At 65.1% G+C, this 57,671-nt stretch carries 43 protein-coding genes (1 of these 43 running past the window's edge); 17 read left to right on the top strand and 26 right to left on the bottom strand.

Features of this window, described 5'->3' with window-relative positions:
- Nucleotides 1–333, top strand: partial view of an FG-GAP-like repeat-containing protein gene (locus ASG91_RS00210; RefSeq protein ID WP_056920624.1) — the 3' end only. It extends 1,953 nt beyond the left edge of the window; only the last 333 of its 2,286 coding nucleotides appear in the window; its start codon lies off the left edge, out of view; the stop codon is at nt 331–333.
- Nucleotides 334–497: 164 nt separating this feature from the next.
- Here the strand turns inward: ASG91_RS00210 and ASG91_RS00205 are convergent, their stop codons facing one another.
- The 6 genes from ASG91_RS00205 to ASG91_RS20455 form a co-directional block, all read right to left on the bottom strand.
- Complete coding sequence (locus ASG91_RS00205) at nt 498–2,285, bottom strand: DNA/RNA helicase domain-containing protein (protein ID WP_235545288.1); 1,788 nt, start codon at nt 2,283–2,285, stop codon at nt 498–500.
- Between the two features lie 261 nt (nt 2,286–2,546).
- Nucleotides 2,547–4,775, bottom strand: coding sequence for a DUF262 domain-containing protein (locus ASG91_RS00200; RefSeq protein WP_235545358.1), 2,229 nt, complete (start codon nt 4,773–4,775; stop codon nt 2,547–2,549).
- A gap of 41 nt (nt 4,776–4,816) precedes the next feature.
- The gene (locus ASG91_RS00195) at nt 4,817–5,542 is read right to left on the bottom strand and encodes a hypothetical protein (RefSeq protein ID WP_157605880.1); all 726 of its coding nucleotides are present in this window, start codon (nt 5,540–5,542) and stop codon (nt 4,817–4,819) included.
- A complete protein-coding gene (locus ASG91_RS00190) occupies nt 5,542–8,523 on the bottom strand; it encodes a type ISP restriction/modification enzyme (RefSeq protein WP_056920621.1) in 2,982 nt (993 codons plus the stop codon). The genes ASG91_RS00195 and ASG91_RS00190 overlap by 1 nt, the downstream gene beginning before the upstream one ends.
- 258 nt (nt 8,524–8,781) lie before the next feature.
- Complete coding sequence (locus ASG91_RS20460) at nt 8,782–9,456, bottom strand: endonuclease/exonuclease/phosphatase family protein (RefSeq protein WP_157605877.1); 675 nt, start codon at nt 9,454–9,456, stop codon at nt 8,782–8,784.
- 105 nt (nt 9,457–9,561) lie between these two features.
- Nucleotides 9,562–10,569, bottom strand: coding sequence for a hypothetical protein (locus ASG91_RS20455; RefSeq protein WP_157605874.1), 1,008 nt, complete (start codon nt 10,567–10,569; stop codon nt 9,562–9,564).
- 459 nt (nt 10,570–11,028) lie between these two features.
- Here ASG91_RS20455 and ASG91_RS00175 point away from each other — a divergent pair, with 459 nt between their 5' ends.
- Nucleotides 11,029–12,945, top strand: coding sequence for a hypothetical protein (locus ASG91_RS00175; protein ID WP_157605871.1), 1,917 nt, complete (start codon nt 11,029–11,031; stop codon nt 12,943–12,945).
- Nucleotides 12,946–12,989: 44 nt separating this feature from the next.
- Here ASG91_RS00175 and ASG91_RS00170 read toward each other — a convergent pair whose 3' ends face one another.
- Nucleotides 12,990–14,099, bottom strand: a complete 1,110-nt coding sequence (locus ASG91_RS00170; protein WP_162257483.1) for a hypothetical protein — start codon at nt 14,097–14,099, stop codon at nt 12,990–12,992.
- 966 nt (nt 14,100–15,065) lie between these two features.
- The gene (locus ASG91_RS00165; protein WP_056920616.1) at nt 15,066–16,757 is read right to left on the bottom strand and encodes a hypothetical protein; all 1,692 of its coding nucleotides are present in this window, start codon (nt 16,755–16,757) and stop codon (nt 15,066–15,068) included.
- Between the two features lie 493 nt (nt 16,758–17,250).
- Between ASG91_RS00165 and ASG91_RS00160 the strand changes: the two genes are divergently transcribed.
- Nucleotides 17,251–18,090: a hypothetical protein gene (locus ASG91_RS00160; RefSeq protein ID WP_056920615.1), complete on the top strand. Its 840-nt coding sequence runs from the start codon at nt 17,251–17,253 to the stop codon at nt 18,088–18,090.
- A gap of 1,754 nt (nt 18,091–19,844) precedes the next feature.
- On the opposite strand, the gene ASG91_RS00155 is transcribed toward ASG91_RS00160, so the two are convergent.
- From ASG91_RS00155 to ASG91_RS00145, 4 genes are all read right to left on the bottom strand, one after another.
- Entirely contained in the window at nt 19,845–21,425 is a 1,581-nt protein-coding gene (locus tag ASG91_RS00155) for a hypothetical protein (protein WP_056920614.1), read from the bottom strand.
- A gap of 312 nt (nt 21,426–21,737) precedes the next feature.
- Nucleotides 21,738–22,256, bottom strand: a complete 519-nt coding sequence (locus tag ASG91_RS21415) for a DUF6011 domain-containing protein (RefSeq protein ID WP_371262024.1) — start codon at nt 22,254–22,256, stop codon at nt 21,738–21,740.
- 204 nt (nt 22,257–22,460) lie between these two features.
- Nucleotides 22,461–22,778 carry a DUF4190 domain-containing protein gene (locus tag ASG91_RS00150; protein WP_056920613.1) on the bottom strand — a complete coding sequence of 106 codons (318 nt, stop codon included), beginning with the start codon at nt 22,776–22,778 and terminating at the stop codon, nt 22,461–22,463.
- A gap of 172 nt (nt 22,779–22,950) precedes the next feature.
- Nucleotides 22,951–23,961, bottom strand: coding sequence for a hypothetical protein (locus tag ASG91_RS00145; protein ID WP_157605859.1), 1,011 nt, complete (start codon nt 23,959–23,961; stop codon nt 22,951–22,953).
- Between the two features lie 280 nt (nt 23,962–24,241).
- On the opposite strand from ASG91_RS00145, the gene ASG91_RS00135 reads away from it, so the two are divergent.
- Nucleotides 24,242–25,975, top strand: a complete 1,734-nt coding sequence (locus ASG91_RS00135) for a hypothetical protein (protein ID WP_056920610.1) — start codon at nt 24,242–24,244, stop codon at nt 25,973–25,975.
- 430 nt (nt 25,976–26,405) lie between these two features.
- Here ASG91_RS00135 and ASG91_RS00130 read toward each other — a convergent pair whose 3' ends face one another.
- Nucleotides 26,406–26,663, bottom strand: a complete 258-nt coding sequence (locus ASG91_RS00130) for a hypothetical protein (protein WP_056920609.1) — start codon at nt 26,661–26,663, stop codon at nt 26,406–26,408.
- A gap of 592 nt (nt 26,664–27,255) precedes the next feature.
- Between ASG91_RS00130 and ASG91_RS00125 the strand changes: the two genes are divergently transcribed.
- Nucleotides 27,256–27,654: a hypothetical protein gene (locus tag ASG91_RS00125; RefSeq protein ID WP_056920608.1), complete on the top strand. Its 399-nt coding sequence runs from the start codon at nt 27,256–27,258 to the stop codon at nt 27,652–27,654.
- Nucleotides 27,655–27,706: 52 nt separating this feature from the next.
- Here ASG91_RS00125 and ASG91_RS00120 read toward each other — a convergent pair whose 3' ends face one another.
- Nucleotides 27,707–28,420 (bottom strand): hypothetical protein, encoded by a 714-nt coding sequence (locus ASG91_RS00120; RefSeq protein WP_157605856.1) that lies wholly within the window; start codon nt 28,418–28,420, stop codon nt 27,707–27,709.
- A gap of 161 nt (nt 28,421–28,581) precedes the next feature.
- On the opposite strand from ASG91_RS00120, the gene ASG91_RS00115 reads away from it, so the two are divergent.
- Both ASG91_RS00115 and ASG91_RS00110 read left to right on the top strand, forming a co-directional pair.
- Nucleotides 28,582–29,190, top strand: a complete 609-nt coding sequence (locus ASG91_RS00115; RefSeq protein ID WP_157605853.1) for a VWA domain-containing protein — start codon at nt 28,582–28,584, stop codon at nt 29,188–29,190.
- A gap of 376 nt (nt 29,191–29,566) precedes the next feature.
- On the top strand, nt 29,567–30,325 hold the full coding sequence (locus tag ASG91_RS00110) for a DUF3293 domain-containing protein (RefSeq protein ID WP_056920605.1): 759 nt from the start codon (nt 29,567–29,569) through the stop codon (nt 30,323–30,325).
- A gap of 217 nt (nt 30,326–30,542) precedes the next feature.
- Here the strand turns inward: ASG91_RS00110 and ASG91_RS00105 are convergent, their stop codons facing one another.
- The 7 genes from ASG91_RS00105 to ASG91_RS00075 form a co-directional block, all read right to left on the bottom strand.
- Nucleotides 30,543–30,923 (bottom strand): cyclic-phosphate processing receiver domain-containing protein, encoded by a 381-nt coding sequence (locus ASG91_RS00105; protein ID WP_056920604.1) that lies wholly within the window; start codon nt 30,921–30,923, stop codon nt 30,543–30,545.
- A 286-nt stretch (nt 30,924–31,209) separates the two neighbouring features.
- Complete coding sequence (locus ASG91_RS00100; protein ID WP_157605850.1) at nt 31,210–31,695, bottom strand: hypothetical protein; 486 nt, start codon at nt 31,693–31,695, stop codon at nt 31,210–31,212.
- Between the two features lie 84 nt (nt 31,696–31,779).
- Nucleotides 31,780–32,634 carry a DUF429 domain-containing protein gene (locus ASG91_RS00095; RefSeq protein WP_056920602.1) on the bottom strand — a complete coding sequence of 285 codons (855 nt, stop codon included), beginning with the start codon at nt 32,632–32,634 and terminating at the stop codon, nt 31,780–31,782.
- A gap of 188 nt (nt 32,635–32,822) precedes the next feature.
- On the bottom strand, nt 32,823–33,659 hold the full coding sequence (locus tag ASG91_RS00090) for a PASTA domain-containing protein (RefSeq protein ID WP_162257482.1): 837 nt from the start codon (nt 33,657–33,659) through the stop codon (nt 32,823–32,825).
- Nucleotides 33,660–33,999: 340 nt separating this feature from the next.
- Entirely contained in the window at nt 34,000–37,488 is a 3,489-nt protein-coding gene (locus ASG91_RS00085; RefSeq protein ID WP_235545287.1) for a TM0106 family RecB-like putative nuclease, read from the bottom strand.
- On the bottom strand, nt 37,419–38,297 hold the full coding sequence (locus tag ASG91_RS00080; protein WP_056920599.1) for an EVE domain-containing protein: 879 nt from the start codon (nt 38,295–38,297) through the stop codon (nt 37,419–37,421). Before ASG91_RS00080 ends, ASG91_RS00085 begins: the two co-directional genes overlap by 70 nt.
- A gap of 124 nt (nt 38,298–38,421) precedes the next feature.
- Complete coding sequence (locus ASG91_RS00075) at nt 38,422–40,620, bottom strand: DUF262 domain-containing protein (RefSeq protein WP_056920598.1); 2,199 nt, start codon at nt 40,618–40,620, stop codon at nt 38,422–38,424.
- 187 nt (nt 40,621–40,807) lie between these two features.
- On the opposite strand from ASG91_RS00075, the gene ASG91_RS00070 reads away from it, so the two are divergent.
- The 3 genes from ASG91_RS00070 (at nt 40,808) to ASG91_RS00060 (ending at nt 44,430) form a co-directional block, all read left to right on the top strand.
- Nucleotides 40,808–41,773, top strand: coding sequence for a hypothetical protein (locus tag ASG91_RS00070; protein ID WP_056920597.1), 966 nt, complete (start codon nt 40,808–40,810; stop codon nt 41,771–41,773).
- 34 nt (nt 41,774–41,807) lie between these two features.
- On the top strand, nt 41,808–43,577 hold the full coding sequence (locus ASG91_RS00065) for an AbiV family abortive infection protein (RefSeq protein WP_056920596.1): 1,770 nt from the start codon (nt 41,808–41,810) through the stop codon (nt 43,575–43,577).
- 202 nt (nt 43,578–43,779) lie between these two features.
- Nucleotides 43,780–44,430, top strand: a complete 651-nt coding sequence (locus ASG91_RS00060; RefSeq protein ID WP_056920595.1) for a hypothetical protein — start codon at nt 43,780–43,782, stop codon at nt 44,428–44,430.
- A gap of 161 nt (nt 44,431–44,591) precedes the next feature.
- On the opposite strand, the gene ASG91_RS00055 is transcribed toward ASG91_RS00060, so the two are convergent.
- On the bottom strand, nt 44,592–45,044 hold the full coding sequence (locus ASG91_RS00055; RefSeq protein ID WP_157605844.1) for a hypothetical protein: 453 nt from the start codon (nt 45,042–45,044) through the stop codon (nt 44,592–44,594).
- Nucleotides 45,041–46,081, bottom strand: a complete 1,041-nt coding sequence (locus tag ASG91_RS00050) for a hypothetical protein (RefSeq protein WP_157605841.1) — start codon at nt 46,079–46,081, stop codon at nt 45,041–45,043. Before ASG91_RS00050 ends, ASG91_RS00055 begins: the two co-directional genes overlap by 4 nt.
- A 113-nt stretch (nt 46,082–46,194) precedes the next feature.
- Between ASG91_RS00050 and ASG91_RS20450 the strand changes: the two genes are divergently transcribed.
- The 7 genes from ASG91_RS20450 (at nt 46,195) to ASG91_RS00020 (ending at nt 51,972) form a co-directional block, all read left to right on the top strand.
- Nucleotides 46,195–46,635, top strand: coding sequence for a hypothetical protein (locus tag ASG91_RS20450; RefSeq protein ID WP_157605838.1), 441 nt, complete (start codon nt 46,195–46,197; stop codon nt 46,633–46,635).
- A gap of 12 nt (nt 46,636–46,647) precedes the next feature.
- A complete protein-coding gene (locus ASG91_RS00045; RefSeq protein WP_056920592.1) occupies nt 46,648–47,301 on the top strand; it encodes a hypothetical protein in 654 nt (217 codons plus the stop codon).
- Nucleotides 47,302–47,373: 72 nt separating this feature from the next.
- Nucleotides 47,374–48,030 (top strand): hypothetical protein, encoded by a 657-nt coding sequence (locus ASG91_RS00040; protein ID WP_157605835.1) that lies wholly within the window; start codon nt 47,374–47,376, stop codon nt 48,028–48,030.
- A gap of 66 nt (nt 48,031–48,096) precedes the next feature.
- Nucleotides 48,097–49,587: a Mu transposase C-terminal domain-containing protein gene (locus ASG91_RS00035; protein ID WP_056920590.1), complete on the top strand. Its 1,491-nt coding sequence runs from the start codon at nt 48,097–48,099 to the stop codon at nt 49,585–49,587.
- Between the two features lie 8 nt (nt 49,588–49,595).
- Nucleotides 49,596–50,354 carry an ATP-binding protein gene (locus ASG91_RS00030; protein WP_056920589.1) on the top strand — a complete coding sequence of 253 codons (759 nt, stop codon included), beginning with the start codon at nt 49,596–49,598 and terminating at the stop codon, nt 50,352–50,354.
- A 2-nt stretch (nt 50,355–50,356) separates the two neighbouring features.
- The gene (locus ASG91_RS00025; protein WP_056920588.1) at nt 50,357–51,526 is read left to right on the top strand and encodes a hypothetical protein; all 1,170 of its coding nucleotides are present in this window, start codon (nt 50,357–50,359) and stop codon (nt 51,524–51,526) included.
- A complete protein-coding gene (locus tag ASG91_RS00020) occupies nt 51,523–51,972 on the top strand; it encodes a helix-turn-helix domain-containing protein (protein WP_056920587.1) in 450 nt (149 codons plus the stop codon). Before ASG91_RS00025 ends, ASG91_RS00020 begins: the two co-directional genes overlap by 4 nt.
- Nucleotides 51,973–52,009: 37 nt before the next feature.
- Here ASG91_RS00020 and brxL read toward each other — a convergent pair whose 3' ends face one another.
- The 3 genes from brxL to pglX (ASG91_RS00005) form a co-directional block, all read right to left on the bottom strand.
- A complete protein-coding gene (brxL, locus tag ASG91_RS00015) occupies nt 52,010–54,148 on the bottom strand; it encodes a BREX system Lon protease-like protein BrxL (RefSeq protein ID WP_082593788.1) in 2,139 nt (712 codons plus the stop codon).
- A complete protein-coding gene (pglX, locus tag ASG91_RS21410) occupies nt 54,145–56,151 on the bottom strand; it encodes a BREX-1 system adenine-specific DNA-methyltransferase PglX (protein ID WP_371262023.1) in 2,007 nt (668 codons plus the stop codon). The genes brxL and pglX (ASG91_RS21410) overlap by 4 nt, the downstream gene beginning before the upstream one ends.
- Nucleotides 56,152–56,258: 107 nt before the next feature.
- Nucleotides 56,259–57,607, bottom strand: a 1,349-nt coding sequence (pglX, locus tag ASG91_RS00005) for a BREX-1 system adenine-specific DNA-methyltransferase PglX (protein WP_235545356.1), incomplete at its 3' end; no start/stop codon positions are given.
- Between the last annotated feature and the right edge of the window lie 64 nt (nt 57,608–57,671).

Below are 57,671 nucleotides of genomic sequence, written 5' to 3'. Positions count from 1 at the left end.
GTGATCACCCCAGGGGATGTCACCGGAGATGGCCAGGCCGACCTGCTGGGACGCACGCTGACGGGGAAGCTCTACCTCTACCGCGGCACCGGCATCGGCACCGCCACCGCGACCGGGTACCTCCCCGGCGTCTTCGTATCGACGGGCTGGCAGACTTACAACACGGTGTTCTCGACCGCCGACCTCACGGGTGACGGCAAGGCCGACCTGATCGGCCGGACGCCGGCCAACGTCGACTACGTGTACGCCGGGACCGGCAAGGGCGCCTTCGCGGCGCCCAAGAAGTTCACCGCCCCCTGGGGCGCCACGACGCGCATCACCGGAGTCCGCTGACACAGGAGCGCCAGCATGACGTCTGGCTGCTCTACGCTTTGCCTACGTCGCCGTCATCGCTCTCTGGCAGAAGCAAACCGCGCCCGCCTCGATCTCCGAGCGACCCGTTTGGCTTAAGGCTGTGATGCAGCCCAAACAGTTGCCCGGGTGATGGAACCATTCTCCTAGGTGAGGAGCGCTGGCAGTGGGCTCAAACCTGCAGCCAGAAGGGCGTGTTCCGTTAGGTCGACAGACCTGTCGTCCGGTAGGAACACTAACAATCCATCTCGGCCGCGCGTCAGCAGCACCCGGTAGCAGTTCAGCCGAAGCTGGACAGGGTCTTCCTGCGGGTATTGGGGCCTTCCAGGTTTCACCTTCCAGGCGCGCCCAGACCAAAGGACGTCGTCTCCCCATGCAACCAACGGCATATCGAGCTCAAGCCCCTGGCAGCCGAACTCCGTCACGACAGCGTCCAGATTGGAGCCGGCGCCAGCTTGCCCCCTTTCGCGGTTGTACCAATGGGCAAAGTTGACCTTCTTTGTCGCGGGCCAGCTCGAGTCAACGCCGTACGGAGGCAAGAACCGTTGTGACTTGGAGGAGGCGATGATTCCGTAGCGGCGCTCCGGCTCACCCAAATACCGCTCCCGGAGATACGCCTTGCAACGCTCTAGGTCCCTAGACACATACATCGGAAATCCTCGGCGCTGAACGGATGCCGCCAGCTTGGCCGCGTCACCCAGCCGGCCATCAAGCAGGGCGGCGACCCAGGCATGCAGATCGTCTGCCCGACGAGATCTCAAGGAGATCGTGAGATCCAGGTCTTCGTGCTCAGTGACATCCTGCCCTTCGAAGGCTGGGGCTAGGCGCGGCGGACAGTGGACGCGCCAGGCGAGCGATGCTTCGCGAGTCAATGCAGTCTGCCATTGCTGGATTCCGGCCTCTTCGCCCGAATGGATCTCCTGTCCGTCCCCGACCAGGCCAACCAAGGCACACCAATGAGGAAGGCGCTCCCCAATCTCAACCAGGAGGTCTGGCTCGCTTGCTACGCCTCTGCCTTTCCATGCCATGTACCCCGCATCCCACGCCCTCTGAGCCTCGTCGAAGACGACAATGTGGTGGTCCGGCAGACGAGTGGAGGTGCCGTAGGTGGTGATGAACGCATGAAGATCCTGGACAAATGTCTTGCTCTGGAGGGCGTCCCTGAGCACTTGGACGAGCGGCCCGTTACCAGACAAGAAGACGGCGTCGTGGTCATCCGCAAGTCGGTCATACACCAACGAAAGTCCGGCAAGGGTCTTGCCTGCTCCGGGCACCCCAGCAAGCATTGCGAGGGATCGCAACGAGTCGCGCTGCGCTTCCTTCGTAAGTCTTACCAACAGATTTACTGCCTCTGGAATACCCGCCGACTCGGCGCGCCTGATCCTCGGCAGGGGCTCTTCACGGAAGATCATGCGCGCAGCCTCAACCAGAGTCGGAAGCGGCTCATACGGGGAGTCCAACCAGGTCTGAAAGTCAATGTCACCCGACGCGGAGCTCCCGTCAAGGAAGGCTGCAAGCTGGGAGGGCCCAAGAACGGCCAGCCCATCCGCCCATGACGAAACCATGGAGGTGTTCGTCAACACCAGGACCGGCTCAACCGGAAGGCCGTGAGTCGCCTGGTGATACTCTGCGAGATCCCTCGCGTAAGCGATCACCTGATCCGCTGCACCTGTCGGCGCCACTGACGCTTGTTTGAACTCGAGCACGAATATGCTTCCTCCCGAGTGCAGGATTGCGTCCGGGCGCCTCCCTCCCTCTAGGTGGAGCTCATACTCAAGCGCCAGACCCCAACCCGTGACCTCAGGGCGCGCGATCGCAAGGTCCCTCAAGGCGCCGCGAAGTAGAGCTTCTTCCTCGCGCCACGCGTTCTGTTGGCTGCTGGAGGCGTGGCAACCCATCAGGTTCAGCAGGTGAGTCTCGAGGGCCGACAGCACCAATGTAGGAGGCTGCGAAAGATAGTCGCCAACGGTCCCACCCCATCCGTACGGCTGCCTGTCGCCCACTGCACCATCCATTTCACGCCTCTTTGACCTGACAATGGACGAGCTTAGGGCCCTTTGTCCGCATTCATCGGCGTTCCCCCGAAGACACCACCGTTCAATGAGGCACCGTCAGCGGCGGTTAGAGGGATGGGCGGCCTGCTGTGGAGTTGACGACTAGGCGTGATTTGGGCGTGCCACGACGCACCCACTCACCTAGCCACTGGGGTCGTAGTCATGCGCCAACAGACGCTCCCGTGCACGGTCTCGCAAGTCTTGCGAGAACAGTGCTTCGTACTCCGGCCTCAAAAGCAGCGCCTCGGCTGTTAGGTCCAGTCTCCCGGCCTCCCAAAGGACTCGGAAGCCGTCCGAGGGAGATTGCGAACCAACCAAACGCTTGGCCGTCTCGACACCTCCATGGTCGGCGATCATTCCGATGAAAATGGTGGGGTTATAGTGCACTTCGCGCTGGGTGGCCTGATAAATGGACACCATGGCCCGATGGAAGGCGCGAGCGAGTTCTTGGGCGGATTCCGGCGCGTTCACATCGCCCATACCCACCTCAGTGGTCCTTTCATCCGAACTGGGTCGATCAAGCGAACTCGTCCGTCGACGTATCCGCCGCGGAGAGGTATTTGGCACCCACTCGAAGCCCGGCACTCGGTCGGCATCAACTGCCGCAGATATCGCGCCGGCACTGATCTCTCCAGCCGCATACCCGTCCGAGGGCATCGCCTTCAGCTCCTGAACGGTCAACTCAAGGTTGACTGCGCGTCCGGCGAAGCATTGACTGATGTGAGCAGCGATGGCTCCCCCCATACGCCTACCCGCGATGGAAACCCGATCGAATTCGACATCGTCATCCTCGAGGTACAACTCGTCGTCAGCCGGCTCCTGACCTTCGGCACGAGTTTGCGTCAGTCCCAGCAGTTCGTTCAGGGCGTCAGCCAGCAGTGACTGGCGTGCCGCGAGGAATTCTGGAAAGGCGTCGAGGGTCCAAAGGGTCGAGTCGCTCGGTACCCACTGGTCGGCAAGGCTTTGCCGCGGGATCGCCTGCAGATAGTTCTCCGGCAGGGACGCGGAGATCTTGCGATTCGTCGAACCAGAGATGAATGCCAGGTTGGCGATGTTGTTGGTGAGCGCCCGGCCGTGATCCTTCTCAACGCGCGCCTTGGGAAAGACATGGTGGTATTCGATCTTCGACGAGGACGACATGGGAGCCGCCACGAGCGCCTGGTGGCTGTGCCAGTCCTTGGCGTGTTGCCTGAGGGCCGCAATGTAAAGGAGGTTGAACCACGACGAGGAATAGGTCCGGGATGCGAGCTCTGTCGCCTCGATCTTGGCGCCGAGTGGACGAGCACCCGAGGCCCGCCGCAGGAGCTCATCCCACAGCGCCGGGCCTGATCGGTCACGGATCAGGCGCGCCTCGATGTCGAGTTTGCCTTCGACCTGGTTCGAGTAGTGGCTGAAGGCCATAGCCGTGTAGACCCACCGCCGGAGCGAGTCAATGTCCTCGGCCGTGGTGGACATTCCCCGACGATAGAGAAACAGACTCGGCGTGACGACGACATTGGGACTGGTCAGGACAGCTGCACGTGGGATCCCGCACTCGCCCTTGAGGAAGTCGATGCCGAGGCGCAGCGCAGTTTCGGTTTCGACCCAGGCGGCCTTCAGGTCGGCACCACTCATCGATTTGTTGATGAGCTTGATCGCGTGAGCGCCGGAGCCGGCCAGTAGCCCCATCAGGCGCAGAACGGCCTCGCGATCTAGTTCGAAACGCTCGTTAGCCAGCTCACTGTTGAAGGCGTCAATGGTGTCGAGGCCGTCGGGCCACCGTGCACCAATCGCTGAGTACACGAGGTCACCCTTGGAGAGCCGACGCCCTCCTTGATTGACCCGGGCGAAGATCTCCGCCACTTCTTCGTAGTCGTCGGACTCAACGGTGATGACAGGGATCTTGTAGTCGCGGATGGCGTTTACGCGTCGCAAGCGGCTGTAGAGCTCGTCGTAGTCAGGGTCGCCAGGAGTGGCACCCGCGTCTCGCAAGATTGAGCTGAACTGCGCGTCGTCGGCTATGAGCTCCGTGACTCGCACCAACCTCGGACTCTTCTGTGCACCACTTGGGTTGAGAAAGGTTTGGCTGTCGATGTCGAAGCGCACGTCAAGGGGTCCGCCGACGATCTTCTGCGGAGCGAAAACCTTCGCGAGACTCGTGAGCCGCTGTTGTCCGTCGAGGAGGATCGCTGGGTGTAGTTGGTGCTGTTCTTCTTGCAGCACCGACGCCTGACGTAAGGGAACGTCCATCGTCGTCTTCCACAGGAGGAGGGATCCCACCGGGTAGCCGCGGTACAGCGAGTCCAAGAGGTGCGGGACCTGCGGCCGCTGCCATACGTACCCACGCTGGATCGACGGGATAACCAACCTCCCGCCAAGGAGGTCCCTCACTTCGGTGATCAGCGACTCGCTGCCTAGGCCCACGCGGCTCTCTATTCCTCGATCGATGCATTCACACTGGCGTTGGCCGGTGGCCACGCCGAGGGCGCGACGCCGAAGGCGCGACGAGCCGACTTCACTACCCCGTAGCCGAAGAAGGCATTCCCGCCCGCCCCGATCATTGCCCCGAATCCAAGCGGCGCCTGCTTGCCGATGACGACGATGCCCTGCCTCGTACCGTACTTGGTGACGAAGTTGTGCCCAAGCACCTTATTGACCTGACGGATGGCCGGCATCGGGATGCTCGCTGTGAGTGCGCGTCCCCAGTGCGCGGCAGTGCGTGGGGCCGCCCTCTCGATCAGCTTGCTACCCGCGTTTCCTAGAAGCACTCCCATGACAAGCGTTCGACGACGCTCCAGGTCTTGCACTGGCACACCGTAGACCTCGGCGAGCGCGAGCGCATATAAGGCTGAGGCCTCTGTGAAGGCCACAAGGTCAAGCAATGCGGCTGGCACGGAAACCCCGGCGGGGAAGAATGCGGTGGCTCCAGCCGCTCCGCCGGTGGTGGTTACTGTGGCGAGGTAATACTTATCGAGCGCAGAGATCAGATCCCTGGGGCTGGCATCAGGCCGGCTGCGGCGCACCCTGGCGATGTAGGCATCCACCGCGGGCTGCTGTACCGAAACGGCCTTGGTGATCGCAGTCTCAAGCATGCGTCCTGCGCGCGACTGGGCTGCGTCAGAAGTTGTAGTCTCGAACTGGCTACTGGGTTCCGACATCAGGACTCCTCTGTGGGATTCTGGTTCTCGCGGATGGCCAGGGGCGGGAGGGCGTCGACGATCCGCATCGTCTCGAGGCTGACCGTGACGATGCGTGCCAGCAGGTCGATGATGTAGCGCGGGTCCTCGACCTCGCGGCTCCAGTCGTTGGGGTCGTTGACGATCCCGGACGGCTTGTCGGTCTTCACCTGGTAGCGGTCAATGATCCACTCGATCGCCGAGCGCGACCCGAGCATGTAGCGGTGCGCGTCCTCCGGGATCCCGCTCAGCGTGATCCGGTCGTTGTAGATCACCGTCGACTTGTCGGGGACCAGTTTCTTCGTCTCTGGGTCGCGCTTCTTCGCAAACGCCATCTTCTCGACCCGGAAGACGTCGTATGCCGTGTCGTCGTCCGGCGCGTCCACGTCCAGGCCGTCGAGGGGGTATGGAGTGACGGACTCGTACCCGAGGTGCAGCTCGGACAGCCGACGGCCAGCGTCGACGAAGGGCTGGGCGTCCTCGACGAGTGGGATGCGCGGCAGCATCTTCTTGAGGTCGGCTGCATAGGTCTCGCGGTACTCGGGCGAGTGAAGCAAGCCGTACACGTAGAAGAAGATGTCGTCCTTCGTGAACTCATCCCCGTATGCAGCCCGAAACAGATCCAGCGCCTCATCCGTGACGTTGTCGATTCGCCGATACCCGTCGACGACGTCACCCTCACCAGCATCGAAGAGTGACGATCCTTCCTCGAGCTTCTCGTACCGCCAGCGCGCGAAGAACTGAGTTGTATAAACGAACATCGCGACATCGGGGATGTCCCTTGACATCAGGACGGCCGGATTCGCCTCAGCGCGTGGTCCCATGACCACGATTCCGAGGTTCTGATGTTCGGGCCTTGGGAACACATCGTTGAGGCGGTACACCATGTCGTTCAGGGCACGGTCGAAATAGACCCGCTGCCGTGTGAACGGGCGGTAGGCGCCGATGCGTTTCGCGTTGCGACTGAAGGAGCGTTGCCGCCCGCGATCAAGGTCGCTTAGGAGTCCGCGATTCCAACTGATCAACGCTTCATCACGGGTGGCCGAAGTACTCGTCCGCCCGGCGCGCCGATCAGCCTCGTAGGTATCGACAAGCCGAGACATGTTGTTGGTGATCGCCGATCCCGAGAAGTTGTAGCACCAAGCGTCACGGTTGGTCTTGAGCCCGCCAGAGTAGAGGCCAAACACTGCGGACCCGCGGTCCTTGTTACCGATGGCCAAGAAGGCGTCGAAGTCGTCGCGGCGTTGGTTGAGCCAGTCGCCGTGGGCGTTGGGTGTGAGTGAGTGGGGCTCAAGTCCGCCCACCCTGGATGCCTCAGCAATCTTGGCGAGCTTCTCGTCGCGGGTGAGGTAATCACCGATGTCGGTGTAGCGGACGGTCACAGGTCCGGACTGTGCTGGGTCCTTGACGAGAACGGTGATGGCGACCGTCGCCCGGGAGCCGGCGTCGAAAACCTTGCCGCCCTCCCTGCGGGACTGCTCACCTGCGGTGCGCTGGTTGCCGCGGAGGTTGAAGACGTGGACCGCGGAGAACTCGTCGGCCAGCGAGAGCCGCATGCCGTCGGCGGTGTTCGAGTCGAGCCAGCCGCCGTTCGTCACGAACGCGATGACGCCGCGATCCTTGATCCGCAGTGAGCCCCACTTGATGGCCCGGATGTAGGAGTCATAGAGCGAATTCTTGTTTGTCGCCGTTGAGCGCGCTGCATAGCTGTCGCGGATGGCGGCATCAAGGGTCTCGTACTTCTCGTTGGCGTTGTTGTCGTTGGCGCTGTCTTGGCCCGAGGAGTACGGCGGGTTGCCGAGGATGACCGTAATGGGGAGCTTGCGCTGGCGGTTGATGCGCTCGTTGTTCTCGGGGAAGACACCGAGGTCATCCTCGTCGCCTTGCTCGTACGACTGAAAGGTGTCAGTGAGCACAAGGCCCGGGAACGGCTCGTAAGCCGCCTCCTCGTCGAGCGAGCCGCGGACGAGATCTTGGTAGGTCGTCTCGATATTGACCGCGGCGATGTAGTACGCCAGGAGCAGGATCTCGTTGGCGTGCAGCTCGTTTGCATACTTGCGGGCGAGGTCGTGGGGCTTGATCAGACCCGACTGGAGCAGCCGGACCATGAAGGTGCCAGTGCCAGTGAAGCCGTCGAGGATGTGGACTCCCTCGTCGGTGAGTCCTTGCCCGAAGTGTTTGCGCAGGACCTCGTCGGCTGAGTTGAGGATGAAGTCGACGATCTCGACGGGGGTGTAGACGATGCCGAGCTTGTCGACGGTCCGCTTGAATGCCGTCGCGAAGAACTTGTCGTAGAGCTCGACGATGATCCGCTGCCGGCCCTCGGCGTTGTCGACACCCTCGACCCGGCCGCGGACAGAGTTGTAGAACTTCTCGAGCTCCGAGTTCTCCGCATCGAGAGAGTGCTCGTCGAGAACGGCGAGCATTCGCTCCATCGTCTGGGCGACGGGGTTGTGGGCCGCGAAGTCGTAACCCGAGAAGAGCGCCTCGAAGACGGGGCGGGTGATGAGGTGCTGGGCGAGCATCTCCACCGCATCAGTCTGGGTGATGCCGTCGTTGAGGTTGCCACGCAGGCCGGTGAGGAAGACCTCGAACTCCTTCGCGGCGGTCGACTCCGAGTCCGCGAGCAGGCCCGCAATGCGCGCAATGTGCTGCTCGGCGATCTTGGAGACATCCTTGGCCCAGGTCTCCCAGTAGCGACGTTCGCCGACCTTCTTGACGATGCGCGCGTATATGGCGTCGCGCCACTCCTCGATCCCGAACGGGAGCGTGAGCTGCGTCGTGTCGTCTCGTGGTGGTCTTGGGGTCGGGTCGACGAAGATGATCTTGCGGTTCTTCTTCGTGTTGAGGTCGAGCTGGTTGACCATCGCGTTGAAGCGGTCGTCGTGAGCGCGTAGCGCCTGGAGCACCTCCCACACCGCTTGGAAGCGCTTGTTGTCCGACAGTGCCGCCTCGGGCGACATGCCGGACGGGACGACGACGGGTGTGGTCGGTCAAACAATGACCATCCGACGGTCACGATGACATTGCTAAGCACGAACTCGCGCCGCGCACGTGAGCAGTGACGCCTCGGCCCCGGGCGCAGCGCGTTGAGCTCACTCTCCCAGTAGCTTATTGGGAAACTACGATCCTCCCGGAACGAGCAAAGTCTGGGTAGTCGGTTGGCAACCCTTCAGAGGGGGACGAGTCCGAGCTACCGCCCTCGAAGGCCCGCTCTCGATTCAATGCCCGGCAGCCGCCGGAGTCATGAGTGAGACCGTGTAGGCGTCGTGGTCGGAGAGGCCATCAACTGGGATGCGCCGAGGAGGCCGATGTTGCCAGTACGCGGGTGCGGCGATGTGGTCGATGCTGAGCAGGCCCTCGATACGGTGCGGCTGGTCTTCGGTCCGCGCAACGAGTCCCATTTCCCGTAGGGCGGTGATCAGGTGCTCGCGCCCGGCGGCGCTACCGGCATACTCACGTCCGCTCAAGGCGTGGTTCCAGTCCCCGCCCCAGACCACGGGCTGGTCGCGCGGTAGCGCTTGGAGGACGTCCACTAGCGCGGCGCCGGTCTTGGCTGCGTGATTCGAACCGGACCAGGGTCTCACCGATCGGCACGACCGCCAGGGAAGCACCGTGCTGCAGAACACGGTTCCGGAGACGGCAGCTGCGGCGCTCGCCCCGTGCGGGTCGGATCGGGCCTCCAGTCGCTCCCGGCTGAGGATGGCTGCCCATGCCCTTTGGCCGACGATCCGACCCGCTCCGCGGTGTGCGTGGAAGCCCGGAATGGCGGTGTCGGGGTGGACTTCGGTCAGTAGCCAGACGTCGCAGTCGGCCTCTTTGAGCATTTGCGCGTGAGCGGCGGACCAGCGTCCCGCGAGGTTCCAGGTTCCGACGCGGATGCTGGGGGCTGACATTTGGGATCCTTCGTGGGCGGGGTTAGCTTGAGAAGTTGTTGGGCATCGAACGCCAAGCGGAGTTCCCAGTGGGCGCAGGCGTTGAGGATCGAGGTGGGAGGGCACCTACGCCGTGCGGCCCGGGGGATACAGCACGGCGACCCGGCCACCGGAAAGCGCTCGGATGTGTTCGACGATCGGCAACCACACCCGAAGATCGTCCTCGGTGAGCCATCCGGCGTGGTGCGCTTCGCGAGCGAGGTAGAAGAGAGCACCTCGCGCCATGTCCAAGCCGACATGGTCCGGCATCCCCTCACCACGTCTCACCACTTCAAGGATGGGGCCCACCAGGTCGTACAGCCGGTGCGGGTCGCGGGCCAGCAGCTCGTATCCGTCGTAGGTGTGGGCGAACTCGTTCAGGACGTTGATGTCGCGCACCGGGGGAACGTCGATGAAGCCGTCGCCATCGGGAATCCGACCCCGGCGCGTCGGCTGCGTACCGTCACTCACCGTGGCAGCGAGTGTGGCGATGCTTTGCCCGCGCGCCCGTCGGTCCGCCAGATTGAGACGCTCACCGGCGGCGGTCCAGACGTAGCCTCCGGCAAGGTGGGCCACCACGGTGCCGTCACGGACGAGCATCCACACCTGCTCTGGCCGATAAGCGGCTGTCTCTGGGCGAGCGCGCAGGTGGCTGTCGCGGGGTTCCTCCCCTCGGCGCCCGTTGAACGCCATCATCGGTTTCGCGTTGGCTGCAGCTGCCGTAAGGACGGCCCCGATCAATCGGTAGCCAATCCCTTCGGGGGTGGACTGTGGGTGCCGTTTGGGCAGAGTGACTCCCAGCTGTTCGTGAATCATCTTCGTTACGAGCCCAACGCCTCCGGGCGAAGCCAGGCTTTCCCACACGACGGGAGTATCCAGCGCGGGGCATGGCGGCGCACCGTCGCCGGACGGGAATCGAACAGAGGCGCGTGGGTCGATCTGCAACACCTCGAGGGCGGTGTCGACATCGACCAGGCAGAGCGCCTCGTCCGGACCGTCAGCGACGTAGCCTGCGATGACCCGCCAGGTCGGGTGCCATCGGACCAGCTCTGCCGCCAATCTCCAGGCTGCCGCCTCCGTCTGACGCAGGTGCATGACCCCTCTTCGAGAAGCGTGAATGGGCAGGTGCTGGGATGCTACGCGGCCGGCGCCCAGAACCACGGGCGCATCAGCTCTCGGGGTGCGTTCGGACTACTGCCTCAGAGCCAGGTTGCAGGAGCTGAGGGAGCTTTCGCGAAGGCAGACCACAGGGATCGGCCTTCCGGTTGAATGACCCCCACCATCGCCGACGCTCGGAAGACAAGGGTTCACATGAGTCGCTGGGCAACCGCTCGAGATCTTGGGTCGCCGGAGACGGTCGACCCGTGGGGCGATGCCGCCGGTGCCCGACTCATCTCGTTGATGTGGTCGGCCCTGCCCGATCCGGACGCATTCGCCGACCAGTTCCCGGCCCGCCCAGCTGATCGAGCCGACCCATGGACCAAGTCCATTTGGTGGACCCCGTTGGTGCACCTATCTCGGTTCGGGCTGGGGCTTCCCAATCCTGGCGCCAGTATGCCGAGCCTGATGCGATCGACAGGCAGCAACGAGGCGACCAAGCGCGCCAGACGCCTCATTGACCTGTGGTGGGGTGACGGCGTCGACGAGTTCGCTGCCTGGGGCATCCTGGGTGGGGACCATTGGTTGAGGACGGGCGGACCCTGGCCCTTGGAAGGTGCCAACGACCCACCCACGGAGCCGCCCGAGGACCTGAGCGGCATCGCCCGCCGTGTCCAGGCAACCTCCGCGTGGCGGGCGACCTGGACCGGCGGTGGGGATCCCCTCCATCTCGCCGACCACTGCGCCCACCCCTTGTCGCCCGAGGCGCCCGTCCACCTGTCCGCCAGTGGCGAGCGGCTGGTCCTTCGGTCCCTGGGCTACGGGGGCTGGTACCACGCGCTGATGCAGCTTCTTCCCCTGGCCGAACCGGGCGGCACCCGGGTGACAGTCGAGATCCAGGGCTTCGGCGAGCTGGGAACCTACGCCCTCGCCGCCGGACACCTCCCCAGACTCGTCAGTGTGCCACCCTTGCGTCGCCCCGAGCGGTCACTTCCCGGTGTCCGCAGCGTAAGCACCTCGGCACCTGACCAGGCTCGGAAGTCGACCACGCAAACAACCCCAACCACCGCGCCGACGCTGCTGGGCGTGGTGCTGGTGGGGTGCGTGGAGCATTTGCGCGAGAAGCCGGGGACGCGGTTCGTTCTGGACGTCCCTACCTGGCGGGCCGGTGACGGCGTTTACACCCAAGCCCTCGGGCACGACGACGGCCGCATCTACGCGGAGGTACCTGGCAGCGCCTTCCTCGACCCACCGCTGGACGCCAGCCAACTGGACCAGCTGCACGCTCTGGGCTGGTCTTCACCAGACGAGGACACACCCAACCCTTGGCAACACTGGCCAGCGCATGTCGCCGCGGCGGACATTGCCGAAACCCTCAGATTCACGCTCCAGGCCGTCTACGGGGCTACAAGTGGGCAGTTCTCACTGGCCCCCGCCGCGCTGGCAGCTCAAGTCGTGCCCGACCACGTCACGCTGAGCATCGGCAACGACGGCCATTTTCGGTCCTGGCTGGCGACGATCGAGCGAGCCGGCGCTCCTTCACCGTCGGCGATCGCCCTCAGCGTGGCGCGTTGCCTCGAGGTCGACGCCGCACGCACCCAGTCCGGACACCCGTGCCAAAAAATCGTCAACCTCCAATCGGCCGCCCCGAACGGGTTCCAAGTACCGGAGGCGTGGGCGGGCAACCTCGAGGCTGGACGGATCGTGTTCCTCTCGTCCAACCCGTCGATCAGCGAAGCCGGCGATCATCAAAGCGGCGACGTGGCCGAGCAGTACCCGACCGCCGACTGGACCGACGACGACATCGTCGACTTCGTGCGGCACCGATTCGACTCACCCAAAGGGTGGGCCACCGAAGACGGCCGCTTCCGGCGAAAGGACGGCACCCTCTCACCGAAGCCGGTGGCGTTCTGGAACAACATCCGCCACCGTGCCGAGGAGCTACTCGAACGCCCGGCGAGCCCCGCGCAGGACTACGTCATGACCGAAGTCGTGCACTGCAAATCCAAGAGCGAAAAGGGTGTGGCACAAGCGGCCCTCACCTGCACCGACCGGCACCTCGACAGCATCCTGAGCCTCAGCCCCGCCAACCTCGTCGTCGTCCTGGGCCTACGATCCCGTACCCTCCTTGCCGGAATCTGGCCGCTCGGGCCGGCCTTCGGGCTCCAGAAGGGCGAGCACTGGCGCGAGGACGACAACATGGCTCTGGTCAACGTCGCAGGACGGCAACGCCTCGTCGTCTATCTCTGGCATCCGACCGGGGGTACAGCACCCAAGACCTTCGCGGGCGCCTACCCCGCCCATCTAGGCGGTCTGCGCGCCCTGCTGAGGGGTGATATCAGCCCCGAAGAGGTGCTGTCTCCAGAAGGCTAGGGACAGCACCTCCCAACTTGCGTCCACGTCACCGGAACTCGCACCTACCTGGGTGCATGGATCGTGTACGGGATGTGCTGTTGATCGAGGAGGTCAAGCACTCGTTTGTCAGCACCGACGGTGTTGGAGCGTGAGCTGGCGAAGAAGTGCCAGTGTGCGGCCTGGATGTCTCCGTTCTTGATCAGCCAAGCATCCTTCCTGATCTGCCTTTGGGTGAACTGGCTGAACGGCACGTAGCCGACCTTGGACTCGTGAGCGACTCCGCCGACGAAGACGTCGAAGATCCGGATAGTGCTGAAGCTGCACGTCTCGCCGCAGGCTGTCGTCGATGCCCGGACTTGCTTGTTGGTGCCCTTTGCGTTGGCGCGGTAGAGATTTTCGAGGAACGACTCGCCGCTCGGGCCTGTGGCGAAGAACGGAGCCGGAACGCCTTGGACGTGGCCCGGTCGTTTGAGCGACAGAGCTAGCCCATCAAGGTTGGTCCGACCCTTTTGCAAGGTGAGAAGCGACTTGTCGGAGGAGCCGGCAGAACGCAGGCCATCCCAGTCCTTCCAGATTTCCTTTGAGGTTCTGACCTTGATGGGCTCGGGGACTTTGGTGGCCGAGACGATGATCTTCGCGGTGGTGGTGATCAGTTTGGGGTTACGGGCCACGAACTTCGCGGCCTTGCCGGGGATGGCCAAGGCGTCGCCGCCCGGTACAGCACCTACCGCGCTGAAGCCTGAGCCCACCCAGTCGGCGTGGATGGCCGAGCCCACGGCATCGCGCAGGTCTGCGACGGCGCCGACGATGGAACCGACGACAGGAACCGAGCTCGCCGCACCCGAGGTGAGGTTGCCGGCCAGCCAAGCCAGCGAGTCCTCGCGCCACAGGTCACCCGCGAGCGCCCCCTTGGCGTAGTCGCCCGCGTAGGTCCATTTGCCGACCTTGACGTCGACCCACAACGGATCGAGACCTTGACTTTCCCGGTTGAGGTCCTCGTATCCGTCCTGAAAGCCGTCACCGTCGGTGTCCGCCGTTGCGGGGTCCGATCCAACGAGGTCTACCTCGGGGCCGTCCGCAAGCGTGTCGTCGTCGCTGTCAGGATCGAACGGGTCCAGCCCTATGTCCGCCTCGTCGGCATCATTCAGGCCATCACCGTCCGTGTCGGGCACCATCGGATTGGAGTAGCCGGAGTAGACGCTTTCGGCCCCGGCGCTAGTGACCAGCGCGCCAGCCTCGTCGCCATCCCACAGACCGTCCCCATCGGAGTCCGCGTTACCTGGGTCGGTGCGGTACTCGGAGCCACCCCGCGTGGACCACCCAGAACTCTCAACGTCATCCAAGAGGCCGTCACGGTCGCTATCGGCCGGGACAGTGGGCTTGCTGGCCGAATTGCGGTTCCCACTCCATTGCCCAGACACGTGCGCCAATCCGAACCCCACGAGCACAGCGAGCGCTACGACCATCGCCAGCACGACCACCCGACGCGCACGCGGACGGCTACTCGGGGGCGTGGAGTCCGGTGCTAGGGATGACGGCTCCGATCCCTGCGACCGGGGTGACCTCTGGCTCGCGCTCACTCGCGAAGTGTGTCGTACCGCACCGACACTTACGGGCATGACCCGGCCCGCGGGCGAGGCGAGGATCGACAGGCGCGTCCCACTGGACGGCCCACGGCGCGCCACATCGCCGCAGGAATTGCCGACAGCCATCACGCGGTGCGCCGGGTGGTTCGGTTCGAACTGTCCCGCAGCGTCAGCTCGGGATGCCGACGCAGGTGCCCCTTCCGCCCACTCGCGGCTGACCGTATGGGAGTACCGCCGAGGTTGGTGCGTGTGGTGGTGGGCCTTTACGAGCAGTGACGCATCGCGTTCGTTTGAGCCGTTGCTCGAGGACTGGCGTTCGGCGCGGGTTGCCGCGACAGACAGCACCCGGACCCCTGCCCGAAGATACGGGCCGGCGTCTGAGCGCTGTGCGCTGACCAGCGCAAACTACACTTTGCGACGTTTTCAGGCGACAGTCTGAGACCTTCTGAAACTACACTTTGCGGTCCCGTCTGGCTTGGGAAGGACATCCGCCGCCATGTTGAGGTGAACGGGTGCGATCGTTGCCCCTACGTCCTTCAACCCACGAAGTGGCTACGGCCGCATGTCGTCGTGCTTGCGCACCGCTGACAGTTCCACCGATCCGTCGGGGCGCTGCCAGTAGTGCAGGCGGCGAGCCTGAGGTGTGTTGCGTTGCAGCGCGACCCGCCAGCAGGTGGAGCCATCCGCCCCCTTGACGTAGGCGGCGTTGGGACCGTCCGACTCCCGAAGCTGGTGGCTGTCGCGGCTTCCCAGCTCGTGCACCCGACCGGTGAGTACGTCGACGACCACGTCGACCACCTTCTGACGGCTAATGCCGTCGACCTCGTCGAGGGAGGCGATGAATCCGTCCGCCAACTCGTAGGCAGCCAGAGGGAGCGACGACTTCTCGTCGGCAGTCGTGCGCCGAGCCCACGCCAGACGTACCTCGAACTCGAGCTGGTCGACAGGGTCTGCGAACAGGTGCCCGTCGTTGGCGGAGACCGCGAGCTGGGCCGCGAGCCCGTCGGCTTCACGCGCTTTGCGGTCGGCCAAGTTGCTGGCTTCGCGCGCCTGCGCGCGAAGCCGTGTGCGCTCACCTTCAAGCCGCTCGAGCCGTGTCCGGGCCGACGCGAGTTCGTGCAGGTAGCCGTCTCGCTCCTGCCTCATCGCGGCCAGCTGTGACGCCAACTCCTCCGCATTGCCGCCGCCAGGCGCGACAGGTGCAGGCAGCTCCTCAGTCACGACCGCATTCGCGGGCGGCTCGACCTCCACCGGCGGCGCGACGGCCTCAGCGAGAGCGAGCCACGGGGGCCCTCCGGCGAACAAGGCGGGCGCGTAGGGCTCGGCATCCGGGTCCACGTCGATCAGGTCGAGGACCCATCCCTTGCCGGTGGTCGCGCCCACGGTGACGACCTTGGCCTTGACCACCTCCCCCAGTGTCAGCAGCTCGGTGAGGGCCACCTTCTGGTCCGCGACCACGACGTCGCGGTCCGCGAACACCCTGAGTTCAGGCACAAGCTCGAGATGGCACCCGCCCTTGTCGACGCGGGCTACCCGGCCGAGCACGGTCTGTCCCGCTGAATACGCCTGCGCCAGGCTCGCGATCGTCCGCATGGAGCCACGCACATCAAGACGGTGGCTCTCTGAATCCAGGTCCCCGGTCACGGTCATGCCCTTGACGAACATACGTTCAGCAGCGACGCCCGGAACCGTGAGCTCTGGCCAGACCGAGGCCATCCCCCTGTCGGTGTCCACCAACGCACGACCGCCGGCCGTCCCCAACACCGCACCGCCGGCCGTCCCCAACACCGCACCGCCGGCCGTCACCAGCCGCCCGGCGCTTGGCGCTTTGAACAACCCTGCTGCGAGAGCCATCCCCATGGCATCGGCAATGAGCAGCTCAGTCACTCGTACGCGGTCGTGGATCCCAAACGCGAACCGTAGCGGCGACGCCGATGGGCGGGTCACCCAAGACGTATCCGTGGGGTAGACCCGACTCGCTCCCCCGTACACCTGAGTCTGCGCCGGCATCGCAACCGAGAACGCCCACGAAACGTCACCGGTGGGGACGATGTAGATCTCAGCGAGGTCGGCCAACGCTTCCGCAAGCTCATCGACATCGACATACGGGGCGGCTTGGCCCGCTGCCGTACTGACGACAACCACGGGACGGGCCCGATCCGGCCTGTTCAGGCTGGCCGCGAGGACCCGCGCCTCACTCTCGGATCCGACCAGCTTTGCACCCTGGCTCGCTATCACCGTCACAACAAACCCCTCCCCATTCCTGGCACACGACGGTAGAAGGCGACACCGACAACGGCGGCAGAAACGGGTCAAACGGCACCGTTGGCCCTCAAAACCGATCCGATCGGTCGAGGCCCGAAGCACGGAGTCCCTTGCGGACGGGCTGAGGGCAGGAGCGCAATCTCTCCAACATGGCCCGCGCCCCCCTTCAAGAATCTCGACGGGGCGCCCTGCTGTAGAACCTAAAGGAGGGACTGCTTGCGGCGCATTCGGCGGGGGCAGGCTTGGTCCGACTGCTCCGCTCCTTGCTGTTGGCGCACTCGTCACGCTCAAGATTCGCAACAGTTGGCGCCAACCGGCCTTAGCCAGTCAGCGTCGTCGACCTGGAGGCTGACGATCGGGTGAGGTCCGTACTCGGCTGTTCGGAGGAAACGACTTTCCACATCGCATCCATCGTCGGCTCCCAAAGGCACTGTTCTGGGGCACAGGACAACCGACCGATCTGGAGCGACCCTTGACGCCCGAAGCTGCTCGACTCGCTGACATCTACTCCGACGCGACCGGGATCAAGACCAGCGGGGCGCTTCTCAAGAACCTCGGCAACCTTGCCGACCTTCAGGCCCTGGCTGCCTTCGATGATGCGGTGCTCCGGGACTCCGCGCTGGCGTTGAGCGGTCGGCGCGGCTTCGGATTCGCACTGTCAGGCTGGCTCGAGGCCGCCCACCGACGCTCACGACGGGGGCCGGCCCACCAAGGCCAGACTTCCGCCAGCCTGCTGGCCGCCCTACCGTCCACCGCCGATCGTCGCCTCCGATGGACCATAGAGGAGATCGGCGGCTACGTCGACGAATCTGCACTTCGGATGCGAGGTCGGCACCCCCAGTCGCTTGTCGAGGCCGCCAAGGCCAGGATCGTGGAGCGGGTGCAGACGGGCGAGTTTGTCCATGGCGCGTTTGCCCGTCGCCAGCCAAAGTGGCGCCGCTATGCAGCGACAGCGGCAGGTCTCATACCGACCATCTCGGCCGACGACATTGAGCAGCTGATTGTCCCCCTGCTCTCGCTGACCCACCCCGAAGCACAGTTCAGCTACAGGCGTGCCCCGAGCGGGCAGGTGTTCGCGAGCTGGATGAACGGGTTTCATCGCCGGGACGAGGAGCGCGTCTACGTCACCGGGCTCTCGGACGTCCTGGACACCGCCACCACTCTTGTACAGGACCACCGGGAAGGGATGGGCGGGCGCATCTTCATCAACCAGGGTCGGGTTGCCTGCGCTGAGTGTCGTCGCCCTATTGCGTGGATCGGTTCAGCACAAGGCGATGAATGCGTTCCGGCCACCCACCGCCCGTCTCGGTAGGTGCGCAGGCATCAATGCCTGGGCGCCACCCCGTATCTGGTCACGCAGGACTGCAAGCTGCGCGCCAAGTAGGTCTTCGCTCGTCGCGGTCGATCAACGCTCGTGTTGCGCGCATGCCGGAGCTTCGGCCTCGCCCCTGCGGGATCGCCGCAGGGTGATCGCCGTGCTGGTCCGGTGCATGAGCGATTCAGCAGGGACGCTGACGTTTCAGCGACTGTCGTGGTCCGGCAGGGGCGCGGTTGGTCCTCCCACCCATGTGGTCTCGCAAGTGGGACACACGACGTACCACTCGTCCCAGCCGTCGCGTTCGACCATGCGTCCCTTCTGCCCGCTGCCGGGACAGGGAGTCGGCGCCACCGACTTCTTGGTCCCGGGACCGTTCGTACCTAGGGGATGCTGGGCGTGCGGTCCCCCGTTTGTCGGCACTCGTCCCTCGCGCCGATCGCAGTCGTCTTCCTCATCGTGAAGGTCCCAGAGCCGCTCGGCCCAAAAGGGCGCGTCAGGCGGGATCTCGGTTCCGTATGACAGCCAGATGTGGTGGTTAACGTGCATGGCCACGAATGGGTCGACCGGGGTGCGCCCGGTAAAGCGATCCCGGAGGCGGCGCTCGAGTTCCGTTGGATGTAGTTCCAGGCTGTCCAGCGCTTCCTCTGGAGACATGCCAGCCCGGGCGCAGGCCAGGGCATGCGACCACGGAATTGGTGCCCAACGACGCCGAACGTTGCCCCAATCGACCCCATAGCTGTCCGTAGAGAACGAGTACAACAGCCAAACGTGGAAGGGATGCCAGCCCGCGTCTCTGAACAAGCCGGCATACTCAACGCTCTCCTCGGGCATCGGCCAACCGCGGGACCACGCTCCAGCCTCTTCAGGTAGAAATCCCGCGTCTCGCCACTCTCGAGCGGTTGGGGCCAGCAGTTCCCAATCCTGACGGTGCGCGAAGGCGTCGTGCCAGCATCGAGACTCCTTCACCGTGAACCCGCCCACACGCCACCTCGATGCAACGCGAACCCGGTCCTCGTCCGCGATTTCACTGTCGATCGGCTCCCCCAGCTCGGGCAACGCCGTAGTCCACTCGCGCCGCGACTCAGGGCTGAAACCTGCTACCCACCAAAGGTCCACTGCTGCGTTTTCCACCCTGTCGGGCATTGCACCCGTGCGAGTGTCATCGTGCGTCGCGCCGCCCGGCTCTTCCATTTGCGCCGGCTCGGAGTCGCGAGCGTCGCTCCCCTGCTTTTCGGGTGACTGCGTTTGTGCGAGGCAGCCCGTAACTAGTGCGAAGCCCTCGTCGCTGGCAGCCACCCTCCAACCGGACTTACTGGTTGTTCCGACGTCACGTCCGAATCCCTCGTCCAGGCGAAGCAGGCCGAGCTTGGTCAAACGCTTCAAGGTCGCGCCATCCATGAGTGCACGCTTTCCCCTAGCGGGCACAGGGCCGCCATCGTGCTCCAACACCAGCCGAGCAAGGGTTACGGCGTCCGAGAAGGACAGCTCGTCATGGTTCTCGTCTAGGCGTGTTGCGGCGACAAACGTGGGTGAACCGCTGACCCTCCTCGTAGCGGGTGCCGCCTGATCGTCAGCCTGCATGTAGTTGGCACTCCCTCGTAGGTCTCCTTGCTATGGCGCTTCGGACACTAATCGAGCCGGGCGACATCCCTCTGGCGAGGTGCTGCTCCCACTTCGCGTGGCCCAGGGGGAGGCTTGGCCTTCTACAGGGGGGTGTTTCGTCCGGGTAAGACATTGCTCTAAGCCGATCAGGTGGCCGCTGTGATGGGGTGGGGCGATGCGATCGGGCTGACCGGCACTTCTTCTGCCGGCAGGCGCATTTGACTTCGGAGCAACAGGGCGAAGGTGTCAACCTGCCGGCGATCAGTTCCCGCTGTGGCCCATTCCGCGAACTTGAGGTTGAGGTCACGGTCGGCGGTGGCAATGCCGATCCGAGCGTCAGAACGATTCGGCTTTCCGGTACCTGGCTCGTAACGCACGTACCGAACACTGTCCAGCGGGATCTCGCCGGCGACCTCCCCGCTCGCGTCCAGGTCTTTTTGCTTTGCGACGATGACGCGTTCGTTGGTCACGGCAGCGACGAGCCAATCATCCTGCAACTTCCAGGCCCAGTTGTTGCGTGAAGACGACTGATCCTGGGCGGCGGCGATCGCATGCAGCTGCTCTTGTGGGCGCAGGTGCCAACGAAGGACTCGAAGAACCTTGTCCGGGACGACGCCACCTTCCACCGCTGCGATGTGTGGGACCTGAACCGGCGGGTCCGCTAGGTCCCATCCGTCATGTAGGAAACTCAGCTGGTCTCGAAGGATCTTGCCCGCACGAGCCACGTCTTTCGCCGCGCGGCGCTTCCTGCCGAACGGGATGCTTGCCGAACCCTTCGCGTCGACCATTGCCGACGAGCGTCGGACGAGGGCATCGATCAGTCTCGCAGCGTCGGCAAGGTCTTGCTCATGGTGCTTGCGAGCATTGGTGACGACCGTCTGGATGTGCTGCGCAGCAGTGGGGTCTTTGTCGATGTTGAACTGTAGATTCCCGGCACGGATGGCTTGGTAGGTGAACCAGGCTGCCTGCGCTTGCAGGAGCCCTTGGACGTCCGCGACGATGGCGTCGCCGTGGTGGTCGAGGATCTCCCGGACCGCGATGGGGCCCCTAGCACTGTTCAACTTCGACACGTGGCGATCGACGTTTCGCCGGAACTCGACCCTGGTGACCTGGAGCACCATCTCGTTGCCCTGGACGTTCTGCCAGATGTTGTCATTGACCGCACCAATCGAGCGAGCCTCGCCGATCATCGCCAACATGCCTTCGTGCTGCCCCTGAACTGTCGCCCATCGCTCGGTGCGGAGTTCTTCCAGCAGGGCATCCGTCAGTTGGAGGTTCTCCCGGACCAGGCGAGTGATCTTGGCGAGTTGCATCTGTATGGCCATCAGTGCCAGTGCGGGGCCAACCGCAGCGGCCACCGCAGGAAGCGAAGCCAAGCCCGCGCCCGCACTTGTCCACTGAACCGTTTGCACAATATGGCCGCTGCTATCGGTCAAGGATCCGAGGTTGAAGACTCCGTTCGACATGGGCGTCGCGCCGGCTCGCATCGCATCCAGTGTCGCAGGGCTGAGCCGTACCAGCCCTTCGAAACTCCCCAGAGCCGCCATAGCCTGAGCGCCGATATTTCCCGCCCCGATCGCTCCCGAGATCGTGTCTTCGAACGACTTCCTGGCCGCGCGCGGAAGTAGTGGGGCGGGTTCGATCGTCGAACCCTTCAGGTCGAACCCGCCGAAAACGGCGAACTCGCCCGGATACACCTCGACGAGGACGGATTGCTGCTCAGTCATGCTTGAACATTAGGGCGTGGTCATGGCGCACGGTGCGGCATTGCGGGCAAAACGGAGGAACTTGCACGAGCCTGGCGCGCACACTGAGGCCGAGGTTCGGGTTAGTCCTGGTCCTCGAGCCGCGGCGGGCCCGTCATCGGCGGTGGTAGCGACGCGTCGGTTGGTGTCGTCGGGCAAGCGGTGACCATCCTTCGGTTAACGCGCATCATTGCTCAGCACGCTGCGGCGCCCGAGCCCAGCGCAGCTGAACCTTGAGGTCGGCGAGCTCCCCTTCACTCGCGCAACGGTTCGTGGTCGCCCACAACTGCTCGGCTACGAGCCAAGCAATTGTGCGGCGGCGATGCCGGCAGTCAGTGTTAGCCCCGCCCCAGCAAGTCGCTGGCCTTCGATCCTGACGAGGCGACGTCGAACCATCTCCGGCGTCTCGAGGCTGAGCTCCCAGCGACGCACGTCCCGGGTATGTAGCAAGAGGGCCTGGTCGTGTTGGCGATCAAGGGAGCGTTGTTTTGCAGCTGCCTCCGCCTCAGCCACTCGTTTGGAAACGACCCACTCGCCGTAGGCGGGGTTTAGAACAGACAGGGGTCGCGGCCCGTGCACTTTGACGCATTCTGATCCGACGCGGGCCAGTCGGCTGGCGGGGTTTGACAACGCTCGGCCACAAATCGTGCAGAAGTCCGCGAGCACCGGAACTCGCCGAGCAGGCTCCGGAACGCTGAAGTCCAGTTCTGCAACACGCCGCGAAGGGGTAGGCGGGCGGGCGGGGAGCTGGTTTGCCTGTCGGACCCGCAGTCCATGCCAGATCAACACCAGCGCCCCGGTCCCGAAGAGCATCGCCACTATCGAGACCGCCCACCCACTCACGAGTCGCTGACCCATTGCAAGCAAGACGGCAACCACTGTGACCACGGCGGCCCATGTCCCGGGTGAACGGCGGGCGACCCACGAGAGCCGGTGCGACACCTCCATCATCGACTTCGATTGGGTGACGCCCTCCGGGGTCGTCACGCTGCCAACAACTGGTAGGAGATCAGCATGTCAGGGGTCTGCGGCGCTGTTAAGACAGTCCGACATCGACTGAAACTCGCTGTCCATGGCCGAACCGAGGCCGACCACGACGAGTACGAGCCAGATGGTAGCGAGCAGGCCCAGGATGCCGAGGATGAGGCCGGCGACGGCCAGCCCACGCCCGTTCTGACCGCGCGTTTTGGCGCGTTTCATTGCGACCCCGCATACGACTACGGCGGCTAGCGAGCCGAGTCCGCCCAGCCAAAGCAGGCTGAACACGAACCCGGTGATGGCCATGCCGCTGAACTGTCGGTGCTCTGGTGGGGCCTGGTAGTTCCGGTAGGTCATGTTGGTCAAGGCATATCTCCTTTAGTGCGCACCAAAGCCTGTCGGCGCGCTATGGCGCGGCAATCTCGGCTTCGAGCGACCGTGGGCGGAAGGGATTGCGGCGCGCTCACCGGGTGGGTGAAGGTCCGCCACGGGCCAGTCGCGGTGACTGTGAGGGGGTAGGGCTGGTGGGTCAGATGTAGTACGGGAGGGCGTGCCGCGTCGTGGGGTCGAGTGCGTCGATGACAAGCCACGGAGGCAGCTGAAACCGATTGCTGGCGAGGGCGATGGCATGCCCGGTGATCCGAGCGGTCAGGACGAACAGGTCCTGCAACTGCTGTTCCTGATCGCCGAGCCGCTCGCGCGACATGCCTGCGTCCCTGGCGGACCCGCGCTGTGCCAGTAGCGCTCCCAGCAGCCGGGCTTGGTGTGGGGTGAGGTCTTCGATGACGAGCGCCAGTCCGGCGGCTTCGCCCTCGGTGAAGGCGCCAGCCCGCTCGAGTGCGTCCAGACTGGCTTCACTCCACGCCTGCAACGCGGAAGCCGTTTCTTCGGCTGGACCGCGGGCTGCTCGGGACAGGAAATCACTGAGGGTTGCCGTGGCGATCGCGTTGAAGGTGACCCCGGTGACGAACCGTGAGACAGCAGTCTGGGCGTCACTGGGAGCCTCCTGGTCGACTCCTTCGGCGGCCCAGTGTGTGTTCGGTTTGAGCGTTGACCGGTCCTGCTGGTCTACGAGGTCTACGCTCCAACCCGGCAGGGCGCTCAGGGCGTCGAGGTCGAGCCGACTGCCCTGTAGTCGGGTGGCTGAAAGCCAGCGACTCCCCTCGGCGAGACGGGCCCGGGTGAGGGCCGCAGCGTAGATTTCCCGCTCGCGGGCGGAAAGCGCTGAGAGGTCAGCGACGCGCCGCGTCACAAGCTGGGGCACTTCCCGAACCATCTCGCGCAGTTCCGCATTCTCGACGAGGTGCAGCTGGAGCAGTAGCGCGAGGTCCCCCACTAGGTCACCGTTCGGGTCCGTAACCCACCGCACTCCGGGTGCTTCGTCCAGCGCCCCGGGCTCGTCTCCCTCGAAGAGGTTCAACCTGACGAGCTGCCATGCCGCTCCGCTGCCCTCGTGTAGAAGGACCAACCACCCCGGTTGGATTCCTCCGCGTCTGCGGTGGCGGTTACCAACCAGAATGCTGGCGGTCACGGTGCTCATGCGCTACATGTCCTTGTCTGCCGGGTTTGACTCGTTAGCGATCTTTGTCGTTCTTCCTCGCCGCGCAGACCCTAGGTGTTACATTCGGCGGCCGCTGCCGATTTGGGTATTTTTCACCTACTCGGCCGAGGCCCCGGAGGGCATCCACTACGAGTGAATGGGACTGAGCAGCAACGTGATCGGACTTCTAGGCCCTCAGGACCTGACTGGCTCCTTGTATGCCCTTCTTCTCCCTCTGCAACTTCCCGACACTGGACTAGAGGAGGCTGTAGAACCTGACATGGATCCCTCGACCGACCCGTTTCTGGCCGCGCGGTCCCGCCGCTGGATCGCCGCGTCCGAAGCGGTTCGCTGGGTGCCCGAGCGAGCTACTGGCACGTGGGGCTGGCAGGAGCCGGTGCTGCTGGCGCACACCGTTGATCGCGGCCCTACACCCGTTGTCTTCGGGCGTTCGACGGCAACACTGGCTGAGCGATCTGAGGCCGATCAACCGATCGCCACCACCGAGGCACGAGCCGCCTCCCTGTGGCACGTGGCCGGGCAAGGGTTCGTCGTCGCCTTCGAACGGCTGGTGGCGAACACCGACGATCTGGCAGCGCAGACGGACGCCCTGGGCGCGATGTTGCGGGAGGCGCCGCGGCACGGGGACGGACAGCCCTCGGTGGGCGACCTCATCCAGCACTTGTGGGGGGAACGACCCGCGTCGCTGCGCAGCCTTTTTGGCGAGCGGGCGAAGGCCCTCGAGGCCCTAGCGGACGCACACGGTGCCGGTCCGGCCTTGGTGGACCGCGACATCGTCGAGCTCATGGTGCCGCGGCGTACCTCGATCTCTGGCATCCGACAGATCGAAGGTCTCGTGACGGGAATCAGCGCGTCCACCCAAGGCATGGGAATCCGCGACCTGCTCGAGAGGGCTACGGCCGGAGAGGGTCTCGGCGCCGATGAGCTTGACTCGCGCCAGGGAACCTTCCAGTGGGCTTACCGTGAGGTGGAAGTAGCTGCGGAACGTGCCCGCGAGACTGCCATGTGCGCGATGCGCTCGGACGGCCGTGTGGCAGTGCTCGATCTCGACGCGTTTTCGATCTATCACGACTATCTGGGGTGGGGTGGTGACGGGATCGTCCTGGAGCTCGTGCCGATGGCAGCCACCATGGGCCGTCAAGCTCGGGACTTCTGGGCCGTCGCTGACGAGATCGCGAACTTCGGATGCACCGAACCCAGTCCAGCGGCCACCACCGGATCCTCAGACAAGAGGCGCCCGCAACCAGGCGCCACCGATCCGGCCACGGGGAGTCTCCCCGAATCGCGACGCGACCTCGGGCGTCGCCTCAGACTCGTGCGAGGGGTGCGCGCACGCACTCAGCTGCGGCAGCTACTGGGTGACCAGCTCCTCAACGACTCGAACTTCAAGAGCTGGACCAATCCGAGTCACTTGCGCCGAGAACTGGCCCCCACCGCGCTCCAGGACGCAATGGCACCCGCGCCGGGCCGCACCCAGGTCGACGACAACGTCGCGGCGAGCATTGAGGTCCTGGAGCAGCTCCTGCAACTCACCCTGGACGACCAGCGGACCGTCGTCGCAGAGCGTCAAGAGCGAACGCGGGCGCTCCTGCAAGCAGCCTTGGGAGTCGTCACCGGCGCAGGTTTGCTGGGGCTCTTTGCCGCCCTCGCCTCCATGCCACGCGCGGGGCGAGCCATCCCTACCCTTACCTCGGCAGGACTCTGGACACTCCTCGCAGCCACAGCGCTCGGCCTCCTCGTCGCGGGCGGATGGGCGTTGCTCCACGCCAGACCGCCAGCCCGCACCCTGCCGTCGTGGGCGCTGGTCCTCGCGGGGGTCGTCGCCGGTGCACTGACCGCAGCCGGCCTGGCCCTCAGCGAGCCGTTCGACACACTGTGCCTTTCCATGGCTCTGCTGTTGGTGTTCAGCATCGTCGCGGTTGTTCTTCGCGGCCTCGCTCCGGCGACCTCGGCGGCCCACCACGAGAGGTTGGTCATCGAACCAGTCGCCTGATCGTTCGCCGACCTGGATCGCGGCGCATGTGACGCCTGAGCGGGGAACTGGGCCGCACCCTTCGAGCAGCCTGATCGGCTTGCGCGTCTGGTGTTCAGCATCGCCGGCCCGTGTGGTTGGTGTGTTGCCTAACCGCGCGACTCCCCGCCGTTCCAGACTTACCCACACTTAACGAGCGTTTGGTAGCAAGGCAATGCAACCGATGTGCCGTCCCAGTCCACCGGATGAGATGCGGCTCGCCAGGTGCACCGCTCAACGTGTCGAGCAGCGTATAGCGCGTATAGCAAGAATCGGCGGATCAAGCGTCATCGAGCAGCGGATCCCCAAGGCCCACGGGAGGGCCAGTCGCGACCAGCTCAATCTGGCGTCGGGCTGACAGTCCCGCCTTCCGTGGCCGGTAGCCGAGAAGCAGAGGCTAAGCCAGTCCCGATCAGCGTCTGGGCGAGCTGGGGCCGGGGGCGTCAGTCGCCGCATCGTCCATGCCGAACAGCACTGTGCCGATGTAGCTGGCTAGGTTCTGCTGGATCCACCCAGCCGAATCGTGCATGCCGAGAACATCCAACGCCGCGGCCACGACTGCACTGTCCAACAGGTGCACCAGCCCGGTACTGCGGACGAGCATGATGTCGTCCCAGACCGAGGGCGGCATGGGAACCAGTGGGGTGATGCCGTGCTGGTCTGAGGCCATGCGTAGGGCTCCTTCTTGAGGATTGAGAGGGGCTGGCTCTAGGTGAACCATCCGTCATCGTCCGGCGCCGCAGCACAAGCGCAATGGATCGGAGACCGAGGTCTTGGCACTGGCCGTGCGCGCCGGCTGCAGTCGGGGCCCAGACGGCGTCGGAACATGAGATCGGCCCCAGCGACGGTGTTGCTGGGGCCGATCGTTGTAGCGGGCTAGCCCACCGATGTGTGATTCGGGGTGGGTCCGGCCCATGGGACCGGTATGCCGGTCGTGCCCGGTAACGCAGCAACCATGACGAACTGTTGATGCGCACCCCGGGGGTATGGGAGGCGTCTCCCTCGACGCCATGACCAGTAACGTCCGCCGCCCGCGATCATCGGCAACCAGCTTCGCACGTGACCCGCGTCACACAGGACGGGTCGGCCCCCGACGCCCTGCCCTGGACGACGGGTAGGCGAAATCTGCGCTGCGATGTCGGGCAGCTCGTGGCACGGTCACGATCAGCGTGCCAACGAAACTCCTTGCCCGTACCGAGCCACCGCAGGCGTCCCATGGTTGCGGTCGTTACCAATTCGCGCCTTCGACTACATTTGGCAACGTGAAGTACGGTCGCGACGAGATCGAATGGGAAGAACTGCGCGCAGCCGCCAGGCGATGCCTGATTGAGCTGGCAGAGGATCAGGTGATCACCGACTACTCCAGCCTGAACCGCAGGCTCGTCGACGACACTGGCTTCGCCCCCTTTGACTTCAATCTCGATCGCGATCGTGCGGCTATCGGGGCGTTGCTAGGCGAAATCTCCCGGGAGTCCTACGCAGACTGCGGCGTGATGCTGTCGGTCCTGGTCACCCATCGCGGCGGAACGGATGAGGGAGCCGGGTTCTACCGGCTCGCCACAGATCTTGGGGCGCTGCCGGCACGGCCATCTCCGGCTCAGAAGGACACCTTCATGAGCGACCAGGTCATGCGCAGTTGGGACCTGTACCGGCGGCGTTAAGCGAATGGGGCCACCGGGTCGTCGGTTGTCGACCGTGCAGCGCCGCGCTTGACTATGCGAGTCTCGGCGGTGGAAGTTGTTCTGCGGGGGCGTGGTCCAGCCCAAGTTCGGCTGCTGGGGGCAGCCGAGGCAGGGACTCAAGCCGCAGCGGGTCGATGCCGGTAACAAATGCCTCCCGGTGACCGGGGCCGATCAGCCAGGTGAAGTCTGGGGCGACCGCCCACAGGCGCCACGCCAGTTGACGCTGTTCGTCGCCACGACGTTTGGTTTCATCAGAGGGTGCCGCGTCGCCGAAACGTTCGATGGCGCGAAGAGCCAATGTGACTAAGGCCGGTGTCGATCTCTTGGCTTCCCCGAGGACGACGACTCGCCCAGTGTCGTCGAGGATCGCCAGGTCGAGTTGCAACGAGACGGCAGGGAGCTCGAACAACACGCGTTCGGGGGGATAGCCCAGATCGAGGATCGCCTCGACGTAGGCGGCGAGTTGCGGTAGGTACTCGGCGTTGAACCAGCCCCCACGCTTGGAACGAGAGAGCAGCCCCCAGCGCCCGTCAGCGGTCGGCCGGTCTCGCGTGTTGAAGCGCCCTCCGGGGTGGAGGTTGATGAGTCCCTCCTCGATACCGCGAAAGAACAGGTCGACGTCGCCCACGTCCACATCGTTCGGCGTCGGCAGAAGGTCTGCCGAAGACATCACGTCGCGGTTCGCGGAGAACAGCTCGCGTGATGACTCGCGTAAGTGTCCCTCAAATCGGGAGGTGCCGAACATGTTGAGAACGTAGCCGCACTGGCCCGGTGAGCACAGGGGCGGACCCAGCCAGCGTCCTTGGATGCGCAGTGGTTGTCAGTGCCCCAGGAGAGAATGCTCCTATCAGCCGGCAGCATCGAGTCGGCGGGGGGTCCACCATCACATCTGCCGCGGAGGCTGCCTTGACCAATCCCGATTACACCCATCTGACCCTTGTGGTCGATCGCTCTGGGAGCATGGAGAGCGTCGCCAACGAGGCCCAAGCGGGGATCAACTCCCTCATCGCCGAACAGTTCGCCATGGACGGCAAGCTGACCATCACGCTGGCGAAGTTCGACAACGAGTTCGAGACCGTCGAGCGGATGAGCGCGAAGCCGTTCACATTCACGCTGCGGCCGCGGGGTATGACCGCTCTGCTGGACGCCGTCGGCATGGAAGTGACCCGCACCGGGAAGGACCTCGCTGGACTGGCGGACAGTGAGCGCCCTGGGCGGGTTCTCCTCGTCGTTGTTACCGACGGACACGAGAACTCCTCGCACGAGTACAGCCTCGAACAGGTGCGGTCGATGCTGGCCATCCAGAAGGAGCACTTCAACTGGGAGGTGCAATTCCTGGGCGCGGACGAGGCGGCGTGGCAGGGCGCCGAGCTGGGGGTGGCTACGACACGCTACGCCAACACCCGTTCCGGCAATGTCGCTGTGTTCGCGAGTATGTCCGAGTCGATGACGACGTATCGGGCCGCACCCTCAGCGGAGGGATTCTCGATGCCCGAGGAGATCACCACGGGCTGAATGGACGTATCCGGGACGCCACCACCCTCCCCGGTCTGCATCGGTAGGGCTTGGATCTCTGGTGCGTAGGCAGCCGATCGAGGCAGTGCGGTTGGTCCTTTCCTCAGCGAGGTGGCTTGCGTGTCCTGGACACAGAAGCCGAAGGCTAAGGGTGGCTTCGGCGACCTCCGAAAGGACGGTGCATCCGCGGCTTCGGCGATACTGTCGCTATCCCGCCGCTTCCAGGGCTATGGCATTGACCACTTCCCCCCTCCGAGTCCACTCTGCACAGGGCACCGCTGTACGTTCCCCTGCGGTGGCGGGGTATCCGGTCCCCCATGCTTTCGCATGATTGCCACCGCCGCCTGTCCATGGAAACTGCAGAACGGAGCCTTCAATGACCTGGCACGCATACCTTGATGCGGTGGTGTGCCTGACCACCCCGGACGGGCCCCTGCGCGTCGAACCGGCCGCCACCGCCGGCCAGGTCAGTGGGCCGTTCCCCGCAGGGATCACACACTTGGCGGTGGTCACGGCCCACAACCCTTACGGGGTCGAGACCGGAAGCTCCCGCAACGCTGCTGCCCACCAGCAACTGATCGAAGACCTCGACGTGGACAAGATCCCGCATTGGCCAGCCGTCGGCGCGGACGTCACGTTCGCCCACACCGAGACGTCGCTTGCGATTCCGAACATCAAGAGAGACCACGCTTTGCGGCTGGGAGCAAGCCTCCATCAGGACGCCATTTTCTGGTGGACTCCGAGCCAATGGGAACTTTTGCCTTGCGATGGTTCCCCTAGCGTCATCCGCGGTTGGCGTAGCGCTCCCGCTGCGACCGGGCCTGCGTGTAGCGCCCGCTTGATCGCCTTCCGAGATGACGGCCAGCGGAGCGGCGCCACCTTTGAAGTGCCCGGGAGCCTGCACCTTCTGCATCTTGACGTGCGCGCCAAGGGGTCGCGTTTTTGGGCGCTGGACCCCGATGACGACATGGAGCCCGTTGCATTGCCGCGCCCTGACCGGTGGGGATTCTTGCCCGACCACGTCGAGCCTGTCGGCATGGCCGTTGCCCTACGCGCCCTGACCCGGCAGCTCGTAGGGAAGCACCGAGCCACCGGTGAGTTGCCGGCCCTGCTACCCGGACCGACTGAGCGCTGAAACCCTGATACGGGCGAGTCTCCGGACCTCTGGATGGGGGTTCATCGTGACGAGCCGGCGCAACTGGGGACCACGTGTCCGGGTGCCGCGCTGTGTCTCACGGGAAGCTGTCGGCAGCCAGGGCGCGGCCACACGCGGCAGGCTCGAGGCTCGGCCCTGCTGTCGGTCGTCTCACCTTCTTGGGCCGGCTGCGATGCGTGACCGACCTCCAAAGCCCTCAAGGGAGCGCGTCAACCGACTCAGGTGGGGTCACGGGCGTGGTGTTTCGTACCCACATGTTTGCGGCATAACTGCGTCGCGCCGGGTAGCCGGCTTGGGTCAGGTCGTCGACGAGTCGGCGACCGTCGCGAATCTGCGAGGTGTGTACCCACAAAGTGCCGATGGTAGGGGCGTGTCCCGCGGCAGCCAACGCCAGTAGGTGGTCAACAAACGGCTGGGAAGTAGTCTCGAAGAGCAGGTCGTAGTCGAGCCATAGCTCGTCGATCTGCTCCTTGCCAATCGCTCGAAGGGCCTCGATGGCTTCATCGCTCGTGCGAGCCACCTCTGCGGGGCGCCCATCCTTGAAGAGCCGGGTGTCGTCCACCAGCAGCGTGACCATTTGACGCCCCCTCCAGACCGAACCCACCGATATGCGGTGGCAGTATCTCAGGGCTGCGTGTCCGCGGTCGCGGATTGACGCATCGTGATTAGGGAACCAACTCCGGTTGAGGAGGGCCTGTGCGACGGATCATGACGGGTGACGAGGATGATGCCTATTCACGTTGGCGCCGGGTATTGGCGTGGACTCACCGCGCTGGCCCTGTCGCGACGGTGAAGCGCCGTACGCATCGGCGCGACAGGCACGTCGTACGATCGCGCATTCGCTCGGGCGACTTCGATTGACCTTAGACGTCTAGGTAGCGCGCGATGAGGTCGTCACGACGCTCCACGCGGTAACCCAGGCCCACGAGTCGCTGCTCGATGGCTTCCCGATCTTCCGGCGCAAGCCAAGGCGCGGGCTCATAGTCCATGCCGATCTCATCATCCTGGTACCCAAATTCCTCCATGACCTCGCGAGGACACAGTTGGCTGCTCCTAAGTCTGGCCTGGGGGATGCAGGCGAACGCCTCTTCCTCGAACCAGCCACCAAACTCGAAGGGTGTGCTAGCCGGGAGAGCCTCCACGTCGAGTGCGACTTCTCTGCCCTCGTCGTACTTGACGAAGGCTGCGGTGATATCCCAGGCACCCTGATGCTTGCGGACATCACCCAGAGTCGTCGCGGCGGCGAAGGCGCCGATCAGCTCTAGATCGGAAGTAATCTCCGCCTCTGGCATGACGCAAAGACGTTCCGAGGCTGGGTCGACTCCTGTGATGATCTTCATCGAGCTCATGTAACTTCCTCCCGCGATGGTGAACTGGTCGAATCGACATCTGATCGACGTTGGCAGACAAGAATGGCTCAGCGTGGACTTCCCTCACCACAAGTGCGTGAGCCCCGTCGTCTTGGGTAGGTGAATCCACCCCTCACGCTCCGCAGCCGATGCGTCCTCCGGCTCTGGACCCTCCGTCCTTCCGAACGCCCGGGATCTGGCGACCATCGCGCAGACGATCGCGTCCCGAACATGACCTGCACGAGCGCGAGCGCCGCGGCTGGCGTCGTCGCCGGGCGCGAGGATCTCTCGAAGTTCTGGGCCAATCTCCAGCACCGGCCCAAGGGGGCCCATGAACGCTTCATCACTGGCAGTGGCTGGGGAAAGGACCACCCCGGTGGGCAGGTCCGTGAAGAGCGTCCATGCGGCAGAGGGCCATGTCTCGACCACTCGGCCCTCACGAGCGACGACTCCATCTGGGTTCAGCATCCCCGCGCGGTCAAACAGAAGTGGCGAAATGCCCTGGGACAGCTCAATGGCGGCCCAAGCTGCAGCTGTGGCGCCCAATTTGTCGAATGAGACCGAGAACCCGAGCTGCTTGCCGAGCCTCTTACACACCACTCGATCCGTCCGACGCCGCGCCAGCGGGGCCCATACAGGTGCGTCAATCTCGATTCGGCCGGCGGCCATGCAAGCGGGCCCCCGCGCGTGGTCGGTGAGCCACTCCCCGAATCCAACGGGCCATCCGAATGGCACATCGACCGCCCACCATTCCGTCCTCGCCGTCTCGCGAAGCAGAGCGAGGATCAAGGACCGCGTCGGCCGCGGACGATGCGTCACCGTGGCGACACGCTCTTCCCAGTCGATGGAAACCAGCCCGGTGTCGTTGGCGCTTGTGGACATGTCTAGTCCCCAGGTACGCACGCGCTCCTCCTTCTCCTCTGATTCGTGCACAATCATCGTCGCCACATTCGTGGACTACCCCCCCGTCGGATACCCACGAGCCGCGAGAGGATCCACGCGACGCGCTGCCCAGAACCGCTTTCGATCGCCGAGTCGTAGACCGGTCGGCCGTGGCGCCCGAGCTTCATCCCAAGCCACGGACCGGAGGCGGGACGCTGGACCCAGTTGAAGGCAGGGCCTTCGGTCTATCGCAGCACTGGTGGAGCGGCGACCTTGGCCACCGCGTAGGTCGAGCGGAGCGCTGCATTCCAGTCCCCGCGGGCAGCGGCGTAGACCACGTCAAAGCGCTTCAGGGCGGCGTCCGCGTCCGGACCATCGGCGCTAAGAAGAGTCATTGCTGCTTGCCCGAAGGCGTCGACAGCTGACTCGAGTCTCTGGTGTTCCTGGCCGAGGTTGGCCTCCTCGGACGGCTTCGACGATTCCAGAATGGTGCTCAGCAACTTCAGCGCGGTCGTGGCGGCCGCGACATTGTCGGTCAACATCTCTCCCGTGACCTGCCGGTTCTGCACCTGTCCACGCAGGCGGGCCAGTTCGCGGTGGTTGGTCAGGCCGAGCCTCAGAGCTGGATCAATGCTGTTCACGTACTTGGCAGCGGCCGCTGTACGGGCCTTGGCCCGCGCCGCCTGTTTGGCCGCGTCAGCTGACTTCTGGTCAGCAGCGCGCTTGGCATCCGCCACCGCCCTACGGGCACGTTCGTCAGCCGCCGCCTTCTCCTTGGCGAGAATCTCGGCCAGAACGGGTGAGCCGCTGGGGAGTGCCCTTCGTGTTCGCGCCTCACCGATCTTGCCGACGCGCAGGGAGACCGTGCCACCCCTGTCGGTCTCCTGATTCGGATTGGGATCCTGCTGCAAGACAACCCAGTTGGAATCAATCAGAATCGCCCGGTCGTCGAACATGTCGAGGTCTTCGAAATCCTCGAACCCCTTGGCTGCAAGTGCGTTGTGTGCGTCGTCGAGCCGTATCCCGACGACGTTGGGAACCGGCACGGGCTCGCCCGAACAGTTGGCCAGCAGCATCGCCATAGCGAGCAGGGCAACGATGACTCGCGCCTTCCGGGCGAAGGCTGGCTGAGGCGGCGGGGGGAGGCTCACCGAGTTCCACATTGACGGCTCCCTGCCCACATAGCTTGTGGGGACATCTGCAACCTCCGACAATCCGCGTCCCTGGCGTCGCAATCCACGACGAATGAGCGCAAGCTACTCCCGCGAGAGTGTGGCTGGCGGGGATTGAGGGGACACTGCACCTCGGGCCCGCTCGAGTGGGACGACGGACGGGCGACCAACCGCTAACCGAGCGGATGCGAACGGGGCAGCGAGCCCTCTCTCACGGACGGTGGGCCACCACGCAGCGTGTGGCATTCGTTCAGCCGCCTGCAGCATCGGCGTAGCGGCAGAGTGCGTTGACTGCGCGGAGCTGCTCAGGTGTGTGGACCGGCGAGTCGAGCAGGGCGGGACTGGCAACGACGATGCTCATGGCCTTGGCCCGGGAGATGGCGACGTTCAGCCGGTGCAGGTCGAAGAGGAAGTCGACCCCGCGGGGTGCATCGGCCGCGCTGGAGCTGGCCATCGAGTAGATGGCCACGGCCGCCCCACGCCCTTGGATCTTGTCGACCGTGCCTACCAGGACGTCGTCAGGAAGCACGAGCCGGAGTCTCGCGACCTGGGCGTTAAATGGCGCCACTACGAGGATGTCGGCCGGCGTCAGAGGCTTGTTCGCTCCGTCAGTAGTGGTCCAGGAGCGAGTCAGGAGGTCCTTGACGATGCCCGCGACGACGGCAGCTTCCTCATCGCTTTCGGCCTGGCAGCCCTCGTGCGGGACGGGGACCCACCGCAGACCCGAGCCGGAGAAGGGACCTTCGCCTGACAGGCTCTGCAGTTCGCGGCCTGGCGCGGAGGTGAGGCGGTCGTCGTAGGCGAGCTCGGAGACGAAGGACGTGACCGCCGGGTGCATCCTCCAGGTCGTGGCCAGGAAGATGCCGCGGTCGGCAGGCACGGTGTCATGGTCGCCAATCAGGTGCTCGAGCGCTGAGATGCCGGCCCCGAACGGGTGTGTCGCCTGAGTGGGTTGGGTCAACTGCTGTGGGTCCCCCAGCAGGACAAGCGATCTGGCGGCCGGTGCGGTGGCCACCGCGTTGGCCAGCGAGAACTGGCCAGCCTCGTCGATCACCAGCACATCCACGGACGAGCGCATGTCCTCCCGGGCCCACAACCATGAGGTCCCTCCGACCAGGTTGACCCCATTGGCTAAGGCGTCCATGACGGTGTCGTTGGAGGGCAGCTCCGTGACGAAGCCGGCTGGGTCCGCGAGGGGTTCGCCGCTGATCTTCTGCACGGAGGGGCGCTTGACCTCGTCGAGCACGTGCCTGATGACCGAGTGCGACAGGGCGGTGACGCCGACCCGTTTCCCGGCGTCAAGCAAGGCGCGGATCAGGTGAGCCGCGGCGTACGTCTTGCCCGTGCCGGGCGGGCCCTGCACCGCCAACACCTGACCGTCCAAGGACAGACCAACCCGCACCACGGCTTGGGCGGGCGTCTCTCCGACCGCGACGGCGAGCACGTCGGCCGTCGGCACGATACGTGCCAAAAGCTTTGCGGCCGTGCCCTCCTGGCCGTCCAGCAGCGAGCGGCCCGTGTCGGCGATCGACTCTCGCAGCACGCCGTCCAGGACCGGCCCGGGTGGCTTGAATCCGCGCGGCGCGACTGGTTCCGACTTGGCGCGCATGGACAGGTCGATCCAGCCCTCGACCCCGTCGTATCCGACGACGCTGCCAACGGAGGCGTGGGTGTCGACGTCGTGGACGCGCATGCCGACGCGCATCTTGCAGTCCTGTGGTTCGAACGGGTACCGCCAGACCTTGGAGGTCACCCGGCCCGTCTTGCTCAGGATGTCGCCGATGTGGTCCGGGGCGCCGGGACGGCCGATGGCGGTGCTGTCGTCCACGAGTTCGTCGGTGTCGAGGCTCTCGTAACGGAAGTACTCCCACCAGCCCGGTCTGGCCTCGCGGCGGTGCCAGCCCACGCAACCAGCCAGGAGGTCGTGGCCGTACTGGCTCAGTCGTTGGGCCAATTCGGTCTCGGCCTTATCCTCGTCACTGACCTCTGGTGGCAGGGCCGGGACCGGTCTGGTGAGGTGGTGGCCGAGGTCGGCGAGCTCGGCGCGGCACTGCTCGAGCCAGGCGTGCAGATCGTGGGTCGACCGGACGTCCTCCTCGTTGTACGCGCGGATCGCTTCCAGGATGTCGTCGTCGCGCTCGACCAGCCACCGTTCGTACTCCACGACCGAGGTCATGGCGTCGGCCACCTCGTCCGCGGTCCCGGTGCGCGTCTGCCCCCAGTAGAAGTCCTCAACCTTCTTGATCGAGTATGACGGCTTGCTGATTCGTATGCCTTGACGCACGACGGCATACAGGTCGACGAGCCGTTCACCGCGCAGCAGCTGGTCGAACTCGGCCTCGCGCGTGCCGTGCCGTCCGGTGAGCCGCGCGAGGGCGGTCCGCTCGTAGGTGGCGTAGTGGTAGACGTGCATGTTCGGGTCCGCGGCCCAGCGTCGCATCAGCTCGTCGACCAGGTCCTCGGTGAGCTGCTTCTCACCGGCCTCGTGGTGGGCCCAGAACCCTGTGAAGTGCTGCTGCCGGTCCCACAGCCCGGCGAGGTACTCCCGTCCTCGACCGTCGTTGGCCCAGGGGTCGCCTTCGAAGTCGAGGTAGACGTCGCCCGCGCTTGGCTCGGGCAGGCGCTGCAGTCCGCGGCCCGGTTCGGGTGGCAGCAGCGCGTAGGCGGGGCCCCGGCCGTCGCGCTCGGCGACCTGGAGCTGGGCCTGCTGATGCAGCCGCTCGCCGGTCGCCACGCTGAGCACACCTGCGAGGTCCGCAGATGTTGCGGCGGCGAGGGCGGCCATGGTGCTGATTCCGTTGGCGCGCAGCGCGGCCCGTTGATCTGTGCGGAGCCCCGCGACCTGGACGAGGTCGTCGGCGTCGAGCCATTGCTGCTCACACTTCTGGTGCCAGCGGCACTGGGGGCATTGAGCGTTGGGCGTGGACTCGGTCACTGCCTGTGTCTCGATGGCGTGGACCAGCGCCTCGCGACGGCGCCGCGCGTAGGCAGCCACGTCGACCAGACGCCACGGGTGTTCGACCTTGTCGCCGGTCACGACCACCAGGCGCCGCGGGGCTATGCCTTGCAGCTCGGTGAGTCGAACGGCGTACGTCGCCATCTGCAGCAGCGCCGGGACCTTCAGCCGCCGGGCGAGCTTGGTATCGGCGATGTCATACGACCAGTCGCCCAACGCACTCGGACGATCCGTGCGGACCAGGAAGTCCGCGTGGCCCACCCACTCTCCGTCGAACAACGTCGCCTGGTAGATCACGTCGGCCCCGTCGCGCATCGCATCAAGCGTGGCAGCCTCCGCGGTGACCCGGTCGGTGCCGAAACCCTGGATCTCGACGATTCTCAAACCCCGGTCACGCAGCCGTGCGAGGTACTCGCTCTCGTGCGTAAGGCCCTTGGCAAAGATCAGGTTCAAGGCATCGTCTGCCGCACTCGCGCCGGTCGCGGCCGCACCTTGACCCAGGGCCCCCCGGTCAAGGGTAGTGATGTGAGGGCAAGCGACATGCTTGGTCAGGTCCGTGGGGCTCAGCACCAGCCTGCCGTCGACGCGTTGCATGCCCGGATCATGCCAGCCCGCGGCGACAACTCGGTCAAATCGGAGGACAACCTCGACAAACGGCTGACCCGGTCCACTCCCTTGCATCGGCGCCCACAGAGCCCCGGAGTGACGCGACCTCAGTCTGCCGCGGCTGGCTCGAACCGGCTGAAGCCTTCGGCATCGCGAAAGATCACCGACACGTCGCATTCGAGGAGCAGACCGACAAGATCACCGTTCGGCTCCTGCGGCAGCAGGACGCCCAGCCTGGGCGTCGGCCGATGATGCCGTCGGTAGTCGAGGAGCTGGCCTAGCGCAAGCCGCACGTGCATCCGACCTGCTGACGACTTTGCCTCCAGGAGCTCGGACTGCTCCCGGTCGAAGGCGTCACAGATCAGCGTCTCCCCCGTTGCTTTCACGCGGTACTTCTTGCGGACCAGTGTCCGTCCCAGGTACTCCTCGTACTCCCTCACCAGCGCGGCCTCCAGGAACCGCATGACCCGCTCGGCGGACTCGGTCGTCATCGTCGTGGGGGAACTGGCGGGCGGCAATGGCAGCGTGCCGGCATCCGCTGCTCCGGCCGAGCTCCCTTGACCGTGACCCAGGCCGGCCAGCTCCTCAAGGGCCCACCACTCATCGTCGTTCAGGCGAAAGGGGTTCGCACCCCCGGGCATCCTGAGGATGAGGGAGTTCTTGAATCGCTGTTCCTGCTTGAGGACTTCCCGCGGGATCGGCCGATCGAACAAGGGGACGTCAACGCTGAGCTTCGCGTATGTCGCCTTGGCCGACTTGGCGGTCACCCGCCAGTGGTCATCGGTGTAGGGAAGCGAGGTCACCGTCCCCAACGCGAACACCCCTCCCTGCGGGCCGGAAACCCAGAACGCGAACCGATCCCCTGGCTGGACATCCTTGAAGTGCCGCGCCAGGGACCACCTCCACAGGTCCGGTGCGGACCAGGACTGGATCTCGTCGAGGTCGTACTCCTCACCCAAAGCACATTGGAACACCCAGTACGACATTTGCGATTCCCTTCATGTGAGCATGGCTGTGGACCGAACGGGAGCCACGAGGTGTCAGCTGCGGAGCCCATGCAAGCACGGCGTGAGGTAAGCCCGGAGCGAGAAGAAGACTCGTGGCGGCAAACTAAATGCGGACGAAGGTCACGCTCTCCGCGGCGAGGTTGACCGCGCTGGCCCTCCATCCGGCGTCTGCGATGGCCCGGGCGACCGCGGAGCCGTCGTATCCGTACCAGTGGGCCATGTGGGTCCGGCACGACTCAGGCAGCGGAAACCCGATCACCTCCTCGACCTGGCCGAAGGTGGAGCGGACCTCGTCGGCGTCCTGTCCGCGTAGCCAGCGGTACAGGTCGGCGTACTTTCCGCTGTGCGAGGCTCGTTCTGCACGGGCCACGCCTGCTTCGTGGTCGGAGGTGTCGCTCGGGTCCTCGACGGCGGGGTCGGACGCCGTTTCGGTGTGCGCCTGGGGCGCCCCCTCGTCCCCGGAGACCGGCTCGACGGGGCGTGGCCAGATCCTGGTGGCTCGCGTTGCGAGTTCGAGGCCACGGGCAGCGATTGCCTCCTCGGTCCACGCGGCGTACTTGCTCAGGTCTCCATTCAGCCTCAGTACGGAGTGCAGCAGCGCGCTCTTCTTCCCTTCCTTGAGTCCAGCCGCCTGGGCGTCAGTGTCGGCCCACGGGCCGTTGCTCATCGCGGGGTTGAGTGACTGCGTGACCAACGTGAGGTTCCCCAACGTCTGGACAGCGGCGTTCCGCCGATCCGTCGCAAGCGGGTCGTCGTCGTTAGGCAGTGACCAGTGCTTCTCCCACGCCTGCGGCATCACGTGTTCAACGGTGAGCCCCTTGGGGCACAGGGTGTCCTCCGTCTTGGTAGTGCTCAAGCGAATGTCGTCCTCGATGGCTTCGAGGAGCATCCGGACGCGGGCACGGCTGAGGTTCTTGTAGACGGAGGTGCCGGTGAGGGCGGTCACGAGTTGGGCGTCGCTCGGCCAGAGCCGGGCATCGGCCTCTTGCCGGCGCAGGAAGGACTCCGTCACATCACCCACGACTGCTGAGTCGGCTCCGTCCACGACCTTCAGGAGATCGACGACAAGCAGGTTGACCCCTTTGGCAGTGAATCTGCACAAGGCTCTCCTGGCCAACCAGGATTCGATCGCCCGAAGGGCCTTGTCGCGTTGCTCGGTCGGACAGTCCTGCGCGGGCCGAGACATGATCCACAACAGAAACGGCGTGACCGCTCCCGAGTCCAGAGCCCTCAAGACCCGGTACTGGAAGATCCCCACAGTGCTGGAAGGTGACGCGTGCTCGATCTGCCTGAAGGTCTCAGCGTCCCGCGCCAGCTCGGCCAGCACGTCCCCCAGATCGGGGGTAGTCGACAGCCGCAGGTAGTCACGGAACTCAAGGAAAACCCGGTCGGTGGCAACGTCACGCAGCAACTTCATGGTCAGCCAGTAGTTCATGAACACGTCGATGCGAGGCCGGTACAGACGGCCCTGAGAGATGTGTTCGCGCCAGTAGTCAGTGTCCAAGGGCGCCCAGTGCTGCGAATACAGCGCGCGGATATCCAAACCCTGAGCCTGGGCCGACTGAAAGACCAGGTTCTTGATCAAGTCAGCCGCCAACAGGGGCGTGCCACGGTGGTTGAGCGTTTCGAAGATGACCTGTGCGTTATCGCCGGGTTCCAGGTCGATGACCACGATCTTCAGAAAGTCGCGCAGCGCCACCGTCAGGGCGTTGAGCCTGGCGCCGGTCTTGGCGGCATCGGCTGGCTCCTCTGCCCACTCTTTGATCTGCGCGGCGAAAAAGCGGTGAGCCTGGACGATGTTCGATTTCTCCAACGCGACTGGCACGGGCATGGAGTCATCCATAGCCGCACGGAACGCCTCCTGGTCCCTGTCGGTGGGCCAGACCTTGAATCTCTCGTCCTTGTTCGATGACAGCTGAGCAGGGTTGAGGACAAGCACGTCCAGAGCCTGCGCATCCTTGGCGTCCCCATGTTGCGCTACCACCATCTGCGCGGCGTCCATCAGCAGCTGCAGCGTGGTCATTCTCTGTTGGCCGTCAACGACCCCGCGCACGCTGATGTAGTCGACAGCGACATGCTGTTGCTCCACGACCACTGCACCGAGGAAGTGCGGCGGGACGGCACGCGGACCGAAGGCAGGAGGCGGGGTGACCAGCACCGTCTCCGCGACTTCTACAACGTCTTCCCACAGCGGCGCCCACTGGTCCTTCTCGTTCCAGACATAGGGGCGCTGAAAGAGGGGGATCACGTACCGGATCTGATTGCCGAAGATCTCGGCCGGCGTCAAGGGTGTGGCCTTCATCGCGCTCCTCAAAATGCTGGTGACCACCAATACCCAACCAGACAAATGGCAGCGAATGCCGTGAGTAGGTGCGGCTGAGCGGGTAAGGACCTCGTTCGAACGGGTCCTTTGCCGTCGAAAAGGTGCGAAAGTGACAGTTGTTGGGCACGGTGAGCTTCGCTCAACGCCCAACGACTCTGGAGCAAGCATGGCCATCGCCTATGACCGACGCGTCCCCGACGCCCTGCTCGACGCCCTCGCACCCGGCGGCTTCGCACACTCCCTCGTGGAGTACGGACGAAGCGGGGCGTTCGCCCTGGACCTACAGCTTCGCGGCTACGCCGGGAAGAACGGGCACTGGGCGACGCTGTACGTCGGCCTGACGAAGGTGCTGGACCTGAACTACCTGCCCGCCAAGGGCTTCCGACTGGGCGCGCACTCCACCTACCGCACCGACCAGAACGGCTGGCACGCCACGTGGGAGAAGCGGCATGACGACGCATGGTGGACCCAGCGATGGGGCGACGTGGAGGACTACCTCGAAATCGTGATCGTGACAGTCGGCCACAGGCATCTGAAGGAGGGAGCAGTGCAGTCCGCGATTTGCGGTTTCGACTCCCCCGATCGCGTGATCATCGACCGGGAGGCATCCGTGACGTTCGGCTCCTCCGGTGAACGAGACACAAAGACGCAGGCCATCGCTGCCCCGCTGCTGTCCGCCCTAGATCGCCACGGAGCACCAGCATGGTGGAAGTCTCACCCCACCTCACTGGGCGGTGAGTGCGACGCGCTGGCGATCGACTCCGCCGGCCGGGTCCTGGCCATCGAGATCAAGCCTGCCGACGCCAGCACCCTTCCTTGGGCACTGGTGCAGGTCATGCACTACGCCAACCTGTTCCGCGCCTGGACCGAAGAACAGCCGCACGCCTCGCACGTCCTCAACGGCATGCTGCGGCAACGCAGAAGCCTCGGGCTAACCCTTGGCGGTGCCACGTTCGGCGCCGGCAGCCCCCTGACGGTTCGCCCAGTGTTGGCCTTTGACCGTCGAGCGACTCAGACGGCCCGAGCCCGTCTCAAGGAGGTGCATGACCACCTGACAGCTAAGGGGATTGTCGTGGACGTCGACGTGTACGAGGCCAACAGGGTGGGCCGCCTCGACCCGTACCAACTGTGAGGAGCTGTCAGTACCCGCGGTTAGCCTGCGCCGCATGAGATTCGCTCAGCGGCACCGCGAACACGCGAAGTCGTGGAAGTCGCACACCAAGGCTCTCCCTGATCAGGCGCGTGCCGATGCCCCCTACGTGATTAAGGACGGCTCCGCGTCGGGCGCGGACCGGCCGTTCTGTCTGCCCTTGGCGTTCGCGGCGCACAACCTGCTGCCTAACGTGCGGGAGCAAGCACTCGCGCTCTTCGCGCAGCTGCAGATCCCCTGGCACGCGGGGGTGGACGAGGGACCGAGCAACCACCTGCTGTCCTCACAGGTCCAGTGCGTGAACGCCCTGACCTCGATGGTCGACGACCCAAATCGTGTCCACCTCGCCTTCGGGGACCTGCTACCCATTGCTGAGGTCCTCGAGATCGAGCCTGAACGCTTCCTCACATTCGAGTTCATCGGAGACACCGACTACTTCAACGAGTCGCCCCGGGGTCCTCGCCGTCGAGGTGCACACTGCACCAGCGTCGATGCGGCGTTCACCTACCGCACGCCGGCAGGGGAACAAGAGCTCGCCCTGGTCGAGTGGAAGTTCACTGAAACCTATGGCCGTCGCCGACCGCAGCCGGATCAGGACCGCACGCGAGCCGCCCGGTATGGTGCATCGCTTCTCGATCCCGCCGGTCCCGTGCGCAGCCACCTCCTGCCCTTCGTGGACCTTCTTCAGGAGCCGCTCTACCAGCTGATGCGCCAACAGCTCCTCGCCTACGAGCTCGAGCGGGACCCCAGTACCCTCTACGACACCGTGCGCGTCATCCACGTCTCCCCTGCCGAGAACGCAGAGCTTCGAGGTTCGGTCCACGGTCGTGCCCGGAAGATCGGCGCCACCGTTGACCTGGTGTGGGCAAGGCTGCTGGTCCACCATGATCGCTTCGTATCCGTCGACTCCAGCAGGTTTCTCGACCCCAGCATCACCAGCGAGGAGTACGCCTACAGATACGCGCTTCCCGTGGCCGAAGCAGCAATTCCTGAACCAGCAATGAGTCGCCGCGACGGCACCCACTTCGTGGGCTCCGGGGACTCGGCGCCGACTCCCGAGGAGCATCTGGCGCGCGCCCAGGTGGCGGCGCAATTGGCTCGAGCTCTGGTCGAGAACGCAGGACACTTGATTGGCGAGGCCCAGCTCCTGCGGAGCAACGGCGGGTCCCCCCGTGCGTACGCCCTGGCCGCTCTGGCCTGCGAGGAGCTCGCCAAGGTGTACCCCTGCATAGACAGCCTGAACATCGGTGCCGCACTCCCAGTCAGGGGGAACAGCTCCTGGTCCGATCACGCCGAGAAGCTCATCACGCTCGCGTCCCTACACCACGCCTTCCTCGAGGACCTCGACAAGGTCGACCCGTCACGACTCACTCCATGGGCCACGCAGGTCCACGCGACCAAGCTTGCAGCCTTCTACGTCGACCACAAGAACGGGTCGGTCACGGCCCCCGAGGCAACGGACCTCGCCGCGACCGACGCCCTAATCGAACTGGCGCAGCGCTGTCACGCGCTCCTGCTAACGGTGGTCGCGCCGCTAACAGCGCAGGCGGTCGTGGAGTACGTGGCTGCTGCGCCAGTCCTCGAATCCCTACTGTCAGGCTTGCCGGCAGACCCCGGGGACATTCCTGGGTCGCTGGGAGCGCTGCGAAACCTGCTGTCCGTCGCTCGTGAGGTCAACGATCAGATGTCCGCGGACGACGTCGTCGGTTTACTCACGCAGGCGCTCCTGCCCGTCGTCGAGGGCACGACCCCCCACAGAGCCGAGGCCGACCCCGTGGGGACCTAGACGACCAGCCGCAGCAGATTCCGCTACTCATAGGCACGTCATCGCGCCATCTGCCACGTCCCGGACGCAAGGGTGTGGTGCTATCGCGACGGCCGTGATTGCCCTCGGAAGCTGTCGCGGGGCCAGCCCTGCGACATGATCACCTCAGCGATCAGTGCCCAGGGGGTTGCGGTCCGATGGTCACGCCGGACAGTGCACCTACATGCCTGCTCTCCCCTGCACCGCCGCCACTGCCAGCCGCCCACCCGGCGGCGAAAAGCCCGCCGACCCACAGCCCAACGACAACGCTGCGATCGCGCAGCCGCCTCAGGCGAACGAGATCGCCCTCAGCGCCGCTCTGAAGGTGATCGGAAACCACGCGGAACGCCAGGGCTGGCTAGAAGACATGCAGCGACCCGCCGGCATGGCCCCGGGCTCCACCGCCCGCGCGCACGCCCGGGCCTTCCGGTTCGCTGACGCGCTGCGGAGGGTCGGATACCAGATTACTGAAGCTCCCCTTGGGCCCCGCGGAGGGCGACGGTTCACCTTGGACCGGTATGACGGTCCCCGAGCGGGACAGATCTTCCGGCTTAAAGAGCTGAGATCGTGCGGGATGAGGCACCTACCGGACGAGTGTGACTGCTTCGACGGACTCACCGATGATGAGATTCAGGTCGTGCGAAGGCTGCACCGTTCATTGGCCAAGACCTGGGGTCGGTGCTACGGAACGGACACGCTCGCCCATATTGTGCAGCGGTACGACGCCCAAACGGTCACGGATGCCGTGTATATCTACATCGAAGGCAACAAGGCGCGGGCCAGCGGCACGACGCTCGAAGAGCTCCTGGAGGCTGTGAAGGCAGCGCACCAGTAGCCCAGGTCGATCTCGCTCCAGATGAGGCACATCGTTCCGTGCCTGCCTAACCAGGCGATCGCGCTTAGCTAGGGCGCCCGCCTCGATCTGGCGGATCGACACCAGGGCGTCCCCCCACACCCAAGCGCGCGCACGCCCACGGGCGCGTCCTCCGGTACCGACTAGCTGCCCGCACGGCCAGGTTGCAGCAGGTCCAAGAGTTGGTCGACGCCGAGTCGAAGCTCCTCGTACGCGTGGGCATAGAACAACGGAGTCAACTGGTCGAGGGGCACATCGTCGAAGGCGGCGACCAGTTGACGGATCTCCCGGACGGCGCCTCGTGCGGCGTCGATCTGAACATCCATGTCACCGCTGTCGATGACGTCGCGTCCGCTGCCCCCACACTGGCGGCACGCGGCGCTGCCCAACTCAATTGCATCGACCACCTGGGCAACTCGATACTCACCGCTCGCGATCAGCGCCCGGGCGCACTCGCCGCAGTAGGGGACCTGCCCTTCTGCTTCGTCGCCGTCGTCGAGAATGCCGATCGCCGCGGCCGGCACGTTCTCATGACCTGTGGTGCAACACCATGGGGGCATTTGGACTCCGGGGACGTCGGCCGCTTCGTTCGTCATGACACCTGCTGCTTGAGCTCTACTGCCGCCACGGAGCACAGCGGCACCTCGAGCACCGCCTTGGCCCAGACGACGAGCAGCCATGCACGGCTCTGCTCATCAACCTCAAGGCCGCGAAGCAGCACCCGCGTCACTCTCGGCGGGGCATCCAACTGTGGCTGCCACCTCAACCAAACGTCGGCGGTGCACTTGCCGCGCAGCCACACGCCGAGATCGTCAAGATCGGATGGACGCCCCGTGGGGATGAAGCCCTGACCCGTTGGTCGACGGGCGGTTCGTTCGTCGCGCACCACGCGCGACTGTGCCGCCGAGGCGCGGCGTCCCGGGTGCCCCCAGAACTCGATCACCATCAAACGGCCGGGGAGCTCGTCGGGTGGGGACGCCGGCATGCGACGACGGAACACGACCCGAGGGTCGCGTCGAGGCTCGTGCAGAGGGCTACCCCAGCTACCCGGGTCGAGCAGCTCGAGTCCTCGCGCGTGCTGGTCGACTGGGTCGGCGAGAAGGCCCTGGGCTTCGTCACGCCAGAGGAGCTCGGCGGGGCTGCGCGCGATCTGCAGGACTGAGACGAGCGTAGGGGTGTCGACGGCGAGGGGGTGTCGGGACGCCCACAACTCGGTCATGCGGACGAGGGTGTGACGCACCAGCAGGTCTGCGGTCGTCGTCGGTGGCGGCAACGGCCATGCCGTCAGCGCCAGGTCCAGCTCAGCCGCAGCCCGAAACAGCAGACCAATGTGGCGCGAGTTGAGGCGGGGCAGCAGCCAGGGTGGGAGCTGGCGTGTCCATGGTCCCGGTGGCATGCCCGGCAGGGCGGGATCGGTCAGCTCGGCGGCGAGAAGCACCGTCTGCAGAGCCGAACAGGCGGCCACCAGGGTGACCTGCTCGGGGCCCTCACCCGGTCGTGACCCGTGACGTACACGGTGTGCTGCGGCGACCGTTAGCCATGGGTCGGTGCCGAGCCTGGGGAGGCGGTGGAGGTCAGCCAGCCGAGCCCCGCGCAACAACGCTTCACGCTCTGCCGCAAAGCTTCTCGCCATGGAGCCACTGTGCCTGTGTGCGCCTTCGGGGCATATCCCGTCAACGGAATGTCCAGCGGGGACGGCGGGCTGGTGGACGATCCCGCCCAACCGGTGACAGATCCTGACTCCTTGTGTTGTCGTTCAAGAATGTCGTCGGAATCGGCACGGAGGCGGGCATCGAAGGCAATGTTGGAGCGTCGCGCACCCGCACGGTCCACGCCATGCCGACCACGCGACGTCGCCTTGACCAACGCAGGCTTCTGCCCCGGGACTACCTCCTCGACCCGCACCATTTCGGCCGCGCGGATGATCCGAAATGGGTGCTGCCAGAGGGTGGGGACCTGGTTTCCCAACGCGTTGCGGAAGTGCAACACCACATTGCAAAAGAGGTGGGAGGCCGCCGCTCCCCAGGGCTGGCAAGGGTCGTCACCGCGCGGTTCGAGTTCTCCAAGCAGTACTGGAGCGCGTGCCTGCTGGGAAAGGCGTGGATGGGTGAAACGGTCCTCGCCGCGGCCGTCTTCGCCGAATGGACGACACGTCCGCTCAGGGGAAGCCCTGCCGCCAACACTTGAGCTTGGTGTCCGGTGAAGGCAGACCAGCAACCTTCGGGCTGGGACACCCCGCCCGACGAGACCCTGGCCCGACCAGCCTTGGTCGGGGCACTGGCGCACATGGCCATCGCCGCCGTCTTGGCCGACCCGCACGGTGTTGGGACCATGCTCGGGTCGAATGGTTGGCGTCGCGCACTCTGGGAAGCAGACCGGCTCCTGTGCCCACCCCTGGTGGAGAGCCGGGCCCACCGCCAGATCATCGCCTCAGCGGTCACCGTGTACTTCCGCCAGCTCCTTCCCCCACCCCAGTGGTCGCTGCTGGCATCCGAACCACTGGTCTCCGGGACCCGGCCCGACGTCTTGTGGCGTCATCGCAGCGGCCGCCTCCTCGCCGACGAGATCAAGACCGGCCACACCTCGCTCGACCTCACCCGCACCCGCCAACAGGCCGCCCGACAGCTCGCCGCCATCCGGTCGACGCACGGCGACGCCGCCATAGGCATCCGCGTGCTCTCCACGCGAGCACCCCAAGCGTCCTGGTTCCTTGACAGCGCAGGCGGCCGCGGGCCGATGCCGCCAGGTCTCTACCGTCAGCCCCTGCGCGACCGCCGGCATCCGGCGCACGTCCCCTGGACCCTCCGCGATGGTGCGTGGACGCCGGGGGCTCGCGGACCCCCAACACCCTGACGCCAGGGTGATCACGACCGATCGCCGGCGGCAGCTCGCACGGGCATTGCGCCCCATTCTCGGCACCGAACCGTGCCGGTCATGGACGCAATCAACGAAGAGACGCTGGCACGCCATCACGAGATGGGCGCGGTCGCCCACCGGGTCATTGCCCGAATCGCGGCCCGGACGCGAACCCCGTCCATGGACCTGATCCGTGCGGAGATCCTGGGCGCGCTTCCGCACCTGGAGCCCAACGAGGGTCGAGCACACCGCCAGAACATCACCGGCGCCGTCAACACCTACTTCGGCCGGCTCCTTCCCCCTGAGCCCTGGAAGTTCCACGGCGCGGAAGTGGCCCTCGGACGCGGCCGGCTCGACCTGCTGTGGCGTGACCCGCACGGGCGACTCCTGATCGACGAGATCAAGACCGGGCGAGCCGCCTTCTTCGAAACCACCGCCAACCTGCAGCAGGGGCGCACCTACGTCGCCGACGGACGACGACAGTTCGGGAACAGGCTCACCGGCCTCCGCCTGCTCTGCCTGCAGCACCCCGAACGTTCCCTGTACCTGGCCCGCCCGTCCTCGCCGTACCGCCACCTGTTCGACGTCGCCGACCACCGACGGGGCTCGGCCCATCAGCGGCCGCCGTACGGCCCTGGGCGTCCCATCCCCCAAATTACCCACACCGCCCGCCATGGAATCGGTCGATCGACCCACGCGAAGACGCACCTGCGCGCCGCACCATAGATCACGGCCCCAGACGCAGCAGCGCAGCGGTCGACAAGCCCGCCCCTTCAAAAGAGTTGATCAGTCATGCCCAACAAGCCCAAGATGCTCCGCCCCGCCCGCGACCGCGCAGTCAAGGACCTGCTCGCCCACCGCGACGCCCATGGGCGCTTGGACCGCACCGCTTTCGCCATCGCCGCCGCCGAGTCCGGCTACTCCGTGCGTCAGCTGCAGCGCCAGGTCGCCAAGGTCGACTCCTCCGGCGACGGAGCCCACCAGCAGGAGTTCGAGGTCGACCATTCAGTCATCGAGACCATGTTCCGCCACAACGGCAACATCACCGACACCCGCAGGTTCCTCGAGCGGGGCGGCCACACCGTTCCGAGCCTGAGCACCTTCCGCCGCCGTGTCCTGGCCGCAATGAGCTCCCACGCGCTCGCGGTCGCCAAGGCTGGTCCTCGTGCCAGCCGCGACGCTCGCGTCCACCTGCCGCGCGAGGTCGAGGAGCGGGGCGCCACCTACCTGCTCGACCACACCGAGCTGCCTATCTGGGTAGTGCCCGAGGGGTACCGGACGGCCAGCCGCCCCTGGATGACCGTCGTCATGGACGCGGGCAGCCGGTATGTGCTGGCGTGGGTGGTCACCTTCGGAACCCCCACCGCGGAGGAGGTGCGCGCAGCGTTGATGTGCGCATTCACCGTCCGTGCTGCCGCCGACGGACAGACCCCGGTCGGGGGTCTGTGCGACCGGGCCATGTGGGACCGCGGCCTGGACTTCCTGTCCGACCTGATCACCGAGTCCTGCAGCCGAGTCGGCGTGATCCCCATCGCGCTGCCCGCGTACAGCCCGCATCTGAAGGGCTCGCTCGAGCGGTTCTGGCGGTTCCTGAAGAAGAACGCCATCGCACCGCTGCCCGGCTACATCGACTCCGGTGTCGACGTCCGCGGCCAGTACCTGTTCGCCTCCCACGCGCTGCCGCAGGCCGAGCTGATCAACCAGCTCAAGCAGTGGATCGACTGGTACAACACCGAACACGTCAACCGGAACCTGGGCGGCACCGCCCTGAAGGCATGGCAGCAGGGAACCACGCCGCTGCGCGCCATTGCCTCCGAACAGCTGTGGCAGGACTTCCTCATCAGCGCCCGTCACAAGGTCGGGAAGATGGGAGTCCGCTTCGGCAAGTGGGACTACGTCGACCCGAACGATGCCCTCACTGGTCTCATCGGGCGCACCGTCGAAGTACGGTTTCTGCCGCACACCCGCGAGTTCATCGAGGTCTTCCACGAGGGCTTGCACGTCGCCACCTGTTACCCCTCCCACCAGTTGCAGACCGATGACAAGGTCGCGTTCATGAAGGCGAGGCGGCGGGCCGAGAACGACGCCCGCAACGCATTCCGCACCTCCCACCGGATGCGCAACGAGCACCGCGGCGCTCTTGAGCTAACCGAGGTCAAGGACGGGCGCCACACCAGTCGTGTCGCGCTCGACGCCCCGGTCGATCTGCGTCAGGACGCTGACCGGGCACTGGACCGGTTCAAGTCCCTTGAGGACCCCACCGGGCAGATCACCCTCTGGTGAAGCCTCACATGCTGGCTGGACTGGAGATCGAGGCCAACCCGGTCCGCACCCCGGTGTTCACGCAGATCGCCGACCAGCTCCGGTTCGCCACCACCTTTCACGGTGCCATGGTCGTCGCGGGCGACCATGGCACCGGGAAGCGGTTCGCCCTCGCCACCGTGCTCTCGGAGCAGGAGCTGCCCGCGCACCAGGTCGTCGTTCCGCCGGCCGCCAGTCCCAAAGATCTCGTGCGCCTCATGTACGAGGCAGTGCACCAGGAGGACGACGTCTTCGCGCTGCGCGACATGCAAGACGAGCTCATCGACACCCTCTCCGGCGTGCCTCGGATCCTCGTGATCGACGGCGCCGACCAGCTCACCGGCCAAGGAGCCGAACAGCTGCACTACCTGCACGCCCGACCCCAGGCCGCCTGGACCCTGGTGCTGCTCGGACCACCGGAGACCATCCGCGCCGTCACCGTCAGCGCGGGGCTACGTGGCGAGATCATCGCCACCGTCGAGGTTAAGCACCTCAGCGGGGCCGACCTGCACACCGCCGTGGGCAGCCTGCACCCCATCTTCCTGCTGGCCGGCGCTGACCTGATCACCCTCATTGACCAGCAGGTGTGCAAAGGGCGCCTCAAGAACTGGGCCCGCTTTCTGCAGGCAGCCCTCTACGTCCAACGCCAGGAGACCGCCGCCGGGCGCGACCCTCGGCCCTTCGACGTCGACTTCACCCGGGACGTGATCAAACACATGCCCGACCTCACCCCTCGCAAGAGGCGCTGACCATGCCCGTAAACCACGTCGAAACCACCGAGATCCCGCTGACGCTCCCCACCGGAATCGCCTGCACCGCCAGCCCGGTATGGATCGAGGTCCGCCCCGACCTGAAACGCTCCGCCGCCCTCGCCGGCGACATCCTCACCGCCCTCGGCAAACGCCGAGACGTCGCCGGCAAAGGCCGCAACGAGAACGAAGACATCGCCCTAGCAATCGCGTGGATGCAGGCGTATGCCATCACGGCCCTGGTCGCCACCGAAGCGCAACGCCTCAACCCCCTGGTCCTGCGCCAACTCACCACCATCGCCAAGTCAGCCAATGTCCCCCTGTGGCTGCTTCACCGCGCCCCCCGGTCCGACAGCTTCGTCCGCGCCCTCGAACGACGCCACGCCCACCCCAGGCACCTCGACGAGGTCCCACCGCCCCGCACCTGGCACCCCACCGTCGGCGCCAGACCCACCCTGGCTGTGTCCCTGCCCAAGGTCGGCTTCCATCAGTTCCTCACCGCCTGCCACGCCACGCTGCCACCCAAGGCACTCGACCGCGTGCTTCTCCGGCACGCCTCCACAGCCAACCACTGCCACGAAGTGATGCAACGAGATGGCGCAGAAGTCGACGTCATCGCCCGCCTAGCCGAAGGCATCCTGCGACCCGCCCCGCAGGACGACCTGCTGATCACAGACATTCGCGCTCTCCAGCTCGCCGCATGGCACCGCGATGTCTACCTCAAGACCGACGTCACCCAACTCGTCGCCAGCCCCGAACGCCAGCTCATCGACGCCCATAGCGTCGACCAGGCCCTCGTCGCCTACCGCCAGCCCCAACGTGCCATCGCCGTCACCCTGACCATGCACCAGGTCGGGGTGCGGACCATATCCGGGCTCAGGCTCCACGACGCTCAAGCCGACGGCACCAGCATCACCCTGCCCGACGGTCGCCCACTCGAGCTGCCAGAACACTCCGCCGCCGCGCTACGCGCCCTCGTCACACTCCGCACCAACAACGCCGGCGGCGGCGCAACGCCGCTACTCAACAGCCCTGAGCGAGCCGTGTCCCAAATGCTCAACGACGCCAACACCGACCTCAACGTTCGGGTCCACGGACGCCGCGCCGAACGACACGTCCACCCGAACTGCTGGCTCCGCAAGCTCGGCCTCACACCCCACCAACTCACATGATCAACGCCATCACGCTGAGCCAGACCCGCACCGAACTCGGCCTCTCCCAACGCAAGCTCGCGACCTTGACCGGCCTCAACTACCAAGTGATCCGACGCTTGGAACTGGGCGGTGACGACGGCGGCCTCACTCTGCGCGAGCTCGGCAAGATCTGTGAGGCCCTCAACCTGGACCCGGCCCAACTGCTCACCGGCCGGAAGCGAATCGAGCCACCAACACCCGCCGTCGGCACCAGCTCGGACGAACTCGACCTCAGTCAGGCTCGCCTGCTCCGTCGTCTGCAAATGGCGCATGATCCTCGTCGTATTCTGAGCGATCAGGACCGCCAGACGGTGCTGCCCAGCCTGATCAGGTGTGGGCTCGTCCGCACGGCGGCTGGCGGGTCACTCCGATTGACGCCTCAGGCTGAAGAAGATCTGGCTCACCCCGAGCTGCTGAATTGCTAGCAGCGAGCGCCCTTTCGCCTGTGCCGACTCGCCCAGGTCACGCACCTTCGCGAATGTACGTGACCCCGAAGGCGCGGACCTGGCGGAACTCCTGAAGCCTGTTGGCGAGGTCAAACGCGTCACCGGTGACGTACTGGAAGATGTCCAGGCCGCGGCCCAGGTTGATCCGCCAACCAGTGTCGGTGACGATCGACCGGTCGTGGATGGAGGTCTCGAACGAGACGTCCAGGTGGATGCCGGCTGCAGAGGCGGCCTGCTTGACCTTCAGCAGAAGTTCAAGTTGCTTGCGGACCTTGTCCTCACTCTCGGTGTGCTCGGAGGTCACAAGCTTGACGTTGATCTCGTCCGCGGCGTCCTTCATGGACGCGATGCTCGCGATCAGCTCCATGAGGTTGCGGGCCTGGTGGAACTGGCGGATGTACGGGTCGGTGATCGTGATGTTGGTTGCGCCGCGGAGGTATGGGATCAGGAGCGTTTCGTAGCCGACGCCCCGCTGATTCTCCTGATACTCGCGGTGGCCCTCGAAGAGCCTCTCGGGCTCGGGCGTAGCGGGCTCTTCAGCCGGGTGCGTACCCTCCGCTTCCTCCGACTGGGCGGATCCCGAGTCGTCGAGATCAGCCTCATTACGACGAGTGTGACGGTAGTGCGTCGGGTACTCGTCTTCTTCGAGCGTCGTGACGGCGTGCCACTCGCCGGACTTGTCCAGGTAGCCGAACTTAACGTCGGCCATCGTGGTGTCGATGCGAAGGATCTGGTCCTTGACGCGCTTACGGCCCTCAACGGCGAACCGCAGGATCTCCTCGATCTCCTCCTTGGTCGCTTCTCCGTGCGGGTACAGGATCTTCATCAGCCCGGAGAAGGTCTTGTGGATGCCGTCGCGGTCACGGGTGGAGATGTCCGACCCGAGGGTGAAGTGCTGCTGGTACCTGTCGGAGTAGTCCGTGTTGCGCATCGACTTGAGGACTTCGGCGATGTAGTCGACGACGAAGCCGTAGCCGTCGGAGAACATTTCGCCGCGGATCGTGTCGACTTCCCAGCCTGGGATGTAGTGGTGGAGGCGGTCGAGGTACGCCGCGTCGTGGTAGCTCTCGGGCAGCTCATCAAAGAGGTCCGAGTGCTTGAGCATGTAGGGAACGGTGTGGGACGTGTTACCCACGAAGACCATCGACGCCTCGGCGCCGAGAGTCTCAACCCCGCGGGAGAACGTCTTGTTTGCCATGTAGTTCTTCATGATGTCGACGAGGGCCTTGTCGGTGCGCTTCTTCTTGCCGGCGAACTCGTCGAAGGCGACAACGTCCCAGTACCCGACCAGGCCGATGCGGCCATTGGAGTTGTTGACGAATAGCTTGGGGACGGTCACCTCTCCCCCGGAGATGAGCATGCCGTGCGGTGAGAACTCCGAGAAGATGTGCGATTTGCCGGTGCCCTTCGGGCCGAGCTCGACCAGGTTGTAGTTGCGCTCAACGAATGGGATGAGACGCACGAGCTGGATGAGCTTGGCGCGGCGGCCGAACAGCTCGGGGTTGAAGCCGATCGATTGGATAAGCAGGTCGATCCACTCGTCGGTGGTGAACTCGCGGCGCGAGGTGGTGTAGCTGTCGAAGTCGAAGTGGGAGAGCTGGATCGGCTTGAGCGAACCGAGCTGCCACGGGGTGACGCGCGCGTCGTCGAAGTGGAAGTAGTCGATGTCGCAGATGCACCACACGCCGCCGACCAGAAGCTTGGGGTGTGCCTTGACGGTGACCGACTCGACGATCACTCCCTTGATGCCCAGGTTGGAGAACTCAGCCTCGTACCGGTCGTCCTTGTCGTTGAGGGAGACGGTGACTTTGTCGATGATCTTGTAGCGACCGCGCTCACGGATAGTCGACTTCACCAGCTCGGACTGGTTTCGGTGGACGTAGTGGTCAGCCAGGATCTGACGAACGGATGCTATGCCTGCCTGGATAGTGGCCTCGTCATCGGAAGCGGCGTACTGGCCGAGCAGGTACTCCAGCACGTATGACGGCACGATCGCGTTGCCCTTGACGGCCTTGACGAGGTCCTTACGCACGACCAAGCCGGCGAAGTGGCGGTTGATCTTTTGGTCCAGGGCGGTCAGTTCCGCCTTCTGGTCGCTCGCCTCCTCGGTCGTGGCTCCCTCGGGGACGCCGCTTGGTCGCTGGATCTGAGTCATTCAGTCGCCTCCAGGCCGGGGATCTTCTTCAGGGCGGCACCGAACTTGGGGTAGTTGATCTTTACCCCGTCGTCGAGATCGATGGCGAGGTTCTGTGATGCCAGCGGGTAGAGCACGTCGTGCTCGTACTCGCCCAGCTCAACAAGCACCTTGCGCAAGCGGTCGGCTTCCTTGGCATTGTTGGAACGTTCTGCATACTCGAGGCTCGCCTTGAGCTTGCCCTGGAACTCTCGAAGGTACTCATTAAGCACCGTTGAGACAGTCGACGGCGTGTACCGGTGCATGTAGATCAAGGCGTTGAACGACCCGTTAGGGCTGGAGAACAGCCAGTAGATCGGACGCTTCTTGTACCGCTGGACGTGATCCTTGTAGAAGGACTTCACGAAGTAGTCCCGCAGGCTCTTCACTCCCAGCGACTCGGTGACGAACCGCAGATTCTCCTCGAAGTGCTCCTCGCCGAACGCGGCCCGAAGGAACTGACGGAACCGCTCCACAATGTCGTCCTCGAACCAGTCCCCGTCGACTATCGGGATGACGTTGTCCGCATCCGGCAGGAAGCTCGGCGACGGCACCTTCGCGAGGTAGTCCTGCAACGTCGCACCCTGATCCGCGAGGATCAAACCCGGCTCATTAAGGCTATAGCGTCCAAACATGCAGCCAACGGCGAGGGACATGAAAGCCGTCATGAGTTCGGCGACCGTCGGTCGCTCCGTGACCAGGTCCGAGCTATTCGGCCCCGTGAGTCCCGTCGCGAGAAGCGGACCGACGATCGCGTCGATCTCATCGGCAACCTTCAACTGCAGACGCTCGCGGGCAGTGCGCTCGGCGATGAGCAACTCTGTCGCATCCCGCATGGAACTGCCATCAGCTCCGCCAAGAATCGGACAAACCACGAACTCGTCCGCTGTTTCGCGAGCCTCCCACTCATTCTTCGCCATCTTCACCAACTGATCCCCAAGGCGTGTAAGGGCTGACTTTTCAGAATCGGACCAAACTGGCTCAGGCAACTCCAGAACGTTCGCAACCTGTGTGTTGATGGTTGGGTTGAGGACCGCCACGAGCGCGCGAACTTCACTGGAATTCAGGTAGGCCAAGAGCGACAGAACATCGTCCTCACTGTCCGGAAGCAGCGTGGGTGAGGCCGAGTCGAACTCCTCGTCCGCGTTCTTGATACGGAAGCTCAACCTCCCGATCTTGGTCCAGCAAACACCGACGACACCTCGATTCTCGTCTGGGTACAACCCGCCGTGGCTGCGGTAGAAGTCAACGGCGTCCCTCGAAAAGTCGACCACGAAGTCGCGGTTTCCGTAAAACGGTCGGAAGTCTCCACCTTTGATCAGTGGACGCCATCGTTCGCTAGCCCGCGATACCTCCCACCAGTACCTGATGAACCGAGTTCCGTGGTGCGTCTTTAGCCGTCCTCCGGAGCGCCAACGCGCAGAGACCCGAGGCCCGTGGAATACCTCGAAGTTCTGGATGGCGTGAGCGAATGGTGCTCCCGGCAGGTCCAGAAACCGTTCAGCAGGCAACTCGCGCCGATGCGCTGCGTTCTCTTGCCGCATTGCCTTCGCGAACGCAGCGCTCTTGGCCCTCTCGTCCCGGCCGGCGGTGAGATCAAGGAAGATCGACCGCCGATTGGTCCCGGTTCCGTTCTCGATCACGAACGCAGCGGTCGAAACGACTGCCCCTCCGATGGTGTCGAAGGCGGCGGTTCCGAGCTGGAGCAAACTAACGACTCGTCGGCTCTCAAGGATCGACCTCCTAAGTGTCTCGTAGCTGGCAATGAAGAGCCACGACTGCATCGTGATCATTCCAACTAGCGCGCCCCTTGTGCCGAGGGCCAGGCACCGCTCGATGAACATGGCGAACAGGTCCGACTTGGACCTTCTGTATTCGCCCAACGCGAACTCCGCCAGGGCGGGAGACATGCTTCCGCTTCCCATGTAGGGCGGGTTTGCAACCACCACGGAGTACCGAGGAGCGAGGTACTCGGCCTGCCGCATGGCGCGCCGTGCCCACTCGATCGTGTCGGCCCTCAGCATGCGTGCCGGCAGCGCCCCAAGATCTGTGGCGAGCCGGTAGAACCCGGCTCCCTCATCCGTTCCGCCGNCCCATGTAGGGCGGGTTTGCAACCACCACGGAGTACCGAGGAGCGAGGTACTCGGCCTGCCGCATGGCGCGCCGTGCCCACTCGATCGTGTCGGCCCTCAGCATGTCGCCGCCGTCATCGAGCGTCTTCAGGTGGCGCGCGAGCCGGGGGGTCAGGTCAGTGTCGGGTCGGATGAGTGCGCCGAGGGTGTCCGCTTCCGCGAACTGGTTCCAGAACGCTTCTTCCGCGTGCCGGTCGCCGCCCTTGGTGACGAGGAAGTCGAGCTCATCAGGGGTGAACGAGATCGGTTCGATCACGCAAACGTTCGGCTCGACCTGCTTGTTGAAGAACGTGCGCTGCCTGTCTCGGGCTTTCATCGTGAGGGCGAACGCGGCCAGGGCGCCGGCGCGCGGGTCGATCTCGGTGCCGAACAGGTTGTGGTTAAGGATCAGGCCGGGAATCTCGGCCGGCGCGTAGCCCTCCTCCTCGTAGATCGCGTAGAGCAGGTCGAAGGCGTAGGTGAGCATATGGCCAGAGCCGCAGGCCGGGTCGATGATCTTGAGTTCTTCGGGCGTGGCGATCTTCAGGAAGTCGGTCTCCTGGTCAACTGGGGCGATGTAGTAGTCCATCTGCCTGACCAAGCCTGAGTCGGGCCGGTTGAGCATCCACAGCCGTCCGAGGGAGTTCTCGACGAGGTAGCGCACGATCCAGTGCGGGGTGAAGAGCTGGGTGGCGGCGGGGATCTCATCAGCGCCGGCCTTCTTGTTCTTCTTGAACCCGGCGAAGACCTCGTCCTTCCGCTCCGAGATGTAGAACTGGTACAGCCACCCGATCACCTCGACGTCCTTACACACGTCCTCGGTCAGCACCTGCACCGAACGGTTGAGCACCGAGTCGTCGGCGAGCAGGTTGGCCGGGATCAGCAGCTCGGTGAAGTCTCCCTGGCGTTCGAACATGAACGGCATGGCCCTATTCCAGTAGCGGCAGTACTCCGCCAGCAGCAGCGCGTACGCCTCACCCTGCGGGTCGCCGCTGCCGCGCGAGCCATCTAGGAGCCTGTCCACTGCCGTACGAGTTGAAGGGCTCACAACCTCGGTGTCGATCACACCACGCTTGGCAGCGGCAAGAATCTCTGGTTGGCCGACCTCGGCTCCCGCTTGCGGGGAGACCACGCCGATGCCGGTGTATGTGTTGGCGTCCATGAAACGCAGCGCGATGACTCGGTTGAACCAGGTGTACGCAACCTTGTCCGCGACGGCAGCCCGACCCCCCTCACCACCACCGCCAGCGGTGACCGCCCTCTCCAAAGCCGCCACCGCCCTCGACTGCTCAACCCGCTCCGCAGAACCCGGCGCCAACACAGCACTCACCCGCGCACCGACCTCGCGCAAGAGCTCCTTGCGCGCCCACACCGCGAAAGACTTCAGAGCTACT

It is taken from the genome of Phycicoccus sp. Soil802 (genome assembly GCF_001429605.1).
Lineage (GTDB): Bacteria > Actinomycetota > Actinomycetes > Actinomycetales > Dermatophilaceae > Pedococcus.
The sequence above is the reverse complement of the archived record's forward strand: the minus strand, read 5'-3'. Positions and strand labels throughout refer to the sequence as shown.

Bases quoted from the DNA above. Each gene is read 5' to 3' on its own strand.
- ASG91_RS00190 (WP_056920621.1), bottom strand. From the start codon at position 8,523: ATGTCGCCCGAGGCGGCACTGTCGGACAACAAGCGCTTCCAAGCGGTG.
- ASG91_RS00065 (WP_056920596.1), top strand. From the start codon at position 41,808: ATGAGATTCGCTCAGCGGCACCGCGAACACGCGAAGTCGTGGAAGTCG.
- ASG91_RS00155 (WP_056920614.1), bottom strand. From the start codon at position 21,425: ATGACTGAGCAGCAATCCGTCCTCGTCGAGGTGTATCCGGGCGAGTTC.
- ASG91_RS00100 (WP_157605850.1), bottom strand. From the start codon at position 31,695: ATGAGCTCGATGAAGATCATCACAGGAGTCGACCCAGCCTCGGAACGT.
- ASG91_RS00070 (WP_056920597.1), top strand. From the start codon at position 40,808: ATGGCCATCGCCTATGACCGACGCGTCCCCGACGCCCTGCTCGACGCC.
- ASG91_RS00085 (WP_235545287.1), bottom strand. From the start codon at position 37,488: ATGCGACGTGTCGGTGATCTTTCGCGATGCCGAAGGCTTCAGCCGGTT.
- ASG91_RS21415 (WP_371262024.1), bottom strand. From the start codon at position 22,256: ATGCTCTTCGGGACCGGGGCGCTGGTGTTGATCTGGCATGGACTGCGG.
- ASG91_RS00035 (WP_056920590.1), top strand. From the start codon at position 48,097: ATGCCCAACAAGCCCAAGATGCTCCGCCCCGCCCGCGACCGCGCAGTC.
- ASG91_RS00080 (WP_056920599.1), bottom strand. From the start codon at position 38,297: ATGTCGTACTGGGTGTTCCAATGTGCTTTGGGTGAGGAGTACGACCTC.
- ASG91_RS00135 (WP_056920610.1), top strand. From the start codon at position 24,242: ATGGATCCCTCGACCGACCCGTTTCTGGCCGCGCGGTCCCGCCGCTGG.
- ASG91_RS00195 (WP_157605880.1), bottom strand. From the start codon at position 5,542: ATGTCGGAACCCAGTAGCCAGTTCGAGACTACAACTTCTGACGCAGCC.
- ASG91_RS00130 (WP_056920609.1), bottom strand. From the start codon at position 26,663: ATGGCCTCAGACCAGCACGGCATCACCCCACTGGTTCCCATGCCGCCC.
- ASG91_RS00060 (WP_056920595.1), top strand. From the start codon at position 43,780: ATGCCTGCTCTCCCCTGCACCGCCGCCACTGCCAGCCGCCCACCCGGC.
- ASG91_RS00055 (WP_157605844.1), bottom strand. From the start codon at position 45,044: ATGACGAACGAAGCGGCCGACGTCCCCGGAGTCCAAATGCCCCCATGG.
- ASG91_RS00075 (WP_056920598.1), bottom strand. From the start codon at position 40,620: ATGAAGGCCACACCCTTGACGCCGGCCGAGATCTTCGGCAATCAGATC.
- ASG91_RS00025 (WP_056920588.1), top strand. From the start codon at position 50,357: ATGCCCGTAAACCACGTCGAAACCACCGAGATCCCGCTGACGCTCCCC.
- ASG91_RS00110 (WP_056920605.1), top strand. From the start codon at position 29,567: ATGACCTGGCACGCATACCTTGATGCGGTGGTGTGCCTGACCACCCCG.
- ASG91_RS00020 (WP_056920587.1), top strand. From the start codon at position 51,523: ATGATCAACGCCATCACGCTGAGCCAGACCCGCACCGAACTCGGCCTC.
- ASG91_RS00030 (WP_056920589.1), top strand. From the start codon at position 49,596: ATGCTGGCTGGACTGGAGATCGAGGCCAACCCGGTCCGCACCCCGGTG.
- pglX (WP_371262023.1), bottom strand. From the start codon at position 56,151: ATGCGGCAGGCCGAGTACCTCGCTCCTCGGTACTCCGTGGTGGTTGCA.
- ASG91_RS20455 (WP_157605874.1), bottom strand. From the start codon at position 10,569: ATGCACCTGCGTCAGACGGAGGCGGCAGCCTGGAGATTGGCGGCAGAG.
- brxL (WP_082593788.1), bottom strand. From the start codon at position 54,148: ATGACTCAGATCCAGCGACCAAGCGGCGTCCCCGAGGGAGCCACGACC.
- ASG91_RS00050 (WP_157605841.1), bottom strand. From the start codon at position 46,081: ATGGCGAGAAGCTTTGCGGCAGAGCGTGAAGCGTTGTTGCGCGGGGCT.
- ASG91_RS00120 (WP_157605856.1), bottom strand. From the start codon at position 28,420: ATGTTCGGCACCTCCCGATTTGAGGGACACTTACGCGAGTCATCACGC.
- ASG91_RS00105 (WP_056920604.1), bottom strand. From the start codon at position 30,923: ATGGTCACGCTGCTGGTGGACGACACCCGGCTCTTCAAGGATGGGCGC.
- ASG91_RS00175 (WP_157605871.1), top strand. From the start codon at position 11,029: ATGCCGAGCCTGATGCGATCGACAGGCAGCAACGAGGCGACCAAGCGC.
- ASG91_RS00145 (WP_157605859.1), bottom strand. From the start codon at position 23,961: ATGAGCACCGTGACCGCCAGCATTCTGGTTGGTAACCGCCACCGCAGA.
- ASG91_RS20460 (WP_157605877.1), bottom strand. From the start codon at position 9,456: ATGTCAGCCCCCAGCATCCGCGTCGGAACCTGGAACCTCGCGGGACGC.
- ASG91_RS00150 (WP_056920613.1), bottom strand. From the start codon at position 22,778: ATGACCTACCGGAACTACCAGGCCCCACCAGAGCACCGACAGTTCAGC.
- ASG91_RS00095 (WP_056920602.1), bottom strand. From the start codon at position 32,634: ATGATTGTGCACGAATCAGAGGAGAAGGAGGAGCGCGTGCGTACCTGG.
- ASG91_RS00090 (WP_162257482.1), bottom strand. From the start codon at position 33,659: ATGGCGATGCTGCTGGCCAACTGTTCGGGCGAGCCCGTGCCGGTTCCC.